At 32.9% G+C, this 57,671-nt stretch carries 51 protein-coding genes and 1 pseudogene (1 of these 52 running past the window's edge); 23 read left to right on the top strand and 29 right to left on the bottom strand.

The features are described from left to right. Positions 1-353, top strand: the 3' portion of a protein-coding gene (locus DFQ10_RS08025) for a hypothetical protein (protein WP_147299194.1). Its footprint begins 379 nt before the window's first position; only the last 353 of its 732 coding nucleotides appear in the window; the start codon falls outside the window, past its left edge; the stop codon is at positions 351-353. An 11-nt stretch (positions 354-364) separates the two neighbouring features. Here DFQ10_RS08025 and DFQ10_RS08020 read toward each other — a convergent pair whose 3' ends face one another. The 6 genes from DFQ10_RS08020 to DFQ10_RS07995 all read right to left on the bottom strand — a co-directional run bounded on the left by DFQ10_RS08020 (position 365) and on the right by DFQ10_RS07995 (position 5,327). Then, the gene (locus tag DFQ10_RS08020; protein WP_115816882.1) at positions 365-964 is read right to left on the bottom strand and encodes a YdeI/OmpD-associated family protein; all 600 of its coding nucleotides are present in this window, start codon (positions 962-964) and stop codon (positions 365-367) included. A 240-nt stretch (positions 965-1,204) separates the two neighbouring features. Beyond that, entirely contained in the window at positions 1,205-1,639 is a 435-nt protein-coding gene (locus DFQ10_RS08015; protein ID WP_115816881.1) for an RbsD/FucU domain-containing protein, read from the bottom strand. Between the two features lie 110 nt (positions 1,640-1,749). Then, on the bottom strand, positions 1,750-2,520 hold the full coding sequence (locus DFQ10_RS08010) for an SDR family NAD(P)-dependent oxidoreductase (RefSeq protein WP_115816880.1): 771 nt from the start codon (positions 2,518-2,520) through the stop codon (positions 1,750-1,752). A 240-nt stretch (positions 2,521-2,760) separates the two neighbouring features. After that, positions 2,761-3,126 carry a DUF2200 domain-containing protein gene (locus DFQ10_RS08005; protein ID WP_115816879.1) on the bottom strand — a complete coding sequence of 122 codons (366 nt, stop codon included), beginning with the start codon at positions 3,124-3,126 and terminating at the stop codon, positions 2,761-2,763. A gap of 119 nt (positions 3,127-3,245) precedes the next feature. Then, positions 3,246-4,475, bottom strand: coding sequence for a peptidase T (gene pepT / locus DFQ10_RS08000; protein WP_115816878.1), 1,230 nt, complete (start codon positions 4,473-4,475; stop codon positions 3,246-3,248). A 21-nt stretch (positions 4,476-4,496) separates the two neighbouring features. Continuing rightward, on the bottom strand, positions 4,497-5,327 hold the full coding sequence (locus DFQ10_RS07995) for a universal stress protein (RefSeq protein WP_115816877.1): 831 nt from the start codon (positions 5,325-5,327) through the stop codon (positions 4,497-4,499). A gap of 137 nt (positions 5,328-5,464) precedes the next feature. Between DFQ10_RS07995 and DFQ10_RS07990 the strand changes: the two genes are divergently transcribed. From DFQ10_RS07990 to DFQ10_RS07965, 6 genes are all read left to right on the top strand, one after another. Beyond that, a complete protein-coding gene (locus DFQ10_RS07990) occupies positions 5,465-6,493 on the top strand; it encodes a quinone-dependent dihydroorotate dehydrogenase (RefSeq protein ID WP_115816876.1) in 1,029 nt (342 codons plus the stop codon). Positions 6,494-6,539: 46 nt separating this feature from the next. Then, complete coding sequence (locus DFQ10_RS07985; RefSeq protein WP_115816875.1) at positions 6,540-7,157, top strand: LysE family translocator; 618 nt, start codon at positions 6,540-6,542, stop codon at positions 7,155-7,157. Positions 7,158-7,195: 38 nt separating this feature from the next. Beyond that, positions 7,196-8,059, top strand: a complete 864-nt coding sequence (locus tag DFQ10_RS07980) for a hydroxymethylglutaryl-CoA lyase (RefSeq protein WP_115816874.1) — start codon at positions 7,196-7,198, stop codon at positions 8,057-8,059. Positions 8,060-8,262: 203 nt separating this feature from the next. Beyond that, on the top strand, positions 8,263-9,420 hold the full coding sequence (locus DFQ10_RS07975; protein ID WP_115816873.1) for a porin: 1,158 nt from the start codon (positions 8,263-8,265) through the stop codon (positions 9,418-9,420). A 26-nt stretch (positions 9,421-9,446) separates the two neighbouring features. Then, positions 9,447-9,968, top strand: a complete 522-nt coding sequence (locus DFQ10_RS07970; RefSeq protein WP_115816872.1) for an FMN-binding protein — start codon at positions 9,447-9,449, stop codon at positions 9,966-9,968. After that, entirely contained in the window at positions 9,968-10,471 is a 504-nt protein-coding gene (locus DFQ10_RS07965) for a hypothetical protein (RefSeq protein WP_115816871.1), read from the top strand. The genes DFQ10_RS07970 and DFQ10_RS07965 overlap by 1 nt, the downstream gene beginning before the upstream one ends. 131 nt (positions 10,472-10,602) lie before the next feature. Here the strand turns inward: DFQ10_RS07965 and DFQ10_RS07960 are convergent, their stop codons facing one another. Together DFQ10_RS07960 and DFQ10_RS07955 are read right to left on the bottom strand one after the other, a co-directional pair. Continuing rightward, on the bottom strand, positions 10,603-11,793 hold the full coding sequence (locus tag DFQ10_RS07960; protein ID WP_115816870.1) for an HmuY family protein: 1,191 nt from the start codon (positions 11,791-11,793) through the stop codon (positions 10,603-10,605). A gap of 11 nt (positions 11,794-11,804) precedes the next feature. Next, a complete protein-coding gene (locus DFQ10_RS07955; protein ID WP_115816869.1) occupies positions 11,805-13,949 on the bottom strand; it encodes a TonB-dependent receptor plug domain-containing protein in 2,145 nt (714 codons plus the stop codon). A 102-nt stretch (positions 13,950-14,051) separates the two neighbouring features. Between DFQ10_RS07955 and DFQ10_RS07950 the strand changes: the two genes are divergently transcribed. From DFQ10_RS07950 to guaB, 5 genes are all read left to right on the top strand, one after another. Further along, complete coding sequence (locus DFQ10_RS07950; RefSeq protein ID WP_115816868.1) at positions 14,052-14,954, top strand: DUF6607 family protein; 903 nt, start codon at positions 14,052-14,054, stop codon at positions 14,952-14,954. 25 nt (positions 14,955-14,979) lie between these two features. Further along, positions 14,980-16,461, top strand: coding sequence for an ankyrin repeat domain-containing protein (locus DFQ10_RS07945; RefSeq protein WP_115816867.1), 1,482 nt, complete (start codon positions 14,980-14,982; stop codon positions 16,459-16,461). A 13-nt stretch (positions 16,462-16,474) separates the two neighbouring features. Continuing rightward, entirely contained in the window at positions 16,475-16,960 is a 486-nt protein-coding gene (locus DFQ10_RS07940; RefSeq protein ID WP_115816866.1) for a DUF2271 domain-containing protein, read from the top strand. Between the two features lie 10 nt (positions 16,961-16,970). Continuing rightward, positions 16,971-19,169, top strand: coding sequence for a PepSY domain-containing protein (locus DFQ10_RS07935; RefSeq protein WP_115816865.1), 2,199 nt, complete (start codon positions 16,971-16,973; stop codon positions 19,167-19,169). 97 nt (positions 19,170-19,266) lie between these two features. Further along, positions 19,267-20,739 (top strand): IMP dehydrogenase, encoded by a 1,473-nt coding sequence (gene guaB / locus DFQ10_RS07930; RefSeq protein ID WP_115816864.1) that lies wholly within the window; start codon positions 19,267-19,269, stop codon positions 20,737-20,739. A gap of 229 nt (positions 20,740-20,968) precedes the next feature. On the opposite strand, the gene DFQ10_RS07925 is transcribed toward guaB, so the two are convergent. Next, the gene (locus tag DFQ10_RS07925; RefSeq protein WP_115816863.1) at positions 20,969-21,211 is read right to left on the bottom strand and encodes a putative signal transducing protein; all 243 of its coding nucleotides are present in this window, start codon (positions 21,209-21,211) and stop codon (positions 20,969-20,971) included. A gap of 212 nt (positions 21,212-21,423) precedes the next feature. Between DFQ10_RS07925 and katG the strand changes: the two genes are divergently transcribed. From katG to DFQ10_RS07895, 6 genes are all read left to right on the top strand, one after another. Further along, positions 21,424-23,655, top strand: a complete 2,232-nt coding sequence (katG, locus tag DFQ10_RS07920) for a catalase/peroxidase HPI (protein ID WP_115816862.1) — start codon at positions 21,424-21,426, stop codon at positions 23,653-23,655. A 73-nt stretch (positions 23,656-23,728) separates the two neighbouring features. Beyond that, complete coding sequence (locus DFQ10_RS07915; protein WP_115816861.1) at positions 23,729-24,202, top strand: ankyrin repeat domain-containing protein; 474 nt, start codon at positions 23,729-23,731, stop codon at positions 24,200-24,202. A gap of 457 nt (positions 24,203-24,659) precedes the next feature. Beyond that, entirely contained in the window at positions 24,660-25,409 is a 750-nt protein-coding gene (locus tag DFQ10_RS07910; RefSeq protein WP_115816860.1) for a hypothetical protein, read from the top strand. A 274-nt stretch (positions 25,410-25,683) separates the two neighbouring features. Next, on the top strand, positions 25,684-26,406 hold the full coding sequence (locus tag DFQ10_RS07905; protein ID WP_115816859.1) for a cupin domain-containing protein: 723 nt from the start codon (positions 25,684-25,686) through the stop codon (positions 26,404-26,406). A 162-nt stretch (positions 26,407-26,568) separates the two neighbouring features. After that, positions 26,569-27,435: a helix-turn-helix domain-containing protein gene (locus DFQ10_RS07900; RefSeq protein WP_115816858.1), complete on the top strand. Its 867-nt coding sequence runs from the start codon at positions 26,569-26,571 to the stop codon at positions 27,433-27,435. Between the two features lie 32 nt (positions 27,436-27,467). Continuing rightward, positions 27,468-28,607 carry an acyl-CoA dehydrogenase family protein gene (locus DFQ10_RS07895; RefSeq protein ID WP_115816857.1) on the top strand — a complete coding sequence of 380 codons (1,140 nt, stop codon included), beginning with the start codon at positions 27,468-27,470 and terminating at the stop codon, positions 28,605-28,607. Between the two features lie 64 nt (positions 28,608-28,671). Here DFQ10_RS07895 and DFQ10_RS07890 read toward each other — a convergent pair whose 3' ends face one another. From DFQ10_RS07890 to DFQ10_RS07795, 20 genes are all read right to left on the bottom strand, one after another. Next, positions 28,672-29,544, bottom strand: a complete 873-nt coding sequence (locus DFQ10_RS07890) for a hypothetical protein (RefSeq protein WP_115816856.1) — start codon at positions 29,542-29,544, stop codon at positions 28,672-28,674. Positions 29,545-29,646: 102 nt separating this feature from the next. After that, the gene (locus DFQ10_RS07885; RefSeq protein ID WP_115816855.1) at positions 29,647-30,882 is read right to left on the bottom strand and encodes an ATP-binding cassette domain-containing protein; all 1,236 of its coding nucleotides are present in this window, start codon (positions 30,880-30,882) and stop codon (positions 29,647-29,649) included. Between the two features lie 60 nt (positions 30,883-30,942). Beyond that, the gene (locus DFQ10_RS07880) at positions 30,943-32,034 is read right to left on the bottom strand and encodes a hypothetical protein (protein WP_115816854.1); all 1,092 of its coding nucleotides are present in this window, start codon (positions 32,032-32,034) and stop codon (positions 30,943-30,945) included. Positions 32,035-32,210: 176 nt separating this feature from the next. Beyond that, the gene (locus DFQ10_RS07875) at positions 32,211-34,700 is read right to left on the bottom strand and encodes a DEAD/DEAH box helicase (RefSeq protein WP_115816853.1); all 2,490 of its coding nucleotides are present in this window, start codon (positions 34,698-34,700) and stop codon (positions 32,211-32,213) included. After that, positions 34,697-35,494, bottom strand: a complete 798-nt coding sequence (locus DFQ10_RS07870) for a Hachiman antiphage defense system protein HamA (RefSeq protein WP_115816852.1) — start codon at positions 35,492-35,494, stop codon at positions 34,697-34,699. Before DFQ10_RS07870 ends, DFQ10_RS07875 begins: the two co-directional genes overlap by 4 nt. A gap of 184 nt (positions 35,495-35,678) precedes the next feature. Then, on the bottom strand, positions 35,679-36,503 hold the full coding sequence (locus tag DFQ10_RS07865) for a hypothetical protein (protein ID WP_115816851.1): 825 nt from the start codon (positions 36,501-36,503) through the stop codon (positions 35,679-35,681). Positions 36,504-36,505: 2 nt separating this feature from the next. Then, entirely contained in the window at positions 36,506-36,829 is a 324-nt protein-coding gene (locus tag DFQ10_RS18710; RefSeq protein ID WP_245940650.1) for a hypothetical protein, read from the bottom strand. Between the two features lie 542 nt (positions 36,830-37,371). After that, a complete protein-coding gene (locus tag DFQ10_RS07855; RefSeq protein WP_115816849.1) occupies positions 37,372-38,376 on the bottom strand; it encodes an NAD-dependent epimerase/dehydratase family protein in 1,005 nt (334 codons plus the stop codon). A gap of 62 nt (positions 38,377-38,438) precedes the next feature. Beyond that, the gene (locus DFQ10_RS07850) at positions 38,439-39,008 is read right to left on the bottom strand and encodes a Crp/Fnr family transcriptional regulator (RefSeq protein WP_115816848.1); all 570 of its coding nucleotides are present in this window, start codon (positions 39,006-39,008) and stop codon (positions 38,439-38,441) included. Between the two features lie 334 nt (positions 39,009-39,342). Continuing rightward, positions 39,343-39,732, bottom strand: a complete 390-nt coding sequence (locus DFQ10_RS07845) for a nuclear transport factor 2 family protein (RefSeq protein WP_115816847.1) — start codon at positions 39,730-39,732, stop codon at positions 39,343-39,345. Positions 39,733-39,800: 68 nt separating this feature from the next. Beyond that, complete coding sequence (locus DFQ10_RS07840) at positions 39,801-40,691, bottom strand: MBL fold metallo-hydrolase (protein ID WP_115816846.1); 891 nt, start codon at positions 40,689-40,691, stop codon at positions 39,801-39,803. A gap of 83 nt (positions 40,692-40,774) precedes the next feature. Continuing rightward, positions 40,775-41,356: a Crp/Fnr family transcriptional regulator gene (locus tag DFQ10_RS07835; protein ID WP_115816845.1), complete on the bottom strand. Its 582-nt coding sequence runs from the start codon at positions 41,354-41,356 to the stop codon at positions 40,775-40,777. A 207-nt stretch (positions 41,357-41,563) separates the two neighbouring features. Further along, a complete protein-coding gene (locus DFQ10_RS07830) occupies positions 41,564-41,974 on the bottom strand; it encodes a DoxX family protein (protein WP_115816844.1) in 411 nt (136 codons plus the stop codon). An 83-nt stretch (positions 41,975-42,057) separates the two neighbouring features. After that, entirely contained in the window at positions 42,058-42,531 is a 474-nt protein-coding gene (locus tag DFQ10_RS07825; protein WP_115816843.1) for a Crp/Fnr family transcriptional regulator, read from the bottom strand. Between the two features lie 165 nt (positions 42,532-42,696). After that, the gene (locus DFQ10_RS07820; protein ID WP_115816842.1) at positions 42,697-43,116 is read right to left on the bottom strand and encodes a hypothetical protein; all 420 of its coding nucleotides are present in this window, start codon (positions 43,114-43,116) and stop codon (positions 42,697-42,699) included. A 295-nt stretch (positions 43,117-43,411) separates the two neighbouring features. After that, entirely contained in the window at positions 43,412-43,669 is a 258-nt protein-coding gene (locus DFQ10_RS07815) for a DUF6952 family protein (protein ID WP_092443256.1), read from the bottom strand. A gap of 78 nt (positions 43,670-43,747) precedes the next feature. Continuing rightward, positions 43,748-44,056: a thioredoxin family protein gene (locus DFQ10_RS07810; protein ID WP_115816841.1), complete on the bottom strand. Its 309-nt coding sequence runs from the start codon at positions 44,054-44,056 to the stop codon at positions 43,748-43,750. A 104-nt stretch (positions 44,057-44,160) separates the two neighbouring features. Then, entirely contained in the window at positions 44,161-44,799 is a 639-nt protein-coding gene (locus tag DFQ10_RS07805; RefSeq protein ID WP_115816840.1) for a peroxiredoxin, read from the bottom strand. A 143-nt stretch (positions 44,800-44,942) separates the two neighbouring features. Further along, positions 44,943-46,613, bottom strand: a complete 1,671-nt coding sequence (locus DFQ10_RS07800; RefSeq protein ID WP_115816839.1) for a Na+/H+ antiporter NhaC family protein — start codon at positions 46,611-46,613, stop codon at positions 44,943-44,945. Positions 46,614-46,760: 147 nt separating this feature from the next. Beyond that, a complete protein-coding gene (locus DFQ10_RS07795) occupies positions 46,761-47,960 on the bottom strand; it encodes an aminotransferase class I/II-fold pyridoxal phosphate-dependent enzyme (protein ID WP_115816838.1) in 1,200 nt (399 codons plus the stop codon). A gap of 168 nt (positions 47,961-48,128) precedes the next feature. Between DFQ10_RS07795 and DFQ10_RS07790 the strand changes: the two genes are divergently transcribed. The 5 genes and pseudogenes from DFQ10_RS07790 to DFQ10_RS07770 form a co-directional block, all read left to right on the top strand. Then, the gene (locus DFQ10_RS07790; RefSeq protein ID WP_115816933.1) at positions 48,129-48,590 is read left to right on the top strand and encodes an Lrp/AsnC family transcriptional regulator; all 462 of its coding nucleotides are present in this window, start codon (positions 48,129-48,131) and stop codon (positions 48,588-48,590) included. Between the two features lie 26 nt (positions 48,591-48,616). Further along, positions 48,617-49,387 carry a helix-turn-helix domain-containing protein gene (locus DFQ10_RS07785; protein WP_115816837.1) on the top strand — a complete coding sequence of 257 codons (771 nt, stop codon included), beginning with the start codon at positions 48,617-48,619 and terminating at the stop codon, positions 49,385-49,387. A gap of 270 nt (positions 49,388-49,657) precedes the next feature. Continuing rightward, complete coding sequence (locus DFQ10_RS07780; protein ID WP_115816836.1) at positions 49,658-51,265, top strand: S41 family peptidase; 1,608 nt, start codon at positions 49,658-49,660, stop codon at positions 51,263-51,265. A gap of 73 nt (positions 51,266-51,338) precedes the next feature. Further along, a pseudogene (locus DFQ10_RS18780) lies at positions 51,339-51,440 on the top strand (LuxR family transcriptional regulator); the annotation flags it as partial. Positions 51,441-51,796: 356 nt separating this feature from the next. Continuing rightward, positions 51,797-57,671, top strand: a 5,875-nt coding sequence (locus DFQ10_RS07770) for a BspA family leucine-rich repeat surface protein (protein WP_115816834.1), incomplete at its 3' end; no start/stop codon positions are given.

Below are 57,671 nucleotides of genomic sequence, written 5' to 3'. Positions count from 1 at the left end.
TTGTAAATATTGTATGTAGAGACCACCAATATCCAGATGGCGACCGTGTTCAAATTTTACTTAATGGAGTTATAGTAAGAAATAGTTTAACACTTACTAGTAGTTATAGAAGAGTAGAGGTAAACCTAGTAGATGGTAAAAACACAGTTGATATTATTGCTCTAAATCAAGGGGAATCTGGTCCAAATACTGCAGAATTCGTAGTTTACGATGATAAAGGTAATGTCATTTCTTCTAAAGAATGGAATCTTCTAACTGGCGTAAAAGCCATTATTGTTTTTAATAATGAAAAGACAGTAATAAAAGAAAAAACTTCTGAAGAAGCCAAAGCAGAAACCGCTTCCAACAATTAATTTATAGTTTTTTAGCAATCTTTATATTTATCATGTAATGCTTTACCATTTGTAATTTGCGGTACAATCTTATCTAATCGTCTTAATTTTGTTTCTTCTCGTTTTGCATCTTTAATATAATCATTGTACTCGCGCTGTTTTGATATAGAAATTGTCTTAAACATTTTTTTTAATTCGGTATTTGCATTGAGTACTGCTTTCAATTCTTTTACAATAATTAATGGTTTTGCTTTGCGTTGTGGCATTAACGCTCTCCCTAATCGTTGATTTTCTATGGCTTCTTTTACATAGGTTAAAACCGCAGCTTTATTAATTGTGTCTTCAGATTTAAAACGCATTTGCCTCATGGCTTTAGTTTTTTCTTCTTGAGTATTATAGAGTAAATGATGCTCATCCTTTAAAAAGACACCTTGATGAAACCAAATACAAAAATGATGTTTAAAGGCTCCAAGGCCCAAAACATTTTTGCCATTTAAACAATAGGTTGGCATGCTCCATTTTATGGTTTCTTCTAACTCTGTACTATTGATAATATTTCGTAGAAGAGAAATTTCTTTAGAGAAGTGTGAGTTGACTTCTATGTATTCTTCAACTGAGGTAATTTTTCCCATTTATAGAAGCGTTTGGTTTAGGTGTTTTAATTATTTTTAGACATATGATCTAAGACTAAGTTAATAAAAGTAAACGAACCAGCAGAAAACATATAAATTGTAAAGATCATTTATCTAAAACGCTAAGTAAAAATCAGACCAATTATTAGTCTGAATATAACGTACATAAATAAAACCTTTTGATTTGGTTTTACTTTAAACCTTAAATTATAATAAGTAGGTTAGGCAATGATGAAGTTGCTAGAAATCACTTTCTTCAGCCATTTTTACAACGCCAACAGTTAAGATTAAATTAGCGAATCTACGTTGTTCACCTGTTTGAATTATTAACGTTGTAGAAGGTTCTCTAATTTTGTCGTAGAATGCCCAACGCTCCATTTCTTCCCATGTTACTTCACCTAATAAATTTTTATAAGCATCATGAATTTCTGCATTTGCTTCAGCAGGCTTTTCCATAACTATGGCTCCTTGAAAAGGACAAACTTCTAAAAGACCTTCTAAAACAGTCAATGCATCTAAAAGTCCGGGACGAAAATTGAGGTGTACGGTTGTGGAGTTAGGACCTGTCATGGCACCAACGGGTAAATTGCCATCTGCAATAACAACTTGTGCAAAATGACCAGAACGCGCAAGCGCTTCCATAATTGTTGGGTGTATTACCGAAGTCTTTAGCATAAATTTATGTTTTAAATAAAACACCAGATACTAAATAGTGTCTGGTGCATTATGTTTAATAATTATTAGCATATCTATTGGTATTCAATTTAATGCCAATTAAAAAGAAATTACATATTATATACACCACCATTGATGTCTAATGTGGCACCAGTAATAAAGCCATCGTATTCAGAGGCCAAATATAAAACGGCTCTTGCTACATCATCTGCATTACCTGCGCGTTGAATAGGAATACCAGCCGTTGTTGCAGCTGCAGATTCTTTTGTAGTATGTGTATTGTGAAAAGATGTCCCAAGAATAAGACCTGGAGCCACAGCGTTAACTCGTGTGCCTTGAGGGCCTAATTCTGAAGAGAGTGCTCTTGTTAATGTTAAGATTGCTCCTTTACTTGTAGAATATGCTAATGATCCTGGATGTCCACCTTTGCGTCCGGCTAATGATGCTAAATTTACAATACTACTGCTATCATTTTTGCCTAAATATGGAGCTGCTGCTCGTGTTACAAACATCATAGACGTAAGGTTAATGTCCATTACCTTGTGCCAGAATTCTGCTTCCATTTCGCTCAACATTCTACGTGCTACTAGTGAACCAGCATTATTTATTAAGATATCTAGACTCCCAAATGCTTCTATAGTTTTTTCAACTAAAGCATTTGCGTCAGCTTCTTTTGTTAAGTCACCACTTATAGCTACTGCTTTTTGTCCTTTACTAATAGCATAAGCTGTTAATTCGTTAGCGGTATCAGCACTAGAAAAATAATGTATAGCAACATTGGCTCCACTATCAATAAAATGTTTGGTTATAGATTCACCAATTCCTTGAGCTCCAGCAGTTATAAGAACGTTTTTTCCAGTTAATTTAGTGTTGTTTTTCATGTTATTCTTTTATTAATAGAGTAGATAAAGTATCATCACCACATGCGTTAGAGACGAAATAGTTTTGTTTTAACAAATATAATATAATAAGGCGCGTAATTAAATATTGTAGTGCATGTCTTAAAGAAAAAACAACAAACATTAAACACTTTATATCTGTAACTAACGGTGGCTGTGCTATTTTAGTTAAGCTTTAAAACCCTTGGATATTTAAAATTATCACTAGTTTTAATATTTATTTTATGCTGATCGTAGTATCTTTTCTATTTTACGTCCTTTAGCCAATTCGTCTACCAATTTATCTAAATATCGTACTTCTCGTGTTAATTTTGTGTTTATATTTTCTATCCTATAACCGCAGATAACTCCAGTAATGAGATGTGCATTTGGATTTAAATTTGCTTTTTCAAAGAAGGTTTTAAAGGTAGCTTTATCTTCAATAAGTTTTTGAAGCTTAGCTTCGTCAAATCCAGTTAACCACGTAATGACTTGGTGTAACTCTGTTTTAGTTCTGCCTTTTTTTTCAACTTTAGTAATGTAGTGAGGATAAACTGAAGCGAATGTTAGTTTAGCTACACGTGCATCGTGTTCTGGAGTAGTACTCATATTTTTTATTGATTAAAGAATAATAACTTTAAAATTAAACATAAAAAATAAGCAGTAAACTAAATGACATAGTTTACTGCTTATATTGTAATTTATTATGCTGAGTTTATAAACTGAATCTATTTTTTTTCAGCCGTTAATTCAGCAATTTTACAAATGACTTCTACTGCTTTTTGCATACTTTCTACTGGTACATATTCGTAACGACCATGAAAATTATGACCTCCAGCAAAAATATTAGGACAAGGTAAACCCATATAAGATAGTTGAGAACCATCTGTTCCTCCTCTTATAGCTTTAATTAATGGAGTTATACCAACAGCTTTCATAGCTTCTTCTGCAATGTCTACAATATGCATTACAGGTTCCACTTTTTCTTTCATGTTGAAGTATTGATCCTTTAACTCAAGCTTAAACACTTCACTTTCATATTTTGTGTTTAAATCCTCAACAATTTTTTGCATTAAAGCTTTACGAGCTTCAAACTTGTCTTTGTCGTGGTCTCTAATTATATACTGAAGTACGGTTTCATCTACAACACCTTCAATATTATGTAAATGGAAAAAGCCTTCGTAACCTTCTGTATGTTCTGGTGTTTCTAATCGTGGCAAAACATTAATAAATTCTGAAGCATAGTACATAGAATTTACCATTTTTCCTTTAGCATAACCAGGATGTACAATTTTTCCTTTTACAGTAATTTTTGCTCCAGCAGCATTAAAGTTTTCATACTCTAATTCTCCAACTTGGCTACCATCCATTGTGTAAGCCCAGTCTGCATCAAATTTTTTAACATCAAATTTGTGAGCTCCTCTGCCAATTTCTTCGTCTGGAGTAAAACCAATTCTTATGGTTCCATGTTTTATTTCAGGATGGTTAATAAGATATTCCATTGCAGTAACAATTTCGGTGATTCCGGCTTTGTCATCTGCTCCCAATAGAGTAGTACCATCGGTTGTAATTAAAGTTTGACCTTTATACATTAGTAAATCTTCAAAATAATCTGGAGATAAAACAATGTTTTCATCTGCATTTAATACAATGTCTTTGCCATCATAATCTTTTACAATTTGAGGTTTAACATTAGCTCCTGTGAAATCTGGAGACGTATCAAAATGAGAAATAAAACCAATAGTTGGTACCTTATGGTCTACGTTGCTTGGCAAGGTTGCCATGATATAGGCATTATTATCAATAGTAACATCACTTAAACCAATTTCCTTTAACTCGTCAACTAATTTATTAGCCAAATCCCATTGCTTTTTTGTGCTCGGAGTAGTTTCAGAATTTGGGTCAGATTCTGTATCTATCGTTACATAGCCAATAAAGCGCTCAATAATATTTTGCATGAAATTGTTTTTAATAAATTATTAAAGTTTAAAAGTAATAACAGGTAGTTTACTATGGTTAACGATATCTTCAGAAAGGCTACCACCAAAGAAATGACTTAATCCTTTTCTACCATGTGTAATCATAGCGACAGCATTAGCTTTTTGCTTTATAGCATAACTTAAAACACCATCTTCTACACTATGGTCTGCAATACGAGCAATGTTAATTTCAGTTTGTTTTAAATGTGATAATTCTAAAAACGTTTCAATTTTTTCATCAATTTCATCAGTACTTAAAAAACCTAAATTTGGCAGATTGATATGAAGTAAAGTCACTTTCTTACTTAATTTTTGTAAAGTTTCTAGTGCATTTTTTACAGCAGGAATACTTTCTTCAATAAAATCTGTGGCTAAAACTATGTTATTAAAGTCTACAGTATCTGGTTTAGATTTTACGACTAAAACAGGAGTTTCACTATATCTAACAACTTTTTCAGTATTAGAACCTGTAAAAATACCATCATGTTCGCTATGTCCACGAGAACCAATTACAATAAGGTCTGCATCTAATTCTTTTGCCGCTTTAGATACTTCTTTTAATACTTTATGATGTTTAATTACTGGAGTTACATCAATACCTTCTAAATAAGGTTGGTCTAAAAAGCTTTCGAACTTTTTATTAGCAACCATTAGCATAAATGCAGTTTCTTCACTTTTTTGAGAACTAGAGGTTGTATATATAGATTCAGACAATTCTAACATATGCATAACAACTAACTCAGCATTGTGTAGCTTAGCTAAATCTGCAGCTGTTTCTAGAGCATATTCTGAATGTTTTGAAAAATCGACAGGAATTATAATTTTTTTCATAATAATTTATTTTTAGTTACGACTTCAAAGTTAATCAAATTACAAAGTATTAAAAATGATAATGAACAGTTTCTGATAAAATTAATACTTCTTTAATACAGAAGAGATGTGTATTTTTGCATTGCTAAATCTGTGCCATGTATAAAGCTATCATTAGACCCATTTTATTTCTCTTCGACCCAGAAAAAGTACATTATTTTACCTTTTCTTTAATTCGGAATTTATCAGTTATTCCGGGCGTTAAAAGTCTATTTAAATCTTTATATGTTATAAATGATAAAAGACTTGAACGAGAGTTGTTTGGTTTAAAATTTAAAAACCCTGTAGGTTTAGCAGCGGGTTTTGATAAAAATGCGGTGTTGTATAATGACTTAGCAAATTTTGGTTTTGGTTTTATAGAAATAGGAACTATAACACCTAAGGCTCAAGAAGGTAACCCAAAACAACGTTTGTTTAGATTAAAAGCGGATAAAGGTATTATTAACCGAATGGGTTTTAATAATGAAGGTTTAGAAGCTGCCATTACACAACTTAAAAAGAATAAAGGGCAATTAATTATTGGCGGAAACATTGGTAAAAACACACAAACACTTCCTGAAGATTATACTAAGGATTATCTAGTATGTTTTAATGCCTTGCATCCTTATGTAGATTATTTTGTACTGAACGTAAGTTGTCCTAATGTAGGAAGTCATGCTAAATTAAACGATAAAAATTATTTATTAGAGTTAATTTCTAGCGTTCAAAAAGCCAATACTACATTTAATAAACAAAAACCTATTCTGCTTAAAATCGCTCCAGATTTAAATGATGTGCAGTTAGATGAAATAATAGAACTCATTGCTGAGACTAACCTCGATGGTGTTATTGCTAGCAATACATCTATTGACAGAAGGGGTTTAAAAACAAGCGATGCACGACTTACAGAAATAGGCAATGGAGGTTTAAGCGGACAACCAATTAAGGAGAAGTCTACTAAAGTAATTCAATATTTGGCTGATAAAAGCAATAAAGCATTCCCAATTATTGGAGTAGGAGGTATTCATTCTGCAGAAGACGCTTTAGAAAAGATTGCAGCAGGTGCTGATTTAGTACAGGTATATACAGGTTTTATTTATGAAGGTCCATCTTTAATAAAACGCATAAATAAGGCGTTGTTGAAGTAATGTATGAGTAAGCATTTGTGTAATTTGAAAACTTTAATCCATTGATTTGAATTACGACATCCTCATATCATTCGCATTAGCAACATCAGTTTTGGCAATTTCGCCAGGACCAGATAATATTTATGTTTTAGTACAAAGTATTAGCAACGGAAAATCTTATGGATTGGCAACCGTTTGCGGATTAATTACAGGTTGTATAGTGCACACCACCTTGCTAGCTTTTGGAGTTTCAGCAATTATTAGTGCTAATGAAAATTTATACTTTGGTATAAAACTTTTAGGTGCTTTTTATCTTCTCTTTCTTGCCTATAAAGTATATAAATCTGATGCTAATATTAGTTTAAATTCAGATGTTCTTCCTAAGAAAAGTTTGAAGCAATTATTTGTTCAAGGTTTTTTCATGAATGTTCTTAACCCAAAAGTTGCTATTTTCTTTTTGGCATTCTTTCCGGGCTTTTTGTTTAGTAACACCATGAATACTGTAATTCAGTTTTATATTTTAGGAGGCATTTTTATGTTTGTGTCTTTTATTATTTTTTCTACTCTAGCGTTACTTGCCGGAAACATAAAAACATATACGTTAAAACATAAGAACTCTGGGTTGGTTTTAAAATGGCTTCAAATTGTAGTTTTTATTGGGATTGCGATTTTCATATTACTTTAAAGTTTGAAATCGATTGAGTAACTCTTATATTTGAACCAATGAATAAAGCCGTTAAAATTATAGAATGTCCAAGAGATGCTATGCAAGGCATTAAGGATTTTATACCTACTGCAAAGAAGGTGCAATACATTCAATCTTTACTTCGTGTTGGTTTTGATACTATTGATTTTGGAAGTTTTGTATCACCAAAAGCGATTCCACAAATGGTTGATACGGCAGAAGTTTTAGCGCAGCTCGATTTAAGTAAAACCGAAAGTAAATTACTTGCTATTATAGCCAATACAAGAGGAGCTAGTGATGCCTCTGTGCACAAAGAAATCGATTATTTAGGTTTTCCATTTTCAATTTCAGAAAACTTTCAAATGCGTAATACGCATAAAACGATAGCACAATCTGTAGTTACTCTATCTGAAATACTAGAGATTGCAGACAAAAACAGTAAAGAAGTTGTAGTTTATATTTCTATGGGATTCGGTAATCCTTATGGAGATCCTTGGAATGTAGATATTGTAGGTGAGTGGACAGAACGTTTATCTAAAATGGGAGTGAAGATATTGTCGCTAAGCGATACTATTGGTAGTTCGGATCCCGAAAATATTGATTACTTATTTTCTAATTTAATTCCTTCGTACTCAAATATCGAATTTGGTGCACATTTACATACCACACCAACCACATGGTTTGAAAAAATTGACGCAGCCTACAAAGCAGGTTGCCGACGTTTTGATGGAGCTATTCAAGGTTTTGGTGGTTGCCCAATGGCAAAGGATGATCTTACTGGCAATATGCCAACGGAAAAAATGTTGTCTTACTTTACGCAGAAAAAAGCACATAATCTTAATGCTATGTGTTTTGAGAGCTCTTATAATGAAGCGACTAAGATTTTTACTGAATATCATTAGTCGTAAATTCTTAGGTGTAATTCTTTCTTTTCTAATTCTATACTTTAAATGATTAAAGACTTAAAATTCTTTGGTTTAAATCATATTTTACTATAAAGTTTATTTAAAATTAATCTAAATAAACTTTGTGTAATTACTATTCTGTTTTAAATTTGCAGCTTAAAATGAAAAATAATTCATATCAAGTCTAAATAAGAATACTAATGAAGAAAATTACCCTTAGTCTTACCCTTTTAATTGCATCCTTTACATATGCGCAAACGGTACCAGATTCATTGTCTACTAATCCTCAAACGCAACAAAATGCAGCGCAGCGTATTTTATCAGGAAATATCAATACTGGTGTTACAGTTGGTGGTTATGGAGAGATTACATACAACCAACCAGAAGGTGATAATGGAGAATTAGATGTACAACGTTTAGTATTACTTTTTGGTTATAAGTTTAACGACCGTGTACAATTTGTTACAGAAATTGAATTAGAACATGTAGAAGAAGTTTTTGTAGAGCAAGCCTTTGTACAATATAGTTTAACTGATAATGTAAACCTTAGAGGTGGGTTAATGTTAGTACCTATGGGAATAACGAATGAGTATCATGAGCCAACAACTTTTAATGGAGTTGAAAGACCAAGTATAGATAAGAGTATTGTGCCAACCACTTGGAGAGAGATTGGTTTTGGTGTTGCAGGTCGTGTAGATAATGTTTCATTACGTTATCAAGCTTATATTTTTAATGGCTTTAAATCTGTAAATGGTTCTAAGGTTTTAGGAGGAGCAAATGGATTAAGAAATGGAAGACAAAAAGGAATTCAATCTACAGTAGACTCACCAAACTTTGCTGCTAAACTAGATTATTATGGCTTACCAGGTTTGCGCTTAGGATTGTCTGGATATTTTGGGAGAACACAAGCCGAAGATGAAATTGAAGATATTAATGGTACTAGTGTTGGTATTTCTATGATTGGCTTAGATGCACGTTATGCTTACAAACGTTTTACAGCAAGAGGTCAATTTATACATGCCAGTATTTCAGATACCGAAGATTATAATACACTTAATAGTGCCGATTTAGGTAGTGCATTACAAGGTTGGTATGTTGAAGGTGCTTATAATTTATTACCACAAAACAAGGAACAACAATTATTTGCATTTGCACGCTATTCTGATTACGATACACATGCTTCTGTTGAAGGTGCGTTAGTAAAAAATGATGCTTACGACAGAGATGAATGGACATTTGGTTTAAGCTATAAAATTGCACCAGGAGCTGTTGTAAAAGCAGATTATCAATTTTTTAATGATGCAACAGATGAAGATAGTCCTAACCAATTAAATATTGGCTTAGGAGTTTGGTTCTAATTAAAACAATTTAATACTATTGCAATATGAAATTAAGTAGCATTATCATTTTAGTACTATCTATTCTTGCTTTTGGATTGCCTAAAAACATTCAAAAGAAAGTAGATTCTGAAATAAAGAAAACGTACTCTGTAGAATCATTTTCTTTCGATGCTAAAATAATAGCTTCTAATGTTGCAAAAGAATTACCTTCAAAATTTGGTGCTGATAATTTTTTCGAAATTAAAAAAGACACTAAACTTTTAGGATATGCATACGTGTCTAAAGCACCAAGTAAAACAGATCAGTTTGATTACTTGGTGCTGTTAGATATTAACTTAGTTATTGTTAAAACGAAAGTCTTAATTTATCGTGAAGATTACGGAGGAGAAATAGGAAGTAAACGTTGGTTAAAACAGTTTATTGGTAAAACCAAGGACGATGAGTTTAGATATGGTGATAATATCGATGCCATTTCTGGAGCAACTATTTCAGTAAGATCTATGACAAAAGCTATGGATGATTTAATGAAGTCCTTAAAAATATTAAGCGCTAAAGATCTCATATAATGATAGTAAATGGCCTCATTGAAACATTTCCAAAGGAATTAAAGCTGCTTATTGCAGCTTTTGTTATTGTATTAAGTGTTGGTTTTTACACCGGACTTTTGTTTGTCGGTGAAACATCTTCAGCACGTCCAAATGGAATAGAAGAACAATACTTAGGGAATGAAGACGATGAAGAAGCTGATGTAATGAGATTTAAAAAAAGTGAACAAGAAATGCTCACTTTAGTTCATGGACATATTTTATCAATGTCAATTATTTTCTTTCTTACAGGCTTAATTTTGGTGACTACAAGACTTAATTATAAGTTAAAAATCTTCTTATTAATAGAGCCTTTTGTTTCTGTAATCTTAACCTTTGGTGGACTTTACCTATTGTGGAAAGGCATGCTTTGGGTAAAGTATGTGGTTATGGTTTCTGGTTTATTAATGACCTTGTGTTATACACTTGCTATTGTTGTAATTCTGAAACAATTGCTAAAATCACCAGCACATTATAAAAAATGATGAAATTAATTATTAGTGTAATAATGGTAGATGATTAAATCATATATATTTTACATAGTAGTATAAAAAAAGTCCTTATTTTTCAATAAGGACTTTTTTAATCAAATTTAGATTATTTTATAAATTACTGATTAGTTGTCACTTACTAATAATTCATACTGAAATTGAGGGTAACCTCTTTCACCTGTTTCACTTTCAACAGCAGTAAATCTTAATTTGTAGTAGTTGTTATCCGTATCTTTTACGATATAATAACGATCTTCTCTTACCGAAGTTTCACCTGTCAAATAATCTACACTTCTCCAACCGCTACCGACTACAGTACGATCATTATATATAAAATTAGTTTCATTAATATCAGCTAAGGTGAAATTGGTATAGCTTGGAGTAGCATCATCTTCAATAGTTATTTGATATAAACCAACACCACTAAGTGTGTTATGTAATGTGTAATCAGAATAAGTTAATCCAGCAGCTATAGTACCTTGTAAACCGTAATAAGAAAATACACCACCAAAATCAATATCCCAATTTGAAGATTTTGGTTCTACGCTAACAATTTGACCATCTGTTAAACTTACAGCAGTAAGGTTGTAGTTACTATCTTTAGTTACCGTGATTTCAGAATAATCAACAGTATTGCTCAGTAGAGCGTATTGAATAGTATAACTACTTCCGTCGGTTAAAACTCTTACCTTCATAAAACCTCTTGGGTCTCCAGTAGTATTTAGCGTACCATTGTTTGTTGCTGGTATGTCGTTTCCTAAATTTACAATGTAAACATTATTGTTACCATCTGTAGTAGAAATTTCATCGAACGCAGTGCCTGTTAATTCACCTTCTTTACTATCAGTAAAAGAAATACCAGCACTTAAATCACCGTATTGATAATAACCAATCGGAAGCCCTTGCATTAACTCAGCAACAGTGGAAACAGTTACTGTGGTTGGCGTAAAAGTTTGGTCTAACGCATTTAACGTTACAGGTGATGTTAATGTCGTTGTTTCAGAAACTGTTGTAATGTCATTGATACCTTCTAATTCTACAGCAGAGACCAATAATGTGCTATTTAGATAAACTCTATTTTGAGAGCCGTTATATACAGCAATTTCCCATGAATCGCGACGAGATGAGATTTGTGTACCAGTACTTAAATCTACATACACGCGATTAGCCTGATTAAACCCTCCAACTTCAGGGTCTATAATACCACCAGAGGAAGGAGCAGTAACAGGTGTTGACGTACCATCATCATCTTTGCTACAACCTGTAAAAAGTGCAGTACTTATAAATAATACCAATGTTAAAAATTTGTTTGTCATAATATTTAGTGTTAAAAATTTAAGTTATATGTTAATTTTAAAAAATAAGATCGGCCGTTACCGATAAGTCGAGATGTAGATGTTGAACCCGTATGGCTTCCTGCTGAAGTTGAGGAGTTGATATTTACAACATCAAAAATATTTCTAGCGCCAAGTGTGGCTTCTATATTAGATGTAATCTTATTTCGGATGGAAGCGTTTAACCAAGTAAAAGATTCGGTTACACCAACAAATGGTTCTCCATCACTATTACTAAAAAGCCCTTCGGTTTCACCTGTATATTTTAATTGGGCTGAAATTGTAGTAAGCCATTTAGGTATCTTGTAAGCCAACGACGTTTGTAGATTAAGACTCCATAAATAATCCTCATTACCAGATCCAGAGGCTTGAATGTCATTTTTAACTCCGAGATATGTACCTCCAATACCAATATTCCAGTTTTTGTAAATAAAACTGTTATCTAATGTAAACCCTAGTCTTGAACTATAATCTATATTGTCTTGTGTAAATAACGTTCTTCCATCTTCGTCTTCAGTCGTAATGCTGGTAATAGCGTCTTTTAAGTAGATATGAAAAAAGTTAAAGTTGGTATTTAAATAGCCTTCTTTAGCAATTTTAAAGTTATCTTTTAAGTTAACAAAAACCGAAATACCATCTTCAGGTTGCAAGTCTTCGTTTCCTTGTACGTTGTGATTGGCATCTACAAAATAGAAGAAAAGTTCTTCAAAATTAGGAGCTCTATAAGCTGAGCCTACTACAGCTTTTAATTTTAATTTTTCTGAAAAGTCATAGTTAGAGGATAAGGACCATATGACATGATTATTAAATTGCGAACTATGAGTGAATCGAGCTCCTGGGTTTATTGATAATTTAGTTGTTGGTTGAAACTCAGTAATACCGAATAATTCATAATTAGTAATTGTATTTTCTACGACGTTATTAGAATAAGCACCAGAAGCATTAGCATCAAAACCAGTTTGATTAGTAAACTCGTACCCAAGCTGCAAATCAAAAAAACGAGATTGCGACACGATATTATTTACAAAGGCTTTAGAGTACCAAACTTCACTCGATTGGCTTAAAGCATCCGTTTCTACAGATTGATTTTGTTGTTCAAAAATGTTATAAACAAACTCTTTATAATTTCGTTTTTGATTTTGATAGGAAAATGAAAAATTATACTTGGTTTCTCCTTTTAGTGGACCAGAAACATTGATGTTATTAACCCATCTATCCGTTTTATAATTTTCATCTAATGCAGTTGGATTGAGCGTACCGTTTTGATATCTACCGTTTACAATGTGATTATATATGTCTAAATCTTCATTAAAGTATTGCAATTTATAAAACACATTGTGTTTACCTAAGTCTAAACTTACATTAGCCGAGGCCGTAATTTGTTCTTTAGGATTCCATTCTGTACCACGTAAGCTATCATTTACAACAATATTATCTTGAATATTAACATAGTTCTGCCCCTTATAGCCATTATAGTATCCAGCAAAATTATTTCGAGAGACACCAAAGGCGTAAGATAATTTTTCATTGACTTGGTTGGTTGCCCTAAAATTTTGAATATGTCTGCCTTCATCGAAAAACTCAAATTCATCTCCAACAGTTTCTTCTTGTAAGGACAATTGTAATTGCCAACCCTGATCTTTTAATCCTCGTTTAGTAATTACATTAATAACTCCAGCTACAGCATTATCACCATATAATACTCCCATTGAGCCTTCTACAATTTCTACACGTTCAATATCATCGATGTTTATTTGTGAAATGTCTATATTATTTCCTAGGCCATTATCACTAACAATAGGAATACCATCGACTAGAATTTTTACATACTGACCGTCCAGACCAAATAGACTAACGGTTGAGCGTCCTGATGAAGCATCTGGAGTCACCGTAATATTTAAGCTATTAAATAAGATATCTGCTAAATTAGATCCAGCGACATTATCAATATCAGCCCTTTTTATAGTACTTACTGTAAATAATTTTTTACTTACAGAAGTCACATTGCTTTCACCAACGACAACGACTTCTTTTAGTTTTTCAGTTTTAGTACTGTCTCTTTCTTTTTCTTGAGCATTTAAAAAGCAGCTTAAAAAAAGTAAAAAATAAAATGGATTTTTATTTTTAATTAGACTCATTCTATATAAATTTGCCGCAAATATATAATCTTATTTTAATTCATTCTAAATAAGAATAAGGTTTTTTAATTTTTTTTTAACCACAACAGTAAACTTTTAAATATGAAAAGAGTAGTACCAGTTTTAGTTATTGTATTAGCATTTACATTAAGCAGTAATGCACAAAAAAAGAAAACTCTAGATCAAGAAGCCATTAAAGCCATGTGTGGTTGTTTTGAAGTAACGTTCAATTTTACAGAGACGTTTAACTATAGTAGCGATTCACTTTATAGACCTTCTGAAACTAAAGTTGATAAAGGTTTAGAGTATGCATTTGCTATTGTAGATGAGGATGATAAAATCTCAATTCAACATTTATTACAAGTTGGGAGACCAGATAGTCCGATGATTATTAAACACTGGAGACAAGATTGGTTATTTCAAAATCAAGAGTTTTACATGTATAATGGCGATAATAATTGGACCTTTGAAAAAAAATCTAAGGATGATGTAAAAGGGCAGTGGACACAAAAAGTTTTTCAGGTAGATGATAGTCCTCGTTATGAAGGTTCTGGTACTTGGGTGCATGTCGATGGTAAAAATTACTGGGAAAACACAACAACAGCACCATTACCAAGACGCGAATACACCAAACGCAGCGATTATAATATTACATTAAGAGGTAACCGTCACGAGATAACAAACTATGGTTGGGTACACGATCAAGATAATGAGAAAGTGTTACGAGAAATAGGAAAAGAAGACGTTATTATTGCCAAGGAAAAAGGGTATAATACCTATAAAAAAGTGGATGATAGTAGATGTCAAGCTTCAAAAGACTGGTGGAAAGCACAACAAGATAAATGGGCTTTGGTAAGAACAAAATGGGATGCAGTTTATGGCAGAAATAAAGATTTAACCTTGGCTGAAAAAGTGGATAATAAAGTGTTGTTCAAATACTTATTAGATGACGAAATAACAGCTAAAAAAGACATTAATCGTATTATAGAATCATTTGTAAAATAAATAAGTTTAAAATAAATCATCATATATGAAAATAATTAAATCAACATTATTCATACTTTTTGTAGCAATGTCATTATCCACTTTTGCTCAGAATAAGAATATTTTTTTAGATCGTGAGTTTTGGAAAACCCAGCCAACGGTAGAAATTATAAAAGAGAAAATAAATAAAGGCAATAATCCTGCTGAAGCCAATGGAAATAATTTTGATGGAGTCGTTTACGCAACGTTACAAGATGCACCTTTAGAAACCATTACTTATTTAATTTCTCAAAAAGGAAATGACGTCAATAAATTAACGCACGATGGTAGAACCTATGCGTTTTGGGCTGCTTTTAAAGGTAATGACGAATTGGTGAAATACCTTTTAGAGCATGGAGCAAAAACCAATATAACAGACGATAAAGGGAATTCTATAATCAATTTCGCAGCTGGTTCTGGTCAACAAAATACTAAAGTATATGATCTCGTTATCAAATATGGAGCAGACATACAGAAGGACTTAAATCCAGATGGAGCCAACGCTTTATTATTAGCAGCACCAAATGATCCAGATTTTAAATTGGTATCCTATTTTCAGTCTAAAGGATTAGATATTAATAGTGTTGATAGTGAAGGGAATGGTATTTTTAATTACGTTACCAAAAAAGGTCAAATAGAATCGTTAAATGCCTTATTGAAACAAGGAATTAAAGGCACTGATCAAGCATTTATATTTGCGGCAAATGGGGCAAGAGGTGCAGCTAATGGTATTGAGGTTTATAAGTACTTAGAAAGTGTAGGTTTAAATCCAAATGTATATGATAAAGAAGGGGTATCACCATTACATATTTTAGCTGCAAGAAGTAAAGATGAAGAAGTTATCGATTTCCTAATAGCTAAAGGTTTAGTGGTGAGTACTAAAGATCATAAAGGCAATAATGCATTAATGCATGCGGCTTCAAAAAATAGCGTAGAGATTGTTAAGCTTTTAGCTGAAAATTTAAAAACCTATAATGATACTAATAAGAAAGGGCAGTCGGCTTTAACGCTCGCTGTAGGCGGAAATACTTCAGATGTTGTAGAATTCTTAATCAATAAAGGCTCTAAAACTACTATTGTAGATAATGAAGGAAATAATTTAATTTATTATTTAATTGATTCGTATTCAACGAGAAATAAGGAAGTGTTTTCTAAAAAAATGGCATTATTAAAAGCGAATAAGGTCAATTTAGCTCAAGTGCAAAAAAATGGAAATAATTGGTTTCATTTAGCAGCTGAAAAAAATAGTCTTGATTTATTAAAATTGGCATTAAATATGAATCAAGATATCAATGCAAAAAATAGTGAAGGTAATACTGCTTTACATTTAGCTGCATTAAAAGCTAACGATGATTCTGTTCTTAAGTTTCTTATAGAAAATGGGGCAAAGAAAGATATCGTTACGGATTTTGAAGAATCTGCTTATGATTTAGCACAAGAAAATGAGTTGTTAAAGAAAAACAATGTTTCAATAGAATTTTTAAAGTAATAGAATTTTTAAGATGAAGAATATACGCATTACAGCATTACTATTTATTGTAGTTTTTAGTTTAGTATCATTTACTAATTTTACAGAATCAGCAAAATATAAGTGCATGATTCAAATGACAAATTATACAGGTGAAGGAGCCTATATTGTTATTTCATTACTAAGTCCTGAAGGTGACTATGTAGAAACCTTAAACGTTATTGGCGACGATGATGAATGGTATAATACCGTAGAGTCTTGGTGGGACTTTTACGGCAAAAAACGTAATGATATTGATGCTATTACAGGAGCCACAGTGAGTGGAGGAGAGCGTACCATTAATGTCATTGAAATTGATAACGACAAATTAGATAAAGGTTACAAGTTAAGATTTGAAACCGCTGTTGAAGATCAAGACTATTACGAAAGTGATGTGGAATTTGAATTAACTTCAGAGACCATAAAATCTAAAGTAGAAGGAAAAGGATTTATCCGTTACATCCGAATGATGCCTCAATAAAACAGATACTATGACCATTTCCATCTGGAGATACAGTCATCTAGTATTGGCTGTCATATCTTCTTTATTCATTTTAATAGCATCGGTAACAGGTGCTATTTTAGCGTTTGAACCCATTACAAATCAGTTGCAACCGTATGCTGTTTCTGGGGCAAACGATAGGTCTCTTGCTGAAACCTTAAATGTGTTACAACAAGAATATGATGAGGTATTTACACTCGAAGTCGATAAAAATGATTTCGTAAGTGCCTCAGTCATTACCAAAGAAGGAGACAGTGAAACCTTTTATATCAATCCCATTACAGGCGAAAAATTAAATGATATTATTAAGAAAGCACCTATTTATGAATTCGCAACTAACCTTCATCGTTCGCTGTTCCTAAAAACAACAGGTCGTGTTTTAATAGGAGTCGTATCCTTTTTGCTATTTCTGATTTCAGTAACAGGAATTCAACTAATATTAAAACGTCAAGGTGGTATCAAACGTTTCTTTTCTAAAGTGGTTAGAGAAAACTTTGATCAATATTACCATGTTGTTATAGGACGATATGCTTTAATTCCTATTGTAATTATTACACTGACTGGTGTATTTCTATCGCTTGAAAAATTTGATTTACTTCCAGATTCAAAAATCTCACACAATTATCCTGAGCAAGATGCTGTTGAAAACAAATTAGACATCTTAGAGTTTCAAACGTTTCAAAACATAAAACTTGAAGATGTAAGTTATGTTGAGTTTCCGTTTTCTGATGATATTGAAGATTATTTCACCGTTAAATTATCGGATAAGGAAATTTTAGTCAATCAATATACAGGAGCTATCGTCAGCAACCAGAAAACCTCGCTTGTAGTATTAGCGTCTTATTGGAGCTTAATTTTACATACAGGTCAAGGGACTATCCTTTGGTCAATAGTATTGTTATTAGCGAGTTTGGCTATTTTGTTTTTTATGTATTCTGGCTTTTCTATGACGTTAAAACGACGAAAAGAAACCTCGATAATTAAGAATAAATTTAAAAAAGATGAGGCAGACTATATCATTTTAGTGGGTTCTGAAACTGGCAATACCTTTAATTCTGCCAAGCTATTTTATGACGCTTTAATCGCAGAAGGTCATTCGGTTTTTATTACAGCTTTAAACGCGTATTCAGAATATAAAAATGCGAAATATATCACTGTTTTTGCATCGACTTATGGCGAAGGTGAAGCACCAACAAGTGCTTCAAATTTTGAAAAAGTATTTCGAAAAGTGCAGCAGAAGCAAACGATGAAGTATGCAATTGTTGGTTTTGGATCGCTTATGTATCCTGACTATTGTAAATATGCCATTGAAGTGGATGAGATGTTTCAAAAGCAAGACAATTTTGAGGAACACCTTCCGCTTTTCAAAATTAATAATCAATCCTTTGAAGCTTATAAAATATGGATTAAGCAATGGAATGAGCATACAAATCACGATTTAAAGATTAAGTTTCAAAAACCTCAAATCAATTTAAAAAAATTAAAGGAGTTTAAGGTTATTAATAAATCAGAGCCTAATAATGACGATTCATTTTTAGTGCAATTGCGACCACAAAAAAAAGTAAAATTTGAGTCTGGTGATTTGTTGTCTTTATATCCTGAAGCCGATTTTGTTGAACGCCAATATTCTATTGGTAAAATAGAAAATGACATTATTTTAAGCATCAAAAAACACGAATTTGGGGTCTGTTCTAATTATTTTAACAACTTAAAAGTCAATGAAATCGTTAAAGCGCAAGTTAAACGAAACTTAGATTTTCATTTTCCAACCGATGTAAAAGAAGTGGTAATGATAGCCAACGGTACCGGAATTGCACCGTTTTTAGGAATGATTAATGAGAATCATATTAAAACAAAGAACCATTTATTTTGGGGAGGACGCACACAAGATTCTCTAAATATTTACGAAAACATTATCGATTCGGCATTTAGTAAGAAAAACTTATCTAGTTTTCATATTGCCTATTCACAAGAGCAGAAAGATAAAATTTACGTTCAAGATTTAATTTTAGAGCATCAAGACTTATTAAGCCGTGTTTTAAATACAGGTGGAGTGGTAATGATTTGTGGTTCTGTAGCCATGCAAAATCGCGTTTTAGAGGTATTGCATACCATCACTACAACACACTTAGACAAACCGTTAAGTGCATTTGAAAACAACGATCAGCTTAAAATGGATTGTTATTGATTATTAATAGATTGTTAAGTGTTGCAAATAGCCTTTAAATATCTTATAATTTGTCAATATAAATTGTACTTTTGCGTGCAATTAAATTTTAATTGCCATGACAGCACACGAAAATAAAATTGTTGGAGAAGGTCTTACTTACGATGACGTACTCTTAGTTCCAGCATTTTCCGAAGTTCTTCCTCGCGAAGTCAATATTCAAACTAAATTTACGAGAAACATAACCATTAACATTCCTGTGATTTCTGCAGCAATGGATACGGTTACCGAAAGTAAAATGGCGATTGCCATGGCGCAAGAAGGTGGAATAGGTGTGTTGCATAAAAACATGACGATTGACCAACAAGCTGATAAAGTGCGTAAAGTAAAACGTGCTGAAAGCGGCATGATTATAGATCCTGTGACTTTACCGTTAACAGCAACCGTTTTTGATGCGAAGTCTAATATGGCAGAGCATGGTATTGGAGGAATTCCTATCGTTGATGATAACGGCATATTAAAAGGCATCGTTACCAACAGAGATTTACGTTTTGAGCACGAAAGCAAAAAAGCGATCGTTGACGTTATGACTAAAGAAAATTTAGTGACTGCCGCTGTTGGAACATCTTTAAAAGATGCTGAAAAAATTCTTCAACAAAATAAAATTGAAAAATTACTTATTGTTGATGACAATTATAAACTTAAAGGCTTAATTACCTTTAGAGATATCACTAAGGTGACGCAAAAGCCTAACGCCAATAAAGATTCTTTCGGACGTTTACGTGTAGCAGCAGCTATTGGAGTTACAGAAGATGCTGTAGAACGCGCTTCGGCTTTAGTAAAAGCAGGTGTTGATGCGGTGATTATAGATACTGCTCATGGTCATACCAAAGGTGTGGTTTTAGTTTTAAAAGAGATTAAAAAGAAATTTCCAAAACTAGAGGTTATTGTTGGTAACATCGCTACAGGTGAAGCCGCAAAATATTTAGTAGAAGCTGGAGCTGATGCAGTGAAAGTTGGTATTGGACCAGGTTCAATTTGTACCACTAGAGTAGTGGCAGGAGTTGGTTTTCCTCAGTTTTCTGCAGTTTTAGAAGTGGCTGCGGCTATTAAAGGTTCAGGAGTTCCTGTGATTGCTGATGGTGGAATTCGTTATACAGGAGATATTCCTAAAGCGATTGCCGCTGGTGCAGATACCGTAATGTTAGGATCGCTTTTAGCAGGAACAAAAGAAAGTCCAGGAGAAACGATTATTTATGAAGGACGTAAGTTTAAGTCTTATCGAGGCATGGGTTCTGTAGAAGCCATGAAACAAGGAAGTAAAGACCGTTATTTCCAGGATGTAGAAGACGATATTAAAAAATTAGTTCCTGAAGGTATTGTTGGTCGTGTGCCATATAAAGGTGAGTTGGTAGAAAGTATTCATCAGTTTATTGGTGGACTTAGAGCAGGAATGGGCTATTGTGGTGCTAAAGATATTGCCACTTTAAAAGAAACCGGACGTTTTGTGAAAATCACAAGTTCTGGTATTAATGAAAGTCATCCACATGATGTTACTATTACTAAGGAAGCACCAAATTATTCTAGATAAGTAAATACTGTTTAGAAGAAGTTTATTATAAAAATAGAAAAACAGCATCATTACGATGCTGTTTTTTTTATTAAGGGTTATTCTATAATAGTTTAAAGCTATTAGAACTTGCATGAATTAGTACATGAATCAGCATCTCACTATGAACTAAATTCATTCTAAAAGAGGCATTTAGTTCATAGAAAACACCAGTATGGCTATATTGATTATTTATAATACCTGCATCACTTTAAGAAGCAGCATCCATCTCAGCTTTCACTCTATTAACAATAACCATAGCTTTCTCTAACTCATCGTTATGGACATAAAGATCTTGAAACCCTTGATTCATTGAGGCATAGCCAGCTAAACGTTGCGATTCACCTTCGTCTTTAATAATAGGAACGATACCAACATGTTCTAATTCTTCTTTAACACGTGAAACTAAAATAAAATTACCGTAATAAACTTTTGTATATTCTGTAGTGCTCATAATTGTATGTTTTAATTGATATAGAAAAGTTACGAAATTTTATCGATATTATTTACTAAATAATTCATAATTTTATTTGTATTGACTATGGTTATTTATGTTTTCATAGTTTTTAGCTATCAAAAAATAAATTAAAAAAATGCGTAACTTAAGCCTAAAGTGCATTAATGCATAAATTTATAAAAAATTAAACTACATAAAAATTGTAATATATGGAAAAGAATCCTCATGCAAACGACGCTCCCCAAGGCAAAAATTTTGATATTAATGAAAGCGCAGCTAAATGTCCTTATTTAAGCGGTACAGTTAAACACACTGCTGGAGGTGGTGTTGAAAATAGAGATTGGTGGCCAAATGAATTAAAACTAAATATTTTACGTCAAAATGCAACGAAGTCTAATCCTATGGGAGACGATTTTGATTATGCTGAAGCGTTTAACAGTTTAGATTTTAAAGCCCTTAAAAAAGATGTCACGGATTTAATGACGGACTCACAAGATTGGTGGCCTGCAGATTACGGACATTACGGAGGTTTAATGATACGTATGGCTTGGCATAGTGCAGGAACGTACAGAGTAGGTGATGGTAGAGGTGGTGCAGGAGCTGGAAACCAACGTTTTGCTCCTATAAATAGTTGGCCAGATAATGGTAACCTAGATAAAGCCCGATTGTTATTATGGCCTATCAAACAAAAATATGGTAATAAAATCTCTTGGGCAGATTTAATGATTCTTGCAGGAAACTGTGCTTTAGAATCAATGGGTTTTCCAACATTTGGTTATGCAGGTGGACGAGAAGATGTTTGGGAACCAGAACAAGATATATATTGGGGAAGTGAAACGGTTTGGGGAGAAAATGAAGACCGTTATGAAGATGGTGATTTAGAAGATCCTTTAGCTGCTGTAATGATGGGATGGATTTATGTGAATCCAGAAGGACCAAACGGAAATCCTGATCCAATGGGTTCTGCAAAAGATGTTAGACAGACTTTTGCAAGAATGGCAATGAACGATGAAGAAACTGTAGCGCTTGTTGCAGGTGGTCATACCTTTGGTAAAGCCCATGGAGCAGCAGATCCTAATGTATATGTTGGTAAAGAACCACATGGAGCACCAATTGAAGAAATGAGTACAGGCTGGAAAAATTCATTCGGTACAGGTGTTTTAGATGATACTATTACTAGTGGAATAGAAGGTGCATGGACACCAAATCCTATTCAATGGGATGCAGATTATTTTGACGTGTTACTAAATTACGACTGGGAATTAACTAAAAGTCCGGCAGGAGCACACCAATGGAAACCAACCGCAGCATCACATGCTAAAAGAGCTCCAAAAGCAGGAGACCCAAATGGCAGACAAGATTTAATGATGACTACTGCAGATATTGCGCTCAAAGTAGATCCTATTTATTTAGAAATTTCTAAACGCTTTCATGCAGACCATAAAGCTTTTGAAGATGCTTTTGCACGTGCATGGTACAAATTAACGCACAGAGATATGGGACCAATTTCACGTTATTTAGGTCCTGAAATTCCTAAAGAAGAATTATTATGGCAAGATCCTGTGCCAACAGTAGATTACTCTTTAAGTGATGCTGAGGTGTCTGTATTAAAAGGTATGATAGTAGATTCAGGATTAACAATTTCTCAAATGGTGACGACAGCTTGGGCGTCAGCATCTACATTTAGAGGTTCTGATAAAAGAGGTGGAGCCAATGGAGCACGTGTGCGTTTAGAACCACAACGCAGCTGGGAAGTAAATAATCCTGCTGAATTAAATAAAGTATTAGCCGTTTTAGAAGGTATTAAAAACCAATTTAAAGGTGCTATTTCTATAGCAGATTTAATTGTTTTAGCAGGAAATGTTGGAGTAGAACAAGCGGCTAAAAATGCTGGTTATAATGTTGTACTTAGTTTTGCTGACGGTAGAGGAGATGCTACACAAGAGCAAACCGATATTGAAGCTTTCGATTATTTAGAACCTTTAGCTGATGGTTTTAGAAATTACATCAAGTCAGATTTAAAAATTGCCGCTGAAGATTTATTAGTCGATCGTGCGAATTTATTAACCTTGTCTGTACCTGAAATGACCGTTTTAGTTGGTGGTTTACGTGTGTTAGGTGCTAACTATGATGGTTCTAACTATGGTGTGTTTACAGATACGGTTGGCAGTCTAACTAATGATTTCTTTAAAAATATTCTAGATTTTACATACACATGGAAAGCAACATCTGAAGATGATCGTTATTTTGAAGGTCGTAACCGTAAAACTGGTGAGGTAAAGTTTAAAGGTACACGTGCCGATTTAATTTTTGGGTCTAATACAGAATTAAGAGCTATAGCTGAAGTGTATGGCGCCAACGATGGGCAAGAACGCTTTGTTAGAGATTTTGTTGCTGCATGGACTAAAGTGATGAACTTAGATCGTTTTGATTTAAAATAATTAAATGAATTAAGAAGAATAAAGAGGAGTGGGCTTAAAAACTCATTCCTTTTTCTTTTAAAAAAGTAAGAAGATGAAAGATATAGATGTGTTTTTCGAGGCGATTCGTTCTGGTGATAAAGACAGATTAGAAGCCTTAATACATATAAATCCCAAATTAATTAGCGAAAAAGATGCTCGTGGATTTACTCCGCTCATTTTAGCAACTTATTTTGATAACGAAGTGGCAACACAACTGCTTATAGATCATAAGGCAGATCTTAATGCAAAAGACGCTTCAGGTAATACGGCTTTAATTGGTGTAAGTTTTAAAGGCAATATTGCCATAGCAACGACCTTATTAGAATACGGAGCAGATCTAAATGCCGTAAATAATAGTGGCATAACGGCATTAACGTTTGCTGCACAATACAATAAAATTGATATTGTAAAATTACTATTAGACTATAAAGCAGATACTAGTATTAAAGATGCTGATGGTAAAACCGCTTTAGACCATGCAAAAGACAAGAAATTTACTGAGCTTATTGCACTTTTAAGCTCGTAGAAAGCGATACTAAAAATAAAAACTGAGTTTAAAATTGGCGTGTTAGGGCTTTTTTTACACTCAGTTTTTTTTAGATTCAATTTGTTGTGTTCGAAATACTTCTTGTCTTTTATGAGTGTTTTCGGGATGTTTAACACTAATTATAACTTAATTTACCATGCTATAAGGTTACTATAACACTATTATAAGTATGCTATAACCACGCTATAACCTATTTTTTGTGTTTCTTTTTTTATAGAAGTGATCCATGCTAAAATGATTATACAGGTTTTTACATAAATTCTGATGTAATTATACCCCTTTTTCTTCCTTAAAATTTAAGTGCCAACTCCTAATGTTTCTTCCTGTTTTGCTGTTCCCATACGCTTGTTTTAGTGTATCCTTATTTTAGGTTAAGCTATTATATTTATTTTTGTATATTGCTGTATTGTAAGTGTTTAACTTAAATTGAGGCGTTATGGCACAACAGACCGGAATTATCCCTTTAGTAGGAACCTTGAATGGTATTAATTTTTATTATTTGAATGGGAAACCGATTGCACGACGCGCGGGTGGTGGGTTTAATGGTAAAGCGATAAAGACTAAGGCTAGTATGCAGCGCGTGCGAGAGAACGCCAATGAGTTTGGGCATTGTTCTGCGGTGAATAAAGCGTTTAGATCTGCTTTGGTTCCGTTTTATAAAGGTTATACTTTTACGCATTTTCATAGTCGATTGATGGGTTTGTTTACACGTTTAAAGGCTTTGGATACAACACATAAACGTGGGGAACGCTGTGTTGCTTCTGGGATAGAGCAGGAGCAAGGTCTTCAATTATTACAACAGTTTAACTATACACCAGCGTGCCTTGTACGGCAGGTTTTACCTTTTGAGTTTGGTGTTTCTAACACTGATTTGGCTTTGAGTATTGCTGATTTTGATATTGAAAAGGTGGGCTTTGTAGAAGGTGCTACTCATATTGCGTTGATGTTTGGTGTGTTGGATTTTGATTTTAACAGCTTGGTTTACGAGATGCATATGGCTACAACTTTGGTTTTAGATCGTTTTTATGCTGGTGCTACGGTGACTTTAGAACCCAATACTTTGCCTAGTGGACTTGGTACTACGCTATGTGTGCTTGGTGTGCGGTTTTACCAAGAGGTTGATGGAGCTTTGTATGTTTTAAATGCTAAAGATAGTGTTGGTATTGCGGTTTTGAAATGTTTGTAGTTGCGGTTTAGATGTGCCTTAAAAACTGTCTAAGGTGTTATTTTTGGCCTTTAGTATTTGTACGTGTACAAGAATTAGCCATACACTATATGCGTTGTTGCCCCTCGTTTTTTATGGTTCAGAATCAAAATGAGGCTGCAATTTCTTTCAAAATTATAGTTTTGACATACTCAGTCAATTTATTGAAAGGCTTGGTCAATTGAGGAGTGTTTATTCTTTTTAATTTTGTATCATAATCAACTTAATCTCTGTAAAACCTTTAAAACAAATCATTATGATTAACAATAAGAATATTATTAAAGTATTGGTATTAGGCGTTTTATTACTCCTATGTAATGTTGTTGTAGGTTGTGGTGAAAAGGCTAACCATGACAAAAAAACTACTGAAGACATCGCCAAAATCTCTATTGATGAAGAACGCATAGCATCACATCATCATGCAGACGACACGGAACCACACACGCATAATCATTCTTCCCAATCTGATACTAGTAAACGCATCATGAATCCAGATTCTATAGAAGAATTGTGGATTTTTCCAGAACGTAAAGACCATCTAGGTTCGGGAGGTATGCTTCAAATTTATATGGATGCTGAAAGTCACCCTAATGCGTCTTCAGGTTTTGCAAAATATGAATTAGGAGTCGGTGGAGCGCTCCCTGAACATAAGCATAATAAAACGGAAGAAATTGCTTATTTTATTTCTGGTGAGGGGATTGTTATCAGTTACGAGAACGCTAAGCGTATAGAGACTGTTGTTAAGGAAGGCTACGTATGGTATACGGCACCAGGGGAATGGCATTCATTTAAAAACACAGGAGATACCCCTTTAAAATTGGTTTTCGCAACGATACCAAATGCTAAACATGGCTTGTTGAATTTCTTTAAAAAAGTAAGTGCATCACCTGGAAAAGCATCTACAGCACTAAGTGCAGAAGAATTTGCAACACTTGCATTAGAAAATGATATGATCTTAAAGCCTGCAAAAATTGATTAGCATTTTAGTTTTACTTTGAATTGGTGGTATCACGCCTGTTATTTATCAATACTCAATTTTACAATGTTCAAAAAACGGAGCTTAATATTTGATATTCTGATTCTTATACGATGATTCTGCTTTAAAATTGTAACTTTAAGCTATCTATATGATTCAAAAACTATGGGAAACGGTTACGATACAGCAAAAAGCAATCCTACATTCAAGAAAATTGAAGTGTCTTCACTTATGTTTTCGGAATATCGATGTATGGAGGAAAAATCGATTTTCACCGCATGGTCTCATCTCAACTACTTTATTTATATATTAGAAGGTAAAAAGAAATGGCGAACATTAGAACATAGCTATATGGCTCATGCTAATGAGGTGCTTTTTGTAAAAAAAGGTGCTAACGTTATTCATAAGTTTTTTGATTCCGATTTTTGTGCCATGGTCATTTTTATTCCGGATGATTATATAAAAGATTTTATTTCCCAAAAACCAGATATAGGCAGCAGTCTAAAAACCAAGATCCCTAGTGATAGTGTGATCCCTCTAAATTTAGATCGGACATTAAATACCTATTTTACATCTATGGTGGAGTACTTTTTTAATCAGGAAAAGCCTTCAAAATATTTGATGGAAATTAAATTTCAGGAATTATTAGTCAATATTTTATCACTTTCATCTAATCCCAAAATTGGGAGTTACTTTAAGCAGATTTCGCAAGATGTAAAGCCCTCTATTCAAAATATCATGGAGGCTAATTTTATATATAATCTATCACTAGATGAGTTTGCCAGACTATCTCATCGCAGCTTAAGTACTTTTAATCGTGATTTTTATAATGTTTACGACACTTCTCCCGGAAAATGGCTGACTAAAAAGCGCCTTCTTCATGCTAAAACATTATTAGAGCATACGCAGCAAAAAATATATGAAGTGGCTTTTGATTGTGGTTTTGAAAGTCCAGCACATTTCACAAGAGTTTTTAAGACTGAACATGGTATTACTCCTTTAAAATTTCAAAAAGCACAACTGTCCGTTTAATAACCGTATAACAATAGGTCTAACTTCTAATTATGGAAATGCATAAAACTAAAGCAACAAAAGCCTCTTCCCAATCCTGGTTGTCTCTTATAGACGCGTTAGGCGAACAATTGGCAGCAAACGGCATTACCCATGACCAGAACGCTACATTTGTGGCCGATAATTATGCCTTGTTAAAAACAAATGGCTATTTAACGGCCATGATTCCTAAAGCCTTGGGTGGAGGTGGAGTGACCTTTAAGGAGATGTGCGACATATTGGTGAAAATTGCCCATTATTGCCCATCTACGGCATTGGCACTTTCTATGCATCAACATCTTCTTGCTGCGAATATTTGGAAATATACACACCATGGCACTGGAGGTTCATTTCTAAAAGACGTGGTTGAGAACAATCTGGTCTTGGTGAGTACAGGTGCACGTGATTGGCTTGATTCTAATGGCACTATGATAAAAACGGATACAGGCTATTTGGTTTCGGGTCGGAAGCAATTTGCTAGCCAATCTTCACAAGGAGATGTTTTGGTGACCAGCATGCCTTATCATGATCCAGAAGAAGGTTGGCAGGTTATCCACTTTACAATTGCTATGACTTCTGAAGGCATTGCGTTATTAGATGATTGGTATACGCTTGGTATGCGTGGAACTGGTTCGCAGACGGTTACCCTTGACAATGTGTTTGTTCCTAATGCTGCTATTGTAATGAAAAGATTGAAAGGCGAATTTCCAATGTTTTGGAATGCTGTGCTTACCGTTGCATTACCATTGACTATGGCACCTTATGTTGGCATTGCTGAGAAAGCCATGACGCTTACGCTTGACACGTTAAAAGTAAAACAACGTAAATCACCTCATATTACTACTATGCTAGGAGATATGAACAATAGCCTTACCTTGGCTAAGGTGCTTCATAACGATATGATTGCCATCACCAATAATTTAGATTTTCAGCCTGAAGCTAAAATGGGTGTTGATATATTGACTAGAAAGACATTGGTTGCTAATGCCTGCAAGGACACGGTGGCTAAAGCTATGGGCATTGTAGGTGGACAAAGTTTTTATAGAAAGCATCACCTTGAACGACTCTTCCGTGATGTACAAGCTGCAAGTTTTCATACATTGCCCGAAAAGGAGCAGCAGCATTTTACTGGAGACTTTTTATTGAAATTGTAACATCTTAGATGTGTTTTTGTGTGATTTGCTTCGCCAGTTTTTCTCAACCTAATATTTTAACACGTTATTTGTTTTTTAAGGTTATCAATCCTTTTTTCTTAATTCGATCGTTTTTCTTTTTTAAAAAGAATCTAATCAATTTATTGTTCCCAAAAATCCCCAATCTTTTTTTCAACTGTAAATCGGCATAATTGTCTGGTACAACATCTTTCGCTAAAACTTTAAAGTACAGATTTGCTAATGCTTTATTTTCTGATGAAAAAGAGGATATGTCATCAGGTAAACGAAGTTTAATTTGATAACGCACATCAGTATCTTTATTTTTTAAGAACTCTTCTAGCAATAATTTTCTTCTTGCTATGCGTAATGTTTTTAATACAACTTTACATTTAGAAACTTCAGATGCAGTCATTTCATAATGCGTTTCTTTATCTCTATCGTAATCACTGTAATAATGACCATTCCATTTAAGGTGATACCCTTTAGTTTCACAAGGACCATCACCTTTACTCACGCTTACAAGTGGTGATCTTGCCCAATAATAAGCTTTGCAAACACCTATTTTTGTTTCATTATTTCCATTTTGAAAGTGTAGGTTTAAGGATTCAAATACGCGTTCAAAACCAAAAACTCTTAAACACGGTTCAATAAAATATCTATTAGCACTTGGATTTGTTTCATGGATTGCCGCTTCAATAAATGGTTGAAATAGTTGCTCTGGAATAATGTCTAATTTTGAAAATAGATTTACAACAAACCATTTTTTCTCATTATGCTTTAAAAATGCTTTGAAAGTATCCATGTCTTGTTTTGACCAGATGTATTTTGAATTACGAATGTCGTTTACAATGTCATAAAATTTGGATGTATTTTGAGTTTGAATGTCTTCATCTTCACTAGTTAAACTCCATATATTATAAATTTTATTTAGTGTCATTTCTTCTGTGTTGCAAAGTGCTTGGTTAAACACCTAATTTAGCAAATAAAAACCGAATTCATCCAAGCATAGCCAACTAGCAACACAACACTGCGCTAGTTGTTATTTCTGGACACCTAGAGAACCATTGGGAGAAGGGTAAAGGGCATAGGTAAAATCTGGATGGATATTAGGCTCATCGCGATGTGAAACAAACAAAATACTGGTCTCACTTTCTTTTGCTATTTTGTTTATTAACGCAGAAATAAGTGCTGTGCCTTCATCATCGACATTAATTAAGGGCTCATCTAAGATTAATAAAGGAGGATGCTTAATCATTGCTCTGGCTATTAATATTAAACGTTGAACGGCTGGTGATAATTTAAGAAATGCCGTGTTTTTTTGGTGACTTAAATTTAAAACGTACATCCACTGTGCAGCCGTATGTATTTGTGCCGTAGTTGGTGATTGATATAAGCCAACACTATCAAAAAAGCCCGAAATAATCATTTGCTCTACGGTATAGCTTCGTTTAAATAAGTCTAACATTGAAGGGCTTATGTATCCAATTTTCTGTTTTATTTCCCAAACACTTTCACCACTGCCTTTTTTATTACCAAAGAGATATACCTCTTGGCCATAGGCTTTGGTATTGTTTCCATAAATCATAGATAGTAAGGTCGTTTTACCAGAGCCATTAGGACCTATTAAATGCCAGAATTCCTTTTTTTTAATGGTCCAGTTGATATCTTTTAGAATGCAACGATCCTCATAACTCACCTGTATATTCTTAAGCTCTACGAGCACTTCTGGCATATTGGAGTAGGCTGTTATTGCAGGTGGAATGTCTTTATTAAAAACAAATTCCTTTTTATTAAAATGATAGTCTGCAATGGGTACTACGGTTTTAAGCTCCGCTTTTTCAAAAGTAATGGCATGGGTGATTACGGGTAAGAGATCATCTTTTCTGTTGAAAATAAATACAATAGGCCTGTCTTTAGACAAGGCTATTAATTGCTGTTTCAATTGAGACACAGACGCTTTGTCTAAGGTTTCATAAGGATTGTTTAATACTATAAAATCTGGATTTTGTTGCAGTAAATAAGCCAATAATGCTTTTTTTTGCTCACCAGTAGATAATGTTCTAAGGCTTCTGTTTTTTCCCGATGTTAACTCAAAATTATCGTGTTTTTCTTCTTCTTGGATATAGGTTTCTAAAATAGAATTTGAAAACAACACCCCTTTTTTGCCTTCTAATCCTGGTAATTTATACGAGCCATTAAGTAAGTGCGATAACCAATGCTTTTGTGGTGAATGTGCAGTGTCTTCAATGGCGTAATGCTGATGTAATGGTGTCATGTGTTCTTTAATTGGGAAGTATAGTTGTACGCTTTCTTATGGTTTTAGTGGTTGTTCCTTTTATTCTCTATTCATTTGTTGAAATGCGCTTATCTCTGCAATAGCTTGAAAAACATCGTCTTGATCCGATCTTTTCTTCCAACCTTTTTGTGATAGTTCAGCTCTTACTTCACTTTCTAATTTTCCCATATCAAAAAGATAAATTGTGTATTCGAGAACCTCTTCTGGAATTTTTTCAATTATAAAATTGGCTGTAGTTCCTGCAATTTTTGCAATCGCTAAAAAGTAAGGAAACACTATTTGAAACAGCCAACTTAAAGTAAGTCCAATCCATCCTGTATTTAAATCTTTTAGAGTTAAGCCATGCTCCAATTGCATTTTTATAAATTCGAAAAAGCCAATTCCAGGAATATTGTTTTCTGAAATCATCCATTTGTACGCAGTAAACTGACTGGTAATAAACATTATAATTAACATGCCACCAACCATAAACTGAATTGATTTAAATTCAACGTAATTAGTTTTCTTTAAAACTTCTCCAAATAAATATCCGATGCCAATGCCAATACAGAGTTCATAAATGCCAATAATATAGATGAAATAAACAGATAAAAATGCAACAAAATATCCAAATAGAATCGCGATAATGAGACCACCAATTATTGATAACGTTACATTAGGTTTTGGAAATTCTTTGGGTTTTGGTAATTCTGTTGGAATTTCATAATCAGCCCAACTGTCTTGTTGCTCTAGTTCTGTTTCTAATTCTACAAGTTTTCCACTTTCATTATATTCAGTGGCTAATTTTTTAAAAAGGAGAATAAATAAACCTGTTCTTTTTGAATTTCTACCGAAATCAGTAAAATTTCCACCTTTAACAGTTTTGCTATGAACTTCTATTCTCCCAGAAACCTTTTTTGTAATGGTTATTTTCTCGGTCAGTTTATTCCAGTTGGCTTTTATTTTAGCTTCAACGGAATTTTTATCTTTAAAAACAACAGGCCATTCTAATATTTTAAAAACCTCAATGGTTAACGGAATTATTTGACTCTCTTTAATGTCTGTTTTAAAAGATTCAGAACATTCAGGTTTGTATTTAAAACTGTATTTTCTTTTTATTGTCGCTTGTAGGTTTTCTAATTCTGCGTTCATTTTGGGATTACTGGCAATTTGTTTGTGTATGGTTTGCTTTGCTTGTGTGCTGCGCTTGGGTGTGGCTTGGTTACGGACGTAATTTAGTAAATACAAATTGAATATGAAATTCGAGAGGATTTTCGTAAGTAGGCTAGAATTAGCAATGGATTATATACGGTGTTGACAGAAGTTACTTATTGTTCATTTATATGATATTTTATTTCGAAAATAAGAATTTTATTCTCTCCATTTATTTCCATTTCATTTATTATTTCGTCTCTAATTATTATTTTATCTAGTAGGTAATTTATAACAACTAAGTTTTGGTATTCTTCCTTTGTAATAGCTTTAGCAAGTTCAATAGAAAAACCGTTTTTTAATAATGTAATAATTCTTTTGTCAGAACTTCCGTATTTAACTTGTTCATAAAAGTCAATATCAATAAGTTTTAATTCAGCAAGTATATCTATATACTTTAAAAGATTAAACTCTACAAAATCTTGCTCTTCTTTTATTCTAATAATTGCAATGTTTATTCTATCAATATTATCCCTTTTTCTTAAATCTATATAAAGAGGTTGATGGTCTGTGAAATTTCTTTTGTCTGTACCCCATTTTGTTCCAACATAAATCAATAAGTTTTCTCCTCTCAGTGAACTCCAATAACTTATAAAACTGCCTATCATTTCTTTATAAGAAGCACTTGAACTCCTCCAATTTAAAATCATAGCATAGAATCTTCTTGCAGCAGGATATTTTAAACGATTAATATTATTATCAGTAATATTAATTTCATTGAAAAATATAGAATATATAGCTTCGATTAATTGATTACTATCTTTAATTATAGGAAATAAAGTAGATTTGTAATTAGCAAGATTCATTATTAATCTTGGTTCTGATAGCTTGATATCAAAATCAAAAATATTGTTTTTAAAACACAATTTTGCAATCTCAGATTGGACATAATTTACATCTTCTAAATCTGTTGAATTAGGTTCAATGTTTTCTAAATATTCTAAAGACTTATTGAGATTGTCTTTTTGAGATTCGTTTAATGTATCCTTATCTTTTAATAATAAATTATTTACTTCATCATTTATTTTTATCTCGGTACGTGCTCTTGTAGTTATGAAATTTTCAATATTTGCTCTTTTATTTTCGAATTTACTTTTGATTACATAAACTTTAGGCTCAAGCAGTTTTAAATTACCATTTTCAGTACTAAATATTTCACTAAATCTATTTACACGACCAATTAAATTTTTAAATTGAGAAGTGGATAAATTTTTACGTCCTTTTTTAGTAGAAAGCAAGAATATTTTTTCGGCAGGAATATTTACTCCTTCTAATAGAGTAGAGCTTGTAATTACAAATTCCAGGTTACTATTTTCACTAAAAATTTTCTCAACATAAAGGCGAATTATTTCAGGCATTCCTCCGTGATGATAAACTATACCTTTTTTAATACATTTTATTAAATTATAGTCAGGATGAATAAAGTCTGATATTGTGGCTACAATTTCATTATTTATTATTTCGCTATTAGTATTATTATTGGCAAGTTCAACTGAAAATTCTTCTATATGTTTTGGACGATTTAGATATATTATATTTTTACTTGATTTCTCACCATTTAACAAATCAATTGTATTATTATAATAAGTCGAAGTATTTATAAATTTATTTGAAAATTGCTCGTAAATTTTTAATTCACCAGATGTTTCATATAGATCACAAATTAGATATTTTTCAGTCTTTATAAATTCTTCAGTATTTTGAGATGTAATTTCATAATTTATTTGATTTACTTTTAAATTATCTGGATTTGATATGAAAGGTGAGAAGAAATTGAGGATTATATTATCATTTCTCTTTTTTAATATTATTATTGTTTGTGCCAAAAGAATAGACCTACCATCGTCTTCTTTATCACCAAATAAATTATGAGCTTCATCTATAAGTACAATATCTAATTTTAAAGAAGGATTTTTTTGTAATAAGCGTAAAAGCCGTTCTTGAGTCAAAACTGCAACAAAATCTCTTTCACTTCCTTTGTACATTTCTGGGTGAGTAATAATTCTTTGAAGATTATTTTCACTTGAATTTTTTAATAGTCTTTTTTTGGTCTGTGCTAGAAGAGCTTTACTTGGTACAATAACACAAACCTTTTTATCTAAATTAGAGAAAACTTTGGTTACTATAATTTCTGATTTCCCATAAGAAGTAGGTGCTACAAGGACAAAATTTGAGTTATTCTCTGTAGAGAACTCAATTAATTTTTTTTGTCCATTTGATATATAATAATTCTTTTCTCTGAAATTTTCTTGAAATGCAGAAAAAAAGAGATTGAAGAAATGATTGTGTAAATCATCATTAGAATATTTTGATTCAACTAACTTCGATATAGGAATATACCCTTTGTTAATCGCAAAATCATATAAAGGTTTATAATCTGAATATTTATTTGAATAAGTTACAATGATTTTGTATCCAAGTTTTTGTAAATCTAAATCTCCAAAATTTGAAAATATAATAGCATTTTTTAATAAATGAAAAATTTCTGTATTATTTAAATTTTCTCCAAGTTGTAGTTTTATGTAACTTTTTTGAAAGTAAGTCGAAGGTTCGCTTTTTAAAACTTTTCTATATTCTTTTAGCGATATTTCTTTTACACTATTCATATTGCACTAGTAATTTCACTACTTAGGAAATTTGAAACTGTTTCAAAGGCATTTTTTTGAATTGAAATAATTATAACATCTTCAAATATATCTTCAATTTTGGTTGTATTTAAGAAATTAGAAACACTAGCTTCTTCAATTTCATCAATAAGATTATGGTATAAAACAGAAATTAGAATTACATTCTTTTTTTGGATTGGATTTAATTTAGGTGAATCATCAGAAAGTAATTTTTTTAATTCTAATTTTCCTTCATCTTCTTTAATCATTGCAGAAACATCATAAAGAGCACTTTCCCAAAGGGAATTTCGATTTTCATCAATCATTGCTGCAATTCCTGTTTTTGCTCTATTTTGTAATATAAGATTATAAGAAGTTGAATTGTCTGTTCCAGATTCACTTTTCCCGGATTTGACTTCCGAATACCATAATTTATCTTGATCAAGGTGACAATAAATAATATCGAATCCTTTTTTTATACTTTTTTCTTCTTTGTTTTTTAGAATTGATAATGATGTTAAATTATTATCCTCATTATTAAGTAAAATATGTGCTAATAACTCACCAATCATTCCTTTTTTAGTCTCAATTGACTTTGGCGTGAAACGTTCTAAAAAAGATTCTAATGTGTGTTTATAAGAATAATATTCAGGTAAACTATCTGCTTCAGAGAAACCACTCCAAATACCTTGTAATTGCTGTCTAATAATTTGTTTGAATTCGTCAGAGAAAAAATCAATATAATAAATTGAGTAATTTTCATTTTCGATTTTTCTAACTCCTGATATTGGCATTTGTTTTTGTGGTTTGTTATTTAGTTACAGTTTTCTCATTTCTGCTAACGTGTTTGTGTATGATTTCGTTGCGTGTTTTAAGCACTAAAGTTAGCAAATAAATCACAGATAGAAAGTCCGCGAGGACTTTCGTAAGTATGCTATAACTAGCAATGAATTATACACGGTGTTGTAAGCAGTTTTTTTACATCGCTGTAACGGAATTTGCTAATCTTTTTTCATTTCCAATTAGAGTTGTATAATAACGTTGTTCAATCCCATATAATAATTGTTTAAGATTTTCTTCTGTTCCAATAGTAAAGCATTCTTCGTCATCTGAAAATTCTAATTCATTGCAATATTCTTTAATATAACCATATATTGAATTTCTTTGTGCTGGATTGAAATTATTAAAAGTATCCATCGCCATCGCTATTCTTTTTCTATTTGCTTTTTTAACTTTTGTAGCATCATAATCATCTACAAGATTTATAAAGTCATTTTCCAAAAAAGTTTCTGTATCAGCTTGCGTTGCCTCTCGGTAAAGTTCTCCAATACCTGTAAAAATCGTTGTGATGGAAGTCAATTTTTTGAAATATAATATGTCATCAGTTTTATCATAAATTGCATCAGCTATATCCTTAATTACGATAATAGGATTTTCTGAATGTAATTCTGGTTCGTTATTTAATGGAAACCATTTTCTATTTATGGTTTGACTTTTCGATAATTTTTGAAAAAAGTAATAACGGTCATTTTGATAGGAACATAGATAGCTTAAACTTGAATAATCTGCATTAACGATTTGGTTATATTCTGCTGAATTAAAATCGTTTGTAAGAAAGTCTATTATATATTCTGTTTCAGATAATTCGCCAATTGCAAACCACTCATCATCTTCTAATTTATAATCGGTATCATACTCGTGAGGATTGTCTAAATCATCAGGTAGCTCGAATACATTTTCATCAGACATTATTTTAACAAATTGTCCGTTTTGTCTTGATTTTTTGGCAAGTAAATGATTCATAATTATTTAGTTAAATCTATAAATGTAAAATTATTAATTCTTCTTAACTGTTCAAATTCTGTGTTCTTTGGGTCTTTTAAAACTCTACGAGTAATGATGAAAATTTTTATTTCATTCGTGGTTGTCAAATAATAGAAATGATACTTAAATATTAAAAAAAGCGGATTGAAATATAATGTTTGAGATAAAAAAGTAAAAACAAACAGAATTGCAAATACAAAGATTAATGTGTCAATATATGGTATGCTTAGTGCAACAAAAAAGTATCCTAAATAACTTGGTAAAAAAGCATTATTAGCTTGTTCAATACTTTTTATAGTTCCCATAGAAATATTGTCTTTGCTTAAATATCTCGCAATTATAAGGCTTAAAAAAGTCAATAAAATTGGAATTAGAAAATACAAAACATAGGAAATGTAATTTGGAAGTCCTAAAAGGTAGCAATTCAAATTGTTAATGAGAACTTCTTCTTTTACCAGATAAACAACAATAATCAATGAGGTAGCGTTGAAAGTCAATAAGAGCCTATAAATAAAATTCATTCTTTATGTTTATTGGTTTGGTTAAATTGCTTACAACTCGTCATATAATAACTTTTATGACTCATATCCCCTAAATATACCAAGTTAATCCTAACATTTATACATTAAAGAGCTATCACAAACATAATCGTTATTTATAAGTCAATCAATACGTAGAACTACGTATATTTTTTAAATACAAAAGCGAAGCTACAACCTTCTGTTTTAGATTCATTACGGTAAACCGTAGCCGTAAACTATAAAAAACAAAACCGTATAACACCTAAAAACCACCTTGCTTTCGCAATGTGGTTTTATGATTAAACTATAGTATACTCTTTGTTGCTTTACTGCGCTTTCCAGTCCGTTTTTAAGTAGGTCAGTGCTTCTTCTAAAGCTTGTTTTGATGGTTTAGGATTAAAGTTGAGTTCTTTTTTAGATTTACTAATGTCATAGTCTTGTTTTAGTCCATAAAACATATCTAAATAATGCCGTTGCAATAAGGGTTCTTTTCCTGTGAGTTTACTGCTGAATTCCATGAGGCCAGCAACCGTGTACAATAGGCATTTGGGTACTTTTTTAGGGGTTTTTAGGTTTAATTCTGGATACAGATTTGCCGCTATGTTTACACTGTCTTGTAATGTGGTGTGTGTTGGGTTAGAGAGAATATAGCGTTCTTGGTCTTTGCCTTTTAGCATGGCTTGGTATGCGCCAAAAGCCACATCTTTTACATCTATCCAGTTTAAGGTGACATTGGTGTCTACAGGGATTTCGCCTTTTAAAATTTGATACACTAAGTTGTTAGAATAACTGAGTTTGTGGGCATGGCTGCCAATCATTGCCGATGGTAAAATGAGAACGGTTCTGATGTTGTATTTTCTACCTAAGGCTAAAGCCAGTTGATCTGAATCGTTTTTAGAATTGTAATACCAATTTCTTCGGTCTGTATTATAACCGTTATTTACGTTAGCAGGCAAGGTGTTAAAGTCTAATGCTGCTACAGAACTTACATAGACGATGTTTTTAATGCCACATGCTTTGGCGATATCGAACACATTTTGTGTGCCTTTTAGGTTGTTGTCGTAAATCTCCGTTTTTGGATCTTTTGCCCACATGCTAAAGTTGGCGGCTACGGCATAGATGTGCGTGACGTCTTTACATGCTTTTCTTAGGGTTGCTTTGTCTAGAAGATCTGCTTGTACCACCTCAACATTTAAACCTTTAAAAGGTGCGGTGTTATTTAAATCTCTAACGGTAGTTCTTACGTTTTGGTTTTTGGATAGTAACAAACGGATTAGATTGTTTGCTAAATGGCCATTGCCACCTGTTACTAAGGCTAAGTCTTTGCTCATAACTATTGTTTTATTGTTTGAGCAAAGGTCTGCCGTAATGCCGTGTTGAAAAATAACAAATGTTAGATAGTGATCTGTTTTCTAATCCGGCTTAAGGATTGTGGTTCCATACCTAAGAAGGAAGCGATATTGTCTATAGAGACGTTTAGGGCTAGTTTAGGCTGTTGTGTTATAAATTTTAGATAGCGTTCTTTAGCTGTTAATACTTGGAAATCTTTAACGCGTTCTATTTTGCAATTGAGATGCTCGTTGGTGACCGTTTTTATAAAGTCGCTCCAAAATGTCGATTGCGCTTGAATTAACTCGAAATCTGGTTTAGAGATTTTAAGTAGTTTACAATCGGTAATGGTTTCGTAATAGTCTGGAGCAGGAGTTTCAGTCATAAAACTCTCTAGGGAGGTGAAAAAGTCGTGTTCGGCTACTAAATGTTGCACTACAATTTTACCATCTACATTTTCATAGCCTTTTACAATGCCTTCACTTAGAAAATACACATAGCGTTCTGTTTTTCCGGCTTCTAAGAGTAGGGTGTTGGCTGGTACATTTTGGGAGGTAAAATAGGTTTCCACTAAACTGCTATCGGTTTGCGATAGGGCACATCGCGATTGGATATAGTTGTGTAAGTTTTTCATGGGTATGATTTAAATAGTGTTTGTGTATGGTTAAGCACCTAATTTAGCAAATATATCACAGATAGCATGTTCCGCAGGAATGCTAGTAAGTTGGCAGTGCACTACCCAATTAATTATACATGGTTTTACCTGCTGGCTTTTTTTCTAAATCCATAGTATCCACAAATTAGAGCGAATAATATAATCACACCATTAATTATCTAAAATGTCTATTCATATTCTCTTTTAATTAGTAATTCATAACTTGGTGCAGGCACATTTGTTATAAATCGCAACATTTATTTTATAAGGATTAATTGAGTCCATCTTATTATACGGTGTTGGGCATAGTGTTTTAACGTATTGCTTCGTCAACCAATTTGCTATCTACAAACTGCTCAAAACTGATAATCTTACCATTGTTTAGTTTCCAGATATGGGCAACCCGTGCTTCAAAATACTTGTTCGTTTTTTTATAGGTGCCCGAATATGTGCCATAAGCAACTACTTTGTCTTTGTTTGCTATATAATCTTCGGGTGAAAATTTATAATCAATCCACTCGCTACCTAAGCGTTGAAAAACATTTTCGGTCACACTTTCTAAACCAACATAAGTTCCTGCATAAGGGAAACCTTTGGCTTCTGTCCAACTGATATTTTCAGCAACATGTTTGGCCAAGTTCTTACCGTTTTCTTCTGAAGTTTTACCTTCATATGTACTTTTTATGATTTCTAAATTTGTCATAGTTTGCTGTTTAAACGAACAACTTGACACTACTAAAAGCAATGTCAAGTTGATAATTGTTATAGGTTTTACCATTTCATTTCTCCTGTGTTCACTTTTGCTCCTAGCACTAACGCTGTTTCAAAAGTTAAATTCGGATATTTTGATTTTATTGTTGCTATTAATTCTTCTGAAGTAGTATTGCTTTTTAAAGCTTCTTCATAAAATTGAATGTAATTTTTAGTGTGGTTTACAGCATCAATAGTAAAATCTGAATTTGTATTTGCGTGTGCAGGAATTACTATTTCAGGTTTTAAATCACTGATGGTATTTAGGATTGATACCCAGTTATTACGTGCTTCTGTTGTTTGTGCATCTGCCATCCATACATTAAATGTTGTGCCAAACACATTAATTCCGCCTAAAGCTGTTTTAATTGATGGAATCCATACAAAGGTTCTTTTTGGGAAATCGTCTAATCCAATGATTTCTAGTTTTTCGTCTTCTAACTCAATATAATTTTCTTTTAGAACTTGAGGTAAAATAACGTTAAACGTAATTTTATCACCTAATCTTTCGCCCCAAACTTCTAATTTCTTTTGAGCTGTCGCTTTTATATGTTCTATTGTTGCAGGCGATGCATAAGCCGTAACCTCAGGAAAATATTTCTTGAATACTTCTAATCCGAAATAAAAATCAGGGTCACCATGAGACACATAAATAGTCGTTAAGGTTTTACCTGAGTTTTTGATTTCTTGAGCAACTTGTTCTGCCTCTGCTAATGTAAATTGTGCATCTATTAATACGGCATCGTTTTTACCAGATATAATTACTGATGCTACGCCAAAACTGTTTTCTGATGCGTTGTAAACTTGAAGTTTAAATTTGTTTGTTTCTATTGTTTTAAAACTTTGTGCTTGTGCGTTCATTTTGAATAAAATTAAAATTGTGAATAATGCTGTTGAAATAATTGATTTCATTTTGTTTGTATTTAATGATGGTACAAAGATGCGATCATTACCTACTTCAAAACATTGAACAAGTTCAATAAATGAATTTTTAATTATTTTTTACTAGCTATTTTTCGTCTAATTTTACTCAAAAACTCGTGGCTTATACCCAAGTAAGCGGCAATCTGTAGGTTGGTTAACCGTTGAAAGAGGTTGGGATATTTTTCAATAAAGTCTATATAACGTCGGTCTGCTGTTTTACTTAAATTATCTATGATTCTTCGTTGTAAGGCGATATGTGTTTTTTGAGTCATGACTCTAAACAGTTTCTCTATTTTAGGTATATTGTTATAAGCAAACTCTTTATCTTTTTTTGAAATTAATAATACTTCACTATCCTCTAATGCTTGAATATAAAGTTGTGATGGCGTTTCATTGGTAAAACTGTCGATATCAGTAATCCACCAATTTTCCTGTGCAAAATAGAGTACTTGTTCAAAGCCATTACTATCTATATGATATACTCTAAAAAGCCCTTTAGTAACAAAGCCCTCAAACTTGCAAATTTCACCTTCTTGCATGAGGAAATGTTTTTTTCTAACTTCTTTTTGGTTAAATAAGCTGCAAAAACTTTCTAGCTCTTTTTTTGAAAGTGTAATATGGTTTAATATATTTTGTGTTAGTAATTCTGTCATATTCGAAGGATTTCAATATTACGCCCAACGTTTAGTCTTTAGTATAAGAGTAGTAGCGGATTTATCTGCACTTACATCTCAATAAGCAATATAGTTAAATAAAAGCAATAACGGTTCAAGTTTACACCAGAACCGCTATTGCTTTTATACATTGTTGTATGCCGTTTTTATTCAGCTCACGTAATTTATAAAGCCAGTAATTTCACATTAATTTTTGGCAAGTATAGGTGCTTTTTTTCTTCGTCCCCAAGCAATAAAAAGTGCAAGTCCTAGTAAAATCACATTCATTCCTATTGCAGAGAACTCTCCTCTAGAGGCATGAAATCCACCGGCTAATACCATAACCAAGGCTAAGCCAAGAGCTGCCAATACCGTTAAATTAGGTTTCCATCTGAAAATTGAAGGGATTAATAATCCTAAACCACCCAATAGTTCACTAACTCCTATAAATTTAACCAATGCAAGCGGTGTATTTGCTACCCATGGAAGCGCTTCTGTAAGTGCTTCAACCGGTTGTGTAGCTTTCATTAATCCAGCCATGATAAACATTACGGCTAATAATCCTTGTGCAATCCATAATGCTATATTAATTGCTTTGTTGCTTTTTTGATTTGTCATTATACTTTAAATTTTATTTATAGAACAAAATTCATAGTTTTTGAAAGCCTATGCATTGATGTACATCAAGAAATACTATTGGATTATTTTTTTTTAGAAAGTTCATTTCTGATACGACTCAAGGCTTCAGGTGTAATTCCTAAATAAGAAGCTACCATTTTTAGCGGAACTCTTTGAATAATGTTTGGATACGTTTTAGTAAAATGCTCATACCTTTTTTTTGCATTTGAACTCATTAACATTATAATTCTATTTTGCATAGTATCTAAACGTCTTAATAAGGCAGTTAGGTCTGGACCTTCCTTTAGTAATTCTTCTTTTGTAGCGACATTTATAATGGTGTCTTCAAGAGCATCTATAAATAATTGACAAGGTGTATTGGGTTCACAACTGTCAGCAACTAACCAATTTTCAGGACCAAACATATATATATGTTCTTTCCCTTTATCATCAATTATATAGCTTCTTAACAAACCACTTTCAACAAGAAAAACCTTGGAACTTATATCACCTATTCGTTGTAATACAGCTCCTTTTTTTACGTTTATTTTTTTCAATTTTCAAGTCTTATTAAGGTTTGTTTAAATGGCAAACGTGTTTGTATATGGTTTGTTGCGTGGTTTAGCACGTAATTTAGTAAATAAAAACCGAATAGAAAATCCGCGAGGATTTTCGTAAGTAGGCTAGAACTAGCAATAAATTATATACGGTGTTGTACACCGTTATTTTTTAAATAATTCTTCAATCAATGAGTGGTTTCCATTCACAAAATGCTCCAAGTATTTCAAGGATTTTTCTAAACTAAAACCCCAAATATCGTCAACAACCATTTTTTCTTTTTCTCCTAATAATCCAAATAAAATTTTTACTTTTTTTGGTCTATTATACCACAGAGAGAATTCAAGATTTTCGTTCTTATCATAATTAGCAGTTAAACAGAAACTTTTTCCGTTTTGAATGCAGTTAAAATCAAGAGAAGGACTGTAATGAATATTTTCTGGGTTCAATGAATCTGAAAATTTCAGCTTTTCAATCCAAGGATAATTTTTAGCTATTTCTATAACTTCATTTCCCGATATTGGACTATTTCTATATTCAATATTTTCTTTTTCAGGATGGCAAATAGAATATTTATATGTCATTTATTTTCGATTCGGTTTAATGGTGTACAACTCGTTTTACAGTAACTTTTATTACTCATATCCCGAAAATAGAGCAAGATATAGTAGCTTTTTATATTCTAGCAACGAAGTTAAGTGTATTTCGTTAAAAATCTATATGAAAAGTTACGTACTGGTTTTCTCAGATAAAAGCCAAGTTGCAATCCTCTAATGTATATAGGTTATAGCTAACTCATAGGAATTGAAACGGTATTAAAAGCAAAAACCACCTTGCTTTTGCAACGTGGTTTTAAAAAGGGGTAATTCTCTTTTTCAATTATTTATCAATAGACCCTAACACACGTTTCATAAATCCGTTAACGGCTTCTTTTTTAGGTGTGCCTTCTTTTATCATTTTATTCACTTCAATAGCACCATACATATTAGAGATTAGTTCTCCAATAACGTCTAATTCTTCATCTTTAAGAGATGGTACTTCGGTTAAGGCTTCAAGTGTTTCTATAGTTTCAATGATGTAATCTTCGTCATTGTCTTCTATAAACTGCGTTAAGTGTTTTATTACAGGTAGTTTCATTGCTAATGATTTTTTGTCTTTTTTGAGTGTAGTGGAAGGGTTTAAGGTTTCGACTGTGCTCAACCAGATATTTATGGGTTATGCCACGTCGTCAACAAGTTCTTTTAATACATCGAACTTATTTGTTTGTACTTGGCTTTTAAATTCACCATTCTTAAAGGTTGCAAAGGTTGGTAAATTATCAACGGTTGCTAATTTTCTACTTTCAGGAAATTTTTCAGCATCAGCAATCACAAAAGTAGCTCCTTCGTGTTCTGTAGAAAGTTTCTTAAACTTAGGTTTCATGATTCTACAATTGCCACACCATGTCGCTGAATATTGTACGATCACTGTATCGTTACTATTGATGATCTCTTGCAGATTATCTTGTTCTAATTCTTGTATCATAGTTTTTGTTTTATACGTCATTGCGAACAACGTGAAGCAATCTCTATCTTAATATACAGATTGCCACACTTTGCTCGCAATGACATAAATTTTAAACTTTTAGATTAATGAGTTGCTAAATAAGCAGCAGTCCCTTTAGCGTTAGCTTGCATGGCATCTTTACCTTCTTCCCAGTTTGCAGGACAAACTTCACCTTTTTCTTGTACATGAGTTAACGCATCAATAATTCTCAAGTATTCGTTAACGTTTCTACCTAAAGGCATGTTGTTAACACTTTCGTGTTGGATGGTTCCTTCTTCGTCAATGATGTATGTTGCTCTGTAGGTTACATTATCACCTTCCACCGTTACTAAACCAGTTTCTTCATCAAATTGCTCATTGAAAATATCTAAGATCCCTAAAGCTGAAGCAAGGTTACGGTTAGAATCTGCTAAAATTGGATATGTTACGCCTTCAATGCCACCATTATCTTTAGAAGTGCTTAACCATGCAAAGTGTACTTCGGCAGTATCACAAGACGCACCAATTACAATCGTGTTTCTTTTTTCGAATTCACCTAAAGCCGCTTGAAAAGCATGTAATTCTGTTGGACATACAAAAGTGAAATCTTTTGGGTACCAGAATAATACTACTTTTTTGTTATTGTTTTTCGCTTCTTCTAGAACGTTCACTTTAAAAGTGTCGCCCATATCGTTCATTGCGTTTACGTTTAAATCTGGAAATTGTCTTCCTACTAATGCCATGTTTATTATAGTTTTAAAATTGATTATTAATTTTCGACCACAAAGATACTTAGCATTACTTAATTTATACGTTAAGCAAATTTTAATTTTTTATAAAGCGATAGATTTTGACTATGACTATTTTTATTTTCAATAAATAAAAACTATTTAGCTTTTAGCATCTTAATTTTAAGATTTAAAGCAGCAAATAATAAGGTGGTAAATGGGCTCAGCCAGTTAAAAATTGCATACATAAAGTATTCACCAACACCCACACCTAAAACACCACTTTGGTAAGCACCACAGGTGTTCCAAGGAATAAGTACGGAGGTTACAGTACCAGCATCTTCGAGCGTACGACTTAAATTTTCTGGTGCTAAGCCTTTATCTTCATAGGCTTGTTTGAACATTTTTCCGGGAATCACAATCGCCAAATATTGATCTGATGCAATAACATTTAAACCTAAACAACTCACTACTGTACTGGCAAACAATCCGAACACCGAAGACGCTATAGAAAGTAATGCTGTTGTAATGCGCGATAAGGCTCCAATAGCATCCATAATGCCACCAAAAACCATAGCACACATAATTAAATAGATGGTCCAAAGCATGCCTTGCATTCCGCCAGAGCTAAACAGTTTTTTTAACCTTTTAATGGTAATCAATTTATCTAAGTTATCTGCTTTGCTTTCAATGATGGCAGGCTCATTATATTCCGTAGCGAAGAAATTCTTTAGGTTTTCAACGGTATAAATTCCTTTTAAATCATTGTCATTAAATAGGTTTTCTAATCTGTTTTTATCATTATTAATTCTTTCTATATCTGATTCAGATAAAGCAGCCATATATTCATCATCTGAAATAGTGATATTTGTATCGGTTAAAACTGAATTGACAATAGTATTAAATGACGAATCTGAAATAGAGCTAATTAATTTGGGTTGAAAAACAAAAGCGAATATTATAGCTAATAGCACTCCTGAAACAAGTGCAACCAATGGTTTCGTTTTGAATAATATTAGAGCAACTACGGCAACAGGCACCATAAATAGCCATGGTGAGATATTGAAATAGTGATCGATTGTTCCTAAAATAAATTCCGTATCTGAACTTCCGGTTGGATCAATATTTGCGCTAATAATTCCAAATACAATTAATGTTATAATAATTGTAGGCACAGTGGTAATGGCCATGTATTTAATATGTGTAAACAAATCGGTGCCAGCCATAGCAGGTGCTAAATTGGTGGTATCACTTAAAGGCGACATTTTATCTCCAAAATAAGCACCAGAAATTACAGCTCCAGCAATCATCCCTGGATTTATACCCAAAGCGGTACCAATACCCACTAATGCAATACCAACGGTTGCAGAGGTGGTCCAAGAACTCCCTGTGGCAATAGAAATTACAGCAGCAATGACAACGGAAGCTGGTAAGAATATTTCGGGACTTAAAACTTGTAAACCGTAATAGACCATCGCAGGAATCACTCCACTCACTAACCATGTGCCAGCTAAGGCTCCGACTAAAAATAGAATCATAATAGGTACAAAAACACTTCTGAGGTTTTCCCAAACCTCTTTGAGCATGATTTTGATATTCACTTTATTAAAAAAGCCAACGATAGCCGCAATGCCACCACCTAATAATAAAATAATTTGATTGGTATAGCCTCCAAACCACTCTTGATCTTCAACAAAAAAGATGTTGTAAGCTAACATTGCCATTAAAATAACAACAGGTATAAGTGCTTCAAAAAAACTAAGTTCTTTATTGTCTATAATTACTTGATCTTCTATTTTAATCTCACTTAGGTCGTCGTTTTCTTGCATTTTAGTCCGTTTAGTTCTGTAATGTTACGATTTTGTTAAGCCATTTGCAAATAGAATACGAATCAGAGAATATGACATAAAAAAAACGGTTAGACGCTTGTAGTAACATAAGCATCTAACCGTTAAATATATAGGTGTCATTATGGCTTAAAGAATATCTAATTCTTTCATGCAAGTTTTCATCATGTCGTACGTACGTTCAATGTCTGCATCTAAACCAATAGAAAAACGAATTAAACCATCGCTTAAGCCCATTTCTTCTTGTTCCTCTTCAGGAATTTCAGAAGAAGTAGAACTACCTGGTGCGCTAAATAAGGTTTTGTAAAAGCCTAAACTTACTGCTAAATAACCTAAGTTACGTTCTTGCATTAGTTCCATTAAAGCATTGGCTTTATCTAACGAGCCTACATCAACAGTCATCATACCTCCAAAACCGTATTTTTCATTCATCATAGATTTAAATAAGGTATGTGATGGGTGAGAAGCTAAACCTGGATATACCGTTTTTAATCCGTCGTTTTCAAATTTTTCTGCTAAATAAGTAGCATTATAACTGTGTTGCATCATTCTAATGTGCAATGTTCTTAAATTCTTTAATACAGAAGCCGAACGCATACTGTCCATTGTAGAACCTAATAACATGGCAGCTCCACTGTTTACGTTTCTTAAGTCGTCTATTAATTCTTGAGTCCCACAAACCACACCTCCAACAGTATCTGAAGAGCCATTGATGAATTTGGTTAAACTATGAATAACAACATCTGCACCTAAGTTTATTGGTGAAATTGATAATGGAGAAAATGTATTATCTACCACTAATTTAATGTTGTGCTTCTTTGCTAATTTGGCTAAACTTTTAATGTCAGCAACTTCTAATAATGGGTTACTCACCGTTTCACAAAACAGTACTTTTGTTTTTGGAGTAATGGCAGCTTCTACAGCCTCTAGTTTAGTGATATCAACAAAAGAGGTGTTAATACCTAAACGTGGAGTAAAGTTTTTTAAGAAGGCATACGTGCCTCCATAAATGGTTCTGCTACTTACTACATGTTCGCCAGCATCACAAAGTTGTAATAAAACAGGTGTAATAGCTCCCATACCTGAAGCGGTAACCGTTGCTGTTTCTGTACCTTCCATAGCGGCTAACGCTTCACCTAAATATAAGTTAGATGGAGAGGAATGACGCGAGTATAAATAACAACCGTCTGCATTACCTTCAAAAGTATCGAACATGGTTTTTGCTGATAAGAAGGTATAGGTAGATGAATCTGAAATGGATGGATTAACACCACCGAATTCACCAAAGTATTGTAAGTCTTGTATATTATTTGCAGGTTTAAAAGCCATAATAAAAATTGATTTTTTAAGATTAGTTATTTCAAATCTCGACATTTTTAGATGATTAATCAATAGTTGAGCATATATATAGAATAATAATCTATGATTGTTGATTTTGCTAGTTTTATTATAGTTAAATTTGAATATTGTACAATTATTTCAGAAAAAATAACAATTATGATTTTTGATGCCATAGATAGTAAACTACTTCACTTGCTACAAACGGATAGTAAGCAAACCAACAAAGCGTTGTCCCTTCAATTAAATTTATCGGTGACTGCGGTTTATGAACGTATTAGAAAACTAGAGAAAACGGGTATTGTAAAACAATATGTTGCACTAGTAGATAAGACGAAGGTGAAAAAGGATTTTGTGGCGTTTTGCCATATTAAACTGGTGCAGCATACGCAAGATTATGTGGTAAAGTTTGAGCGCGAAGTTATACAACTCAATGAGGTGTTAGAATGCTATCATCTAAGTGGTGACTATGATTATTTGGTTAAAGTTTTAGTGAAAGACATGAAGGCTTTTAGGGAGTTTATGGTTGAAAAACTAACTAAAATAGACCATATTGGTAGTACACACAGTATGTTTATGATTAATGAAGTGAAGCATACTACGGCCATCTCATTTCAATAATTGATATTTTTTTTTAATTTTATGATATGAAGTATACTGAAATTAAAGATTTATACAAATTTATATTTCAATCTTACGACAAACCGTTTTTAAGAGAGCACATACAGAAATTTATGGAGCTAGATGAGTATCTGCCCTATAGTTCAACATTTTTTTGTGTGACCAATACTCAAGAATTAACGTTTGAATTTGTAAGTAAAAATTATACCACCTGTTTAGGGCTTGATCCTAATGAGTTGAAGGTGCATGGTATGCGGTATTTTTGGCGTAGAATTCACCCAGATGATATTGATGCTTGGTTAGGAGCGCTTAATAATTTAATGGAGTTTACACTGAGTGAGATTCCAGAAGACAAAAGAAAAGATGCTAATTACACATGGAATTTTCGAATAAAAAATGGAGATGATGTGTATGTGAATATTATTCAGAATACCACTCCGTTGGTTTTTGATTCGGAAAACAAACCCATAATAGGTTTAGCACATTACACCGTTTTAGATCCAAATATTAAAATGGATATTACAGCCTCTGCAAAACTGCTCAATTCTAAAAATGAATACGAAACCATCTATTTTAATAACTTTTCTCAAAAATTATTACATGATGGTATTAGTAATAGAGAGCGCGATGTCATTAGGTTACTTTTGTTAAACCGAACCAGTAAAGAAATTTCAGAAAAACTAGAAATAAGCTCTCATACCGTGGATACGCATAGACGAAATATCTTAAAAAAGTTTAAGATTTCTTCAACGGGAGAGCTCGTTGGGATGTTAAAATTGAATCAACATTGGCTGTAAAAAGCCTCAGTACTCAAATTGAGTATTGTAAGATGATCTAATAATATGCATTTTTGAAGTGCTATTAGGCATCTTAGGGTAAAATATGTCCATTCTTATAGATTATGTAATAATTTAAAAGTTTGGACTATTTTTTTTGTTTTAAATAATTGTAAAAATTATCTTCAAAAATTATTGAGGCAACCATTCTTAATATTTTTACGTCTATACTATATATAGGTCATTATTTAAAAATCAATCAATTCTTTCAATTATAAAAATTAAGCTAATATGAGTCATAAACTACTATCTATTTTTTGTGTTATACTTTTAATAACATCTTGTGCCAGTGTAGAAAAGCATAACGAACAAATTACAAAACTGCATGCAGTAGAAGATTTACATGAAGATATAGATAAGGTTTACGAGCAATTACAACGAAACCATCCACATTTATATCAATTTACATCCAAGGACGTTTTAGATTTTAAGTTCGATAGTTTAAAAACAGCCATAAATGAGCCTATGGATAGTCGTACATTTTATAAGCAATTGGCAAAAGTTACCAAGTACGTTGGTCAAGGTCATATGTCGTTGTCTCCGCCAAGCATAAAGTTTAATAGAAAAGAAAGAAAAGCGTTAAGAGGAGCAAAATTTGATATTAATAATTTAGATTTTGAATATTTAGAGGGTAAATTATTTATAGCAAATGCAAGAGGAAAAGATTCTGTTTTAATTAATGCTGAAGTTTTAAAGGTAGAAGATGAAGACACCCAAGATTTAATTAAAAAATACAAAGGCTTGATAGCTTCAGATGGTTATAATACGACGTTTCATCAAAGGCTAGCAGGTAATCGTTTTATGGGTTATTATGCACTTGATAAAGGCCGTTTTGATAGTATAAGTTTAACCTTTAGAAATGCAGATTCAACTTTTGTAAAACAATACAAGCGCATCTTAAAAAAGGATTTACCTGATTTGAAAAAAGATTCATTACAGTCAGACTCCACTAAATTAAAAGATAAGAAAAACATAAAACTGACAAAAGCAGAACGAAAGGCTAAAAAGCTAGAGCGTAAAGCCAAAAACAAACACAATGAAAAATATGGTTTTATATCTGATAAAAATGAATACACTAGGAATCTTGATTTTGTAGGCAAAGACAGTTCGGTAGCTTTATTAAAAATTAGAGGGTTTTCTAGATATGATTATGAAGATTTTTATGATGACAGTTTTAAGATTATTGATTCGCTTAAATCTGAAGCATTGATTATAGATTTACGAAATAATTTTGGAGGACGATTAAATGAAATTGCCTATTTGTATAGTTATCTCACCGATAAAAATTTCAATATGATAAATCCTAGTGAGGTGAATACGAGGTTTCCAATGATAAAAAGTTTTATGAGCAACACAACACCAACTGGTGTTAAGATTTTAGGTAGTTTGGTTGTGCCAGTATTTGCAACTTTAGATGTTTTAAAATCAACTAAGAAAGACGGTCAATTATATTATAGATTTAAATCGTCTAAGGAGCAAGAACCTAAGCTTTTGAATTTTAAAGGTAAAATTTATGTGCTCATTAACGGAAACTCATTTTCGGCATCGTCTGTATTATCTACGCAATTAAAAGGGAACCAACGTGCTACTTTTGTTGGTGAAGAAACAGGTGGAGCTTATAACGGTACCGTTGCAGGCTATTACAAAACTTACGAAATGCCAAACACAAAGGTGCGTGCGAGAATAGGACTAGCACATCTTGATGCACCATTTAAAGTAACACCAGATGGTTATGGTGTAACACCAGATATAGAAATTATACCAACGTATAAGGATCGATTAAATAATATTGACCCAGAATTGGAGTGGGTTTTAGAAGATTTAGAGCAAAATAAGTAAATATGGGACGAAGTACTTCAATAATTTTCCCTAAAAATTATTATCAAATAGTTCTTACCATAGAGAGCGAGATGTTACACGACATTTGGTTTTGAATCACTTAAGTAAAACTATTGCCATTACACTAGGGGTTTGTCCAAATACTGTTGATACACACAGAAGAAATATATTATAAATTTGAAAATTTCGTCTAAAGGAGCACTAGTTAGAATGTTGAAGACGAATCAATATTGGTTGTAAATGAGATAAATACTCAAATTGAGTATTGTATTTTAATTTGTTTAGCATCAACTTTGTGTTGCTATTAATTAATTCTTAGGATATTAAGAAAAAGTGTTTGCTTAAGAATTGTCATTGATTCTGGTGGACACTTTTTTTTACGCAATATACACAGAAGCTTAATGTGTTAGAACTTCGTTTTATACAGTTTACCGAAAAACAGGTATAATAATCTTCTTTTTTTAATAGAGATGTTGCGTATATATATGATTATTAATAGTTTGTTATGCTATTAATTAACACCTCTCTATTTTGAAACCGTATTCCGTTCTCTCAATTCTCACTTTATATTTATTATTTACCTTAACGCTAAATGCTCAAATAGCTTTTGTAGAAGATACTACTGTGCCATTTACAGATGTAAGATATGTTGAATCTGAATTCGCAGATGTAGATAATGATGGCGACCAAGATGTATTAATTACAGGTACAAATAATGCAGGTATTAGAGTGGCAGAATTGTATATAAATGATGGATTTGGAAATTTTTCTTTAGTAACAGGAACACCATTTCTTGGCGTTACTCAAGCTTCTGTTAATTTTGCTGATGTGGATAATGACAATGATTTAGATGTTTTAATTGTTGGATTTAGTGTTCTAAACTCGCCTAGAGCAAGTCTTTATATTAATGATGGATTAGGTAATTTCACATTAGCCGTAGGAACTCCTTTTGTAGGTACATCTAGAGGTGCAGCTGATTTTGCTGATATTGATAGTGATGGTGATTTAGACGTAATAGTTACTGGTTATATTTTAGCAAATAACCCAATAAATGCGCCACGACTTTATGTTAATGATGGATTAGGCAATTTTAGTTTAGTAACAGGCACCAATTTTGCTATAGTCGATTATGGTGATTGCAAATTTAAAGATGTCGATGGAGATAATGATGAAGATTTAATAATAATAGGCTCGGTTACATCGACTTCGAGAATTGCATATATCTATTCCAATGATGGTTTAGGAAATTTTAGTTTAGTTTTATCTACAGCACAATTGGCTGGTGTTCAATATGGTGCAGTTGACTTTGCAGATGTAGATGGAGATTCGGATTATGATGTGGTTGTAACGGGAAATACAGGAGGTGACTTAACCTCTAATGTTTACTTAAATGATGGATTAGGTGCATATACATTATCTCCTTCAAGTATTAATATTACAGGTATAGATAGAGGTGGCGTCGCTTTTGGTGATGTCAATAACGATGGAAATCCGGATATAATGATTAATGGTCGTGCAATAGGTGGAAATATTGCAAAATTATACAGAGCCGACTGTTATGGTAATTATACTGAGGTTATAGGAATGCCATTTCAAGGTTTAGAATATGGAGATATTGATTTTGCAGATGTAGATGGAGACGGAGACTTAGACGTATTAATTTCAGGTACTGATTCCATAAATGCACCTGTTACAAAATTATATCTTAACGAGTCTATACCTGAAACCAATAATCCAGATGCCTTCATCACCACATGGGAAACCACTGCACCTAACGAGTCCATTACTATACCAACTACAGGAGCAGGCTATAATTACGATGTAGATTGGGGAGATGGGAATATAACCACCGGAGAAACTGGTGATGCTATACATAGTTATGTAACGGCAGGCACTTATGAAGTGACTATCTCAGGCACATTTCCAAGAATCTATTTTGGAGGGAGCACTGCTGTTAACAGAGCAAAAATTAAAGCTATTGATCAATGGGGATGTAATCCATGGATCACTATGAATAGTGCTTTTTCTGGGTGTACAGATTTAGTTGTAAATGCAACCGATACACCAAACCTTATAAATGTTACCTCATTAGAATCAATGTTTTCAGGAGCAACGTCTTTAGGTGGTGGAACAGGAAATTGGGATTGGAATACTGGTAATATAACTACAATGAGTTCCATGTTTAATGGTGCCACTCTTTTTAATCAAGATATTAGTAGTTGGGATGTTTCTAATGTAACATTAATGAGTCATATGTTTTATGAAGCATCTTCTTTTAATCAAGATATTGGAAGCTGGAATGTGTCTAACGTAACTACTATGACAGGTTTGTTTTACAGAGCTACTGTTTTTAACCAAGATATTGGGAGTTGGAATGTGGGTAATGTTACCCAAATGGGATCTGTGTTTAGGGAAGCATTTGCGTTTAACCAAGACATTGGTTCATGGGATACTTCTAGTGTTTTTCATTCTGTTGGGATGTTTATGAATGCCACTTCTTTTAACCAAAATATTAACGGTTGGGATGTGTCTAATATCCTAAACTTCAGTAATATGTTTGAAAGCGCCATTGCATTTAATCAGGACCTTAGTAATTGGTATCCAGCTAGCGCAATTCGATTTACTCGGATGTTTGCAAATACTACTTTTAACCAAGATATTGGTAATTGGGATACCAGTAGTGTGCAGTTTTTATCTGGTATGTTTTTTAATGCAACTTCGTTCGATCAAGATTTAGGTAATTGGGATGTGTCTAATGTTACTACTGCAGCTAGCATGTTTTCGGGTGTAACCCTTTCAATTGCAAATTATGATAGTTTATTGATAGGTTGGGATGCTCAAAATTTAAATTCTAATGTTGGTTTTAGTGGAGGAAATAGCCTGTATTGTGCGGGTGAAGCTGCACGAGCCAATATGATAGCTACGGATTTTTGGAATATTAGTGATGGAGGTTCAGCAACACCAACTATCGATGTTTTATCAGCCCAAAATGTTTCAGGAAATTTTACATTTCCTATTATTACAGGTACCAATCTTTCGGGCGGTGAAGCCTACTATACAGGTAGTAATGGAACTGGAACAATGTACACTGCAGGTGATGTTATTAACTATGCTGACTTTGCGTCGTATCCCATTACACTTTATATTTACGATAGTCCTTATTCAGGTTGTGAAGCTGAAGAAAATTTTGACTTAACTATAACTGACGGCTGTGAGTTTATTACCACTTGGGAAACAATAGTAGTAAATCAAACCATAACCATTCCAACAGCTACAACAGGAGAAATATACAATTACAATGTAGATTGGGGAGATGGAAATACTACAGTTGGTGCAACAGCCGCAGTTTCACATGTGTATGCAACTGTAGGAACTCATCAAATAACTATTACTGGCCTTTTTCCTCGTATTAGGTATAGTGGTGTTAATAGCCCAACAGCTATTGTTTCTATCGATCAATGGGGATGTAATCCATGGACAAGTATGTCGTATGCTTTTGCTGGTTGTTCTAGTTTAGTAATAAATGCCACGGATACTCCAAATTTGTCAAATCTTACTGATACTAGCCATATGTTTAGTGGAGCAACTAGTTTAGGTGGCGGAACTGGTAACTGGAACTGGGATACTAGTAATTTAATAGACATGCAGGTTATGTTTGGGTATACTACTAACTTTAATAAAGACATAAGTAGTTGGGATACGAGTAATGTGCAAATAATGAATCATGTATTTACTTTTTCTGGATTCAATAATACTTTAAATACTTGGGACACTAGCAGTGTAACTGCAATGTCTTCTATGTTTTCTTATACGCCAAATTTTAATCAGCCACTAAATAATTGGGATACATCAAGTGTAATTACTATGGTTTCGATGTTCAGTGACGCCACATCATTTAATCAAGATATTGGAAGTTGGAATACTAGTAGTGTTACATCTTTAAGCTCAATGTTTAATGATGCCACTGTGTTTAACCAAGATTTGGGTAATTGGGATACTAGTAGTGTAACTGATCTAGGTAGCATGTTTCGTAATGCTGTTAGTTTTAACCAGAATATAGGTAGCTGGGATGTAGAAAATGTTACTTATGCTGTTAATATGTTTAACGGCGTACCGATGTCTATTGCAAATTATGATAGCTTATTAATAGGTTGGAATGCTCAAAATTTAAACCCCAATGTTAATTTTAGTGGTAACCTACTTAAATATTGTGCTGGAGAATCTGCCAGAGCTAATATGATGGCTGTCCATACATGGGGGATTAATGATGCTGGTCAAGCAGGTGCTACTGTGATAGATTTACCAGACACAACTGCTACATCATTATATGTTTTACCTGTCATCACAGGAACAAATCTTTCTGGAACACAAGCATATTATACGGGTTCTGGTGGTACAGGAACAATGTATAATACGGGTGATATAATACAGTTTTCAGATTTTCCTTCCTATCCAATAACATTATATATTTATGATGGTCTGCCGGCTAGTTGTACATCGGAAGAAAGTTTTCAATTAACCATAGATAGTGGCTGTGAGTTTATTACCACTTGGGAAACACCTGCAGCAAATCAAATTATTACCATTCCCACAGACAATATAAATGGCGAAATTTATAATTATAATATCGATTGGGGAGATGGAAATACCACCGTTGGTGCAACGGGAGATGCTAGTCATACTTATCTAGCCGCTGGTACTTACCAAATTACAATAACAGGTCTTTTTCCACGTATCTATTTTCATGGGACAAATTTGAGTAATCAATATAATATCAAATCTATTGATCAATGGGGCTGTAACGCATGGGAAACTATGGGCTACGCTTTTTCAGGATGTCGATTTTTAGTGGTTAATGCAACAGATGTTCCAAACTTATCTAATGTTACTGATACATCTTACATGTTTTATCAAGCTAAGGATTTGGGTGATGGCACAGGTAATTGGAACTGGGATACAAGCACAATTACTGATATGAGCTTAATGTTTTCAGGTGCTAATACATTTAATAAAGATATAGGAGGTTGGGACACTAGTAATGTAATGGATATGCATAATATGTTTCAGCAAGCTTGGAATTTTAATCAAAATATTAATGGTTGGAATACCGCTATGGTTACTGATATGGGAGCCATGTTTTCAGAAGCAAGTGACTTTAATCAACCTTTAAACAATTGGGATACTTCCAGTGTCACTAATTTTGGTAGTATGTTCGATAGAGCGTTAGTCTTTAATCAAGATATTGGAAATTGGAATACAAGTCAAGCAAATAATTTCTCTAATATGTTTGGTGGTGCTATAGTCTTTAATCAAGATATTGGAGCATGGAACACCAGTAATGCTACCCATATGACTGATATGTTTTACAGTGCTGTTGAATTTGATCAAGATTTAGGGAATTGGAATGTTGAGAACGTACTTTACGCTAATGGTATGTTTAATTTAGCTACATTATCTATTACAAATTATGATAGTTTACTAATTGGTTGGAATGCTCAAAATTTACAGCCAGATGTTTGGTTTCATGGAGGTTTTAGTCAATATTGTGCGGGTGAAGTATCAAGAACAAACATGATTACCAGTGATAATTGGTATATACAAGATGGCGGTTTTGCAGGACCAACAGTTGATGATTTAGTAGATCAAAACGTGTCTGGTAGTTTTACATTTCCAGCTATTACAGGAACAAGTCTTTCAGGAAATGAGGCATACTATACTGGGCCAAATGGAACCGGCACAATGTACAATGCAGGAGATGTTATTAACTATATAGATTTTGCTACGTATCCTATTACACTTTATATATATGATAGTGTTAATGATGGTTGTGAATCCCAAGAAGATTTCGAATTAACCATTACAATTCCACCTCCATGTACCTCTTTAGATACCCCTTTAAACGGTTCGGTTGATGTATTAATAGGAACAAATTTAACGTGGAATCTGGTTTCAGAAGCTACAGGTTACCTACTAACTGTTGGGACAACCTCTGGAGGAACAGAAATCCTAAACGGAGTAGATGTTGGTAATGTATTGACTTATGATTTACCTGCAGATTTACCAGAGCATACTATAATTTATGTATCAATAATTCCATACAATGCCGATGGTGATGCCACAGGTTGTACAGAAGAAAGTTTTACAACAGAAGACCTATTGTTTCCTCCCAATTGTACGAGTTTAAGTTCGCCAATTACAGGCTCGGTCAATATCCCAGTGGATACTGATTTAACATGGGCAGCAGTTACAGAAGCTACAGGTTACATCTTAACGGTTGGTACAAGTTCAGGAGGAACTGATATCCTAAACGCTGTAGATGTCGGCAATGTATTGACTTATGATTTACCTGCAGATTTACCAGAGCATACTACAATTTATGTATCAATAATTCCATATAATACAGATG

Source organism: Winogradskyella eximia (assembly GCF_003386165.1).
GTDB lineage: Bacteria > Bacteroidota > Bacteroidia > Flavobacteriales > Flavobacteriaceae > Winogradskyella > Winogradskyella eximia.
The sequence above is the reverse complement of the archived record's forward strand: the minus strand, read 5'-3'. Positions and strand labels throughout refer to the sequence as shown.

Excerpts from the sequence above, each read along its gene's own strand:
- pepT (WP_115816878.1), bottom strand. The coding sequence starts at position 4,475 with ATGCAAAATATTATTGAGCGCTTTATTGGCTATGTAACGATAGATACA.
- DFQ10_RS07885 (WP_115816855.1), bottom strand. The coding sequence starts at position 30,882 with ATGACACCATTACATCAGCATTACGCCATTGAAGACACTGCACATTCA.
- katG (WP_115816862.1), top strand. The coding sequence starts at position 21,424 with ATGGAAAAGAATCCTCATGCAAACGACGCTCCCCAAGGCAAAAATTTT.
- DFQ10_RS07870 (WP_115816852.1), bottom strand. The coding sequence starts at position 35,494 with ATGCCAATATCAGGAGTTAGAAAAATCGAAAATGAAAATTACTCAATT.
- DFQ10_RS07815 (WP_092443256.1), bottom strand. The coding sequence starts at position 43,669 with ATGAAACTACCTGTAATAAAACACTTAACGCAGTTTATAGAAGACAAT.
- DFQ10_RS07955 (WP_115816869.1), bottom strand. The coding sequence starts at position 13,949 with ATGAGTCTAATTAAAAATAAAAATCCATTTTATTTTTTACTTTTTTTA.
- DFQ10_RS07880 (WP_115816854.1), bottom strand. The coding sequence starts at position 32,034 with ATGAACGCAGAATTAGAAAACCTACAAGCGACAATAAAAAGAAAATAC.
- DFQ10_RS07960 (WP_115816870.1), bottom strand. The coding sequence starts at position 11,793 with ATGACAAACAAATTTTTAACATTGGTATTATTTATAAGTACTGCACTT.
- DFQ10_RS07935 (WP_115816865.1), top strand. The coding sequence starts at position 16,971 with ATGACCATTTCCATCTGGAGATACAGTCATCTAGTATTGGCTGTCATA.
- DFQ10_RS07980 (WP_115816874.1), top strand. The coding sequence starts at position 7,196 with ATGAATAAAGCCGTTAAAATTATAGAATGTCCAAGAGATGCTATGCAA.
- DFQ10_RS07810 (WP_115816841.1), bottom strand. The coding sequence starts at position 44,056 with ATGATACAAGAATTAGAACAAGATAATCTGCAAGAGATCATCAATAGT.
- DFQ10_RS08010 (WP_115816880.1), bottom strand. The coding sequence starts at position 2,520 with ATGAAAAACAACACTAAATTAACTGGAAAAAACGTTCTTATAACTGCT.
- guaB (WP_115816864.1), top strand. The coding sequence starts at position 19,267 with ATGACAGCACACGAAAATAAAATTGTTGGAGAAGGTCTTACTTACGAT.
- DFQ10_RS07850 (WP_115816848.1), bottom strand. The coding sequence starts at position 39,008 with ATGAAAAACTTACACAACTATATCCAATCGCGATGTGCCCTATCGCAA.
- DFQ10_RS07840 (WP_115816846.1), bottom strand. The coding sequence starts at position 40,691 with ATGAAATCAATTATTTCAACAGCATTATTCACAATTTTAATTTTATTC.
- DFQ10_RS07990 (WP_115816876.1), top strand. The coding sequence starts at position 5,465 with ATGTATAAAGCTATCATTAGACCCATTTTATTTCTCTTCGACCCAGAA.
- DFQ10_RS07790 (WP_115816933.1), top strand. The coding sequence starts at position 48,129 with ATGATTTTTGATGCCATAGATAGTAAACTACTTCACTTGCTACAAACG.
- DFQ10_RS07785 (WP_115816837.1), top strand. The coding sequence starts at position 48,617 with ATGAAGTATACTGAAATTAAAGATTTATACAAATTTATATTTCAATCT.
- DFQ10_RS07800 (WP_115816839.1), bottom strand. The coding sequence starts at position 46,613 with ATGCAAGAAAACGACGACCTAAGTGAGATTAAAATAGAAGATCAAGTA.
- DFQ10_RS07835 (WP_115816845.1), bottom strand. The coding sequence starts at position 41,356 with ATGACAGAATTACTAACACAAAATATATTAAACCATATTACACTTTCA.
- DFQ10_RS08020 (WP_115816882.1), bottom strand. The coding sequence starts at position 964 with ATGGGAAAAATTACCTCAGTTGAAGAATACATAGAAGTCAACTCACAC.
- DFQ10_RS07900 (WP_115816858.1), top strand. The coding sequence starts at position 26,569 with ATGGGAAACGGTTACGATACAGCAAAAAGCAATCCTACATTCAAGAAA.
- DFQ10_RS07855 (WP_115816849.1), bottom strand. The coding sequence starts at position 38,376 with ATGAGCAAAGACTTAGCCTTAGTAACAGGTGGCAATGGCCATTTAGCA.
- DFQ10_RS07865 (WP_115816851.1), bottom strand. The coding sequence starts at position 36,503 with ATGAATCATTTACTTGCCAAAAAATCAAGACAAAACGGACAATTTGTT.
- DFQ10_RS07995 (WP_115816877.1), bottom strand. The coding sequence starts at position 5,327 with ATGAAAAAAATTATAATTCCTGTCGATTTTTCAAAACATTCAGAATAT.
- DFQ10_RS07915 (WP_115816861.1), top strand. The coding sequence starts at position 23,729 with ATGAAAGATATAGATGTGTTTTTCGAGGCGATTCGTTCTGGTGATAAA.
- DFQ10_RS07830 (WP_115816844.1), bottom strand. The coding sequence starts at position 41,974 with ATGACAAATCAAAAAAGCAACAAAGCAATTAATATAGCATTATGGATT.
- DFQ10_RS07820 (WP_115816842.1), bottom strand. The coding sequence starts at position 43,116 with ATGACATATAAATATTCTATTTGCCATCCTGAAAAAGAAAATATTGAA.
- DFQ10_RS07890 (WP_115816856.1), bottom strand. The coding sequence starts at position 29,544 with ATGACACTAAATAAAATTTATAATATATGGAGTTTAACTAGTGAAGAT.
- DFQ10_RS08015 (WP_115816881.1), bottom strand. The coding sequence starts at position 1,639 with ATGCTAAAGACTTCGGTAATACACCCAACAATTATGGAAGCGCTTGCG.
- DFQ10_RS07965 (WP_115816871.1), top strand. The coding sequence starts at position 9,968 with ATGATAGTAAATGGCCTCATTGAAACATTTCCAAAGGAATTAAAGCTG.
- DFQ10_RS07795 (WP_115816838.1), bottom strand. The coding sequence starts at position 47,960 with ATGGCTTTTAAACCTGCAAATAATATACAAGACTTACAATACTTTGGT.
- DFQ10_RS07780 (WP_115816836.1), top strand. The coding sequence starts at position 49,658 with ATGAGTCATAAACTACTATCTATTTTTTGTGTTATACTTTTAATAACA.
- DFQ10_RS18710 (WP_245940650.1), bottom strand. The coding sequence starts at position 36,829 with ATGGGAACTATAAAAAGTATTGAACAAGCTAATAATGCTTTTTTACCA.
- DFQ10_RS07970 (WP_115816872.1), top strand. The coding sequence starts at position 9,447 with ATGAAATTAAGTAGCATTATCATTTTAGTACTATCTATTCTTGCTTTT.
- DFQ10_RS07945 (WP_115816867.1), top strand. The coding sequence starts at position 14,980 with ATGAAAATAATTAAATCAACATTATTCATACTTTTTGTAGCAATGTCA.
- DFQ10_RS07875 (WP_115816853.1), bottom strand. The coding sequence starts at position 34,700 with ATGAATAGTGTAAAAGAAATATCGCTAAAAGAATATAGAAAAGTTTTA.
- DFQ10_RS07845 (WP_115816847.1), bottom strand. The coding sequence starts at position 39,732 with ATGACAAATTTAGAAATCATAAAAAGTACATATGAAGGTAAAACTTCA.
- DFQ10_RS08005 (WP_115816879.1), bottom strand. The coding sequence starts at position 3,126 with ATGAGTACTACTCCAGAACACGATGCACGTGTAGCTAAACTAACATTC.
- DFQ10_RS07925 (WP_115816863.1), bottom strand. The coding sequence starts at position 21,211 with ATGAGCACTACAGAATATACAAAAGTTTATTACGGTAATTTTATTTTA.
- DFQ10_RS07910 (WP_115816860.1), top strand. The coding sequence starts at position 24,660 with ATGGCACAACAGACCGGAATTATCCCTTTAGTAGGAACCTTGAATGGT.
- DFQ10_RS07895 (WP_115816857.1), top strand. The coding sequence starts at position 27,468 with ATGGAAATGCATAAAACTAAAGCAACAAAAGCCTCTTCCCAATCCTGG.
- DFQ10_RS07975 (WP_115816873.1), top strand. The coding sequence starts at position 8,263 with ATGAAGAAAATTACCCTTAGTCTTACCCTTTTAATTGCATCCTTTACA.
- DFQ10_RS07940 (WP_115816866.1), top strand. The coding sequence starts at position 16,475 with ATGAAGAATATACGCATTACAGCATTACTATTTATTGTAGTTTTTAGT.
- DFQ10_RS07950 (WP_115816868.1), top strand. The coding sequence starts at position 14,052 with ATGAAAAGAGTAGTACCAGTTTTAGTTATTGTATTAGCATTTACATTA.
- DFQ10_RS07905 (WP_115816859.1), top strand. The coding sequence starts at position 25,684 with ATGATTAACAATAAGAATATTATTAAAGTATTGGTATTAGGCGTTTTA.
- DFQ10_RS07805 (WP_115816840.1), bottom strand. The coding sequence starts at position 44,799 with ATGGCATTAGTAGGAAGACAATTTCCAGATTTAAACGTAAACGCAATG.